General features: G+C 69.0%; 43 protein-coding genes and 13 pseudogenes. 22 read left to right on the plus strand and 34 right to left on the minus strand.

The annotated features are described in order from the left end of the window. Positions 1 to 82, plus strand: a pseudogene (locus ACYVMZ_RS34600) (IS5/IS1182 family transposase); the annotation flags it as partial. A 650-nt stretch (positions 83 to 732) separates the two neighbouring features. Here the strand turns inward: ACYVMZ_RS34600 and ACYVMZ_RS34605 are convergent. After that, on the minus strand, positions 733 to 1,830 hold the full coding sequence (locus ACYVMZ_RS34605; RefSeq protein WP_461086851.1) for an IS110 family RNA-guided transposase: 1,098 nt from the start codon (positions 1,828 to 1,830) through the stop codon (positions 733 to 735). A gap of 661 nt (positions 1,831 to 2,491) precedes the next feature. Here ACYVMZ_RS34605 and ACYVMZ_RS34610 point away from each other — a divergent pair. After that, positions 2,492 to 3,514 (plus strand): annotated as a pseudogene (locus ACYVMZ_RS34610) (alkene reductase); the annotation flags it as partial. A gap of 368 nt (positions 3,515 to 3,882) precedes the next feature. Here the strand turns inward: ACYVMZ_RS34610 and ACYVMZ_RS34615 are convergent. From ACYVMZ_RS34615 to ACYVMZ_RS34625, 3 genes are read right to left on the minus strand one after another with little or no spacing between them, the layout of a single operon-like run. Next, complete coding sequence (locus ACYVMZ_RS34615; protein ID WP_461086898.1) at positions 3,883 to 4,080, minus strand: DUF6207 family protein; 198 nt, start codon at positions 4,078 to 4,080, stop codon at positions 3,883 to 3,885. 58 nt (positions 4,081 to 4,138) lie between these two features. After that, positions 4,139 to 5,257, minus strand: coding sequence for a fatty acid desaturase family protein (locus tag ACYVMZ_RS34620; RefSeq protein ID WP_461086852.1), 1,119 nt, complete (start codon positions 5,255 to 5,257; stop codon positions 4,139 to 4,141). 7 nt (positions 5,258 to 5,264) lie between these two features. Next, complete coding sequence (locus tag ACYVMZ_RS34625) at positions 5,265 to 6,320, minus strand: ferredoxin reductase (protein WP_461086853.1); 1,056 nt, start codon at positions 6,318 to 6,320, stop codon at positions 5,265 to 5,267. An 86-nt stretch (positions 6,321 to 6,406) separates the two neighbouring features. On the opposite strand from ACYVMZ_RS34625, the gene ACYVMZ_RS34630 reads away from it, so the two are divergent. After that, on the plus strand, positions 6,407 to 7,546 hold the full coding sequence (locus ACYVMZ_RS34630; protein WP_461086854.1) for a PucR family transcriptional regulator: 1,140 nt from the start codon (positions 6,407 to 6,409) through the stop codon (positions 7,544 to 7,546). 251 nt (positions 7,547 to 7,797) lie between these two features. Here the strand turns inward: ACYVMZ_RS34630 and ACYVMZ_RS34635 are convergent. Next, positions 7,798 to 8,044, minus strand: a pseudogene (locus ACYVMZ_RS34635) (DEAD/DEAH box helicase); the annotation flags it as partial. Between ACYVMZ_RS34635 and ACYVMZ_RS34640 the strand changes: the two are divergent. Next, positions 7,996 to 8,241, plus strand: a pseudogene (locus ACYVMZ_RS34640) (ATP-binding protein); the annotation flags it as partial. The pseudogenes ACYVMZ_RS34635 and ACYVMZ_RS34640 sit on opposite strands and share 49 nt — an antisense overlap. A gap of 78 nt (positions 8,242 to 8,319) precedes the next feature. On the opposite strand, the pseudogene ACYVMZ_RS34645 reads toward ACYVMZ_RS34640, so the two are convergent. Beyond that, positions 8,320 to 8,652: pseudogene (locus ACYVMZ_RS34645) on the minus strand (restriction endonuclease); the annotation flags it as partial. Positions 8,653 to 8,842: 190 nt separating this feature from the next. Between ACYVMZ_RS34645 and ACYVMZ_RS34650 the strand changes: the two are divergent. Next, positions 8,843 to 9,067, plus strand: coding sequence for a helix-turn-helix domain-containing protein (locus ACYVMZ_RS34650; protein WP_461086855.1), 225 nt, complete (start codon positions 8,843 to 8,845; stop codon positions 9,065 to 9,067). A gap of 250 nt (positions 9,068 to 9,317) precedes the next feature. Here ACYVMZ_RS34650 and ACYVMZ_RS34655 read toward each other — a convergent pair. Next, positions 9,318 to 10,462, minus strand: a pseudogene (locus ACYVMZ_RS34655) (IS3 family transposase). Between the two features lie 130 nt (positions 10,463 to 10,592). Continuing rightward, complete coding sequence (locus ACYVMZ_RS34660) at positions 10,593 to 11,081, minus strand: GNAT family N-acetyltransferase (RefSeq protein ID WP_461086856.1); 489 nt, start codon at positions 11,079 to 11,081, stop codon at positions 10,593 to 10,595. Between the two features lie 130 nt (positions 11,082 to 11,211). Between ACYVMZ_RS34660 and ACYVMZ_RS34665 the strand changes: the two genes are divergently transcribed. Together ACYVMZ_RS34665 and ACYVMZ_RS34670 are read left to right on the plus strand one after the other, a co-directional pair. Next, positions 11,212 to 12,897 (plus strand): ribonuclease J, encoded by a 1,686-nt coding sequence (locus tag ACYVMZ_RS34665; RefSeq protein ID WP_461086857.1) that lies wholly within the window; start codon positions 11,212 to 11,214, stop codon positions 12,895 to 12,897. 410 nt (positions 12,898 to 13,307) lie between these two features. Then, entirely contained in the window at positions 13,308 to 14,546 is a 1,239-nt protein-coding gene (locus ACYVMZ_RS34670) for a PP2C family protein-serine/threonine phosphatase (protein WP_461086858.1), read from the plus strand. A 687-nt stretch (positions 14,547 to 15,233) separates the two neighbouring features. Here the strand turns inward: ACYVMZ_RS34670 and trhA are convergent. Next, positions 15,234 to 15,896, minus strand: coding sequence for a PAQR family membrane homeostasis protein TrhA (gene trhA, locus ACYVMZ_RS34675; RefSeq protein WP_461086899.1), 663 nt, complete (start codon positions 15,894 to 15,896; stop codon positions 15,234 to 15,236). Positions 15,897 to 16,575: 679 nt separating this feature from the next. Between trhA and ACYVMZ_RS34680 the strand changes: the two genes are divergently transcribed. Continuing rightward, positions 16,576 to 16,851: a hypothetical protein gene (locus ACYVMZ_RS34680; RefSeq protein WP_461086859.1), complete on the plus strand. Its 276-nt coding sequence runs from the start codon at positions 16,576 to 16,578 to the stop codon at positions 16,849 to 16,851. 266 nt (positions 16,852 to 17,117) lie between these two features. Here the strand turns inward: ACYVMZ_RS34680 and ACYVMZ_RS34685 are convergent, their stop codons facing one another. Both ACYVMZ_RS34685 and ACYVMZ_RS34690 read right to left on the minus strand, forming a co-directional pair. After that, positions 17,118 to 17,321 (minus strand): cold-shock protein, encoded by a 204-nt coding sequence (locus ACYVMZ_RS34685; protein WP_006143223.1) that lies wholly within the window; start codon positions 17,319 to 17,321, stop codon positions 17,118 to 17,120. Positions 17,322 to 17,563: 242 nt separating this feature from the next. Continuing rightward, a complete protein-coding gene (locus ACYVMZ_RS34690) occupies positions 17,564 to 17,902 on the minus strand; it encodes a MerR family transcriptional regulator (RefSeq protein ID WP_461086860.1) in 339 nt (112 codons plus the stop codon). 1,180 nt (positions 17,903 to 19,082) lie between these two features. Here ACYVMZ_RS34690 and ACYVMZ_RS34695 point away from each other — a divergent pair. Beyond that, positions 19,083 to 19,384, plus strand: a pseudogene (locus tag ACYVMZ_RS34695) (ATP-binding protein); the annotation flags it as partial. 46 nt (positions 19,385 to 19,430) lie between these two features. Next, a pseudogene (locus tag ACYVMZ_RS34700) lies at positions 19,431 to 19,694 on the plus strand (hypothetical protein); the annotation flags it as partial. Between the two features lie 99 nt (positions 19,695 to 19,793). Here the strand turns inward: ACYVMZ_RS34700 and ACYVMZ_RS34705 are convergent. The 5 genes and pseudogenes from ACYVMZ_RS34705 to ACYVMZ_RS34725 form a co-directional block, all read right to left on the minus strand. Further along, complete coding sequence (locus ACYVMZ_RS34705; protein ID WP_234545261.1) at positions 19,794 to 20,102, minus strand: SCO5918 family protein; 309 nt, start codon at positions 20,100 to 20,102, stop codon at positions 19,794 to 19,796. 50 nt (positions 20,103 to 20,152) lie between these two features. Next, positions 20,153 to 20,557 carry a CBS domain-containing protein gene (locus ACYVMZ_RS34710; protein ID WP_356662916.1) on the minus strand — a complete coding sequence of 135 codons (405 nt, stop codon included), beginning with the start codon at positions 20,555 to 20,557 and terminating at the stop codon, positions 20,153 to 20,155. A gap of 46 nt (positions 20,558 to 20,603) precedes the next feature. Continuing rightward, positions 20,604 to 22,096 (minus strand): annotated as a pseudogene (locus ACYVMZ_RS34715) (DEAD/DEAH box helicase). Positions 22,097 to 22,437: 341 nt separating this feature from the next. Further along, entirely contained in the window at positions 22,438 to 22,641 is a 204-nt protein-coding gene (locus ACYVMZ_RS34720) for a cold-shock protein (protein WP_003973099.1), read from the minus strand. 283 nt (positions 22,642 to 22,924) lie between these two features. Further along, positions 22,925 to 23,146 carry an ATP-binding protein gene (locus ACYVMZ_RS34725; protein WP_461086861.1) on the minus strand — a complete coding sequence of 74 codons (222 nt, stop codon included), beginning with the start codon at positions 23,144 to 23,146 and terminating at the stop codon, positions 22,925 to 22,927. A 699-nt stretch (positions 23,147 to 23,845) separates the two neighbouring features. Between ACYVMZ_RS34725 and ACYVMZ_RS34730 the strand changes: the two genes are divergently transcribed. Both ACYVMZ_RS34730 and ACYVMZ_RS34735 read left to right on the plus strand, forming a co-directional pair. Further along, positions 23,846 to 24,292, plus strand: coding sequence for an ATP-binding protein (locus ACYVMZ_RS34730; RefSeq protein ID WP_461086862.1), 447 nt, complete (start codon positions 23,846 to 23,848; stop codon positions 24,290 to 24,292). 1,006 nt (positions 24,293 to 25,298) lie between these two features. After that, a pseudogene (locus tag ACYVMZ_RS34735) lies at positions 25,299 to 26,747 on the plus strand (NF041680 family putative transposase); the annotation flags it as partial. Positions 26,748 to 27,397: 650 nt separating this feature from the next. On the opposite strand, the gene ACYVMZ_RS34740 reads toward ACYVMZ_RS34735, so the two are convergent. The 9 genes and pseudogenes from ACYVMZ_RS34740 to ACYVMZ_RS34780 form a co-directional block, all read right to left on the minus strand. Next, the gene (locus tag ACYVMZ_RS34740; protein ID WP_461086863.1) at positions 27,398 to 27,883 is read right to left on the minus strand and encodes a hypothetical protein; all 486 of its coding nucleotides are present in this window, start codon (positions 27,881 to 27,883) and stop codon (positions 27,398 to 27,400) included. A gap of 19 nt (positions 27,884 to 27,902) precedes the next feature. Continuing rightward, complete coding sequence (locus ACYVMZ_RS34745; protein WP_461086864.1) at positions 27,903 to 28,904, minus strand: peptidase; 1,002 nt, start codon at positions 28,902 to 28,904, stop codon at positions 27,903 to 27,905. 6 nt (positions 28,905 to 28,910) lie between these two features. Then, a complete protein-coding gene (locus tag ACYVMZ_RS34750; protein WP_461086865.1) occupies positions 28,911 to 29,378 on the minus strand; it encodes a hypothetical protein in 468 nt (155 codons plus the stop codon). A 664-nt stretch (positions 29,379 to 30,042) separates the two neighbouring features. Beyond that, a pseudogene (locus ACYVMZ_RS34755) lies at positions 30,043 to 30,505 on the minus strand (transposase); the annotation flags it as partial. 17 nt (positions 30,506 to 30,522) lie between these two features. Beyond that, complete coding sequence (locus tag ACYVMZ_RS34760) at positions 30,523 to 31,605, minus strand: IS110 family RNA-guided transposase (protein ID WP_461086866.1); 1,083 nt, start codon at positions 31,603 to 31,605, stop codon at positions 30,523 to 30,525. A 268-nt stretch (positions 31,606 to 31,873) separates the two neighbouring features. Beyond that, positions 31,874 to 32,278 (minus strand): annotated as a pseudogene (locus tag ACYVMZ_RS34765) (transposase); the annotation flags it as partial. Positions 32,279 to 32,334: 56 nt separating this feature from the next. Then, positions 32,335 to 32,763, minus strand: coding sequence for a RacP protein (locus ACYVMZ_RS34770; protein WP_461086867.1), 429 nt, complete (start codon positions 32,761 to 32,763; stop codon positions 32,335 to 32,337). Between the two features lie 3 nt (positions 32,764 to 32,766). Next, positions 32,767 to 33,885 (minus strand): DUF6192 family protein, encoded by a 1,119-nt coding sequence (locus ACYVMZ_RS34775; RefSeq protein ID WP_461086868.1) that lies wholly within the window; start codon positions 33,883 to 33,885, stop codon positions 32,767 to 32,769. Positions 33,886 to 34,386: 501 nt separating this feature from the next. Continuing rightward, positions 34,387 to 35,507: pseudogene (locus ACYVMZ_RS34780) on the minus strand (IS110 family RNA-guided transposase). 586 nt (positions 35,508 to 36,093) lie between these two features. Here ACYVMZ_RS34780 and ACYVMZ_RS34785 point away from each other — a divergent pair. Together ACYVMZ_RS34785 and ACYVMZ_RS34790 are read left to right on the plus strand one after the other, a co-directional pair. Next, the gene (locus ACYVMZ_RS34785) at positions 36,094 to 36,609 is read left to right on the plus strand and encodes a hypothetical protein (protein ID WP_461086869.1); all 516 of its coding nucleotides are present in this window, start codon (positions 36,094 to 36,096) and stop codon (positions 36,607 to 36,609) included. 454 nt (positions 36,610 to 37,063) lie between these two features. Then, positions 37,064 to 37,762: a haloacid dehalogenase type II gene (locus ACYVMZ_RS34790; RefSeq protein WP_461086870.1), complete on the plus strand. Its 699-nt coding sequence runs from the start codon at positions 37,064 to 37,066 to the stop codon at positions 37,760 to 37,762. A gap of 99 nt (positions 37,763 to 37,861) precedes the next feature. On the opposite strand, the gene ACYVMZ_RS34795 is transcribed toward ACYVMZ_RS34790, so the two are convergent. After that, complete coding sequence (locus ACYVMZ_RS34795; protein ID WP_461086871.1) at positions 37,862 to 38,125, minus strand: ArsR/SmtB family transcription factor; 264 nt, start codon at positions 38,123 to 38,125, stop codon at positions 37,862 to 37,864. 86 nt (positions 38,126 to 38,211) lie between these two features. On the opposite strand from ACYVMZ_RS34795, the gene ACYVMZ_RS34800 reads away from it, so the two are divergent. The 3 genes from ACYVMZ_RS34800 to ACYVMZ_RS34810 all read left to right on the plus strand — a co-directional run bounded on the left by ACYVMZ_RS34800 (position 38,212) and on the right by ACYVMZ_RS34810 (position 40,814). Next, positions 38,212 to 38,787, plus strand: a complete 576-nt coding sequence (locus ACYVMZ_RS34800) for a redoxin domain-containing protein (protein WP_461086872.1) — start codon at positions 38,212 to 38,214, stop codon at positions 38,785 to 38,787. A gap of 6 nt (positions 38,788 to 38,793) precedes the next feature. Then, the gene (locus ACYVMZ_RS34805) at positions 38,794 to 39,708 is read left to right on the plus strand and encodes a cytochrome c biogenesis CcdA family protein (RefSeq protein ID WP_461086873.1); all 915 of its coding nucleotides are present in this window, start codon (positions 38,794 to 38,796) and stop codon (positions 39,706 to 39,708) included. An 872-nt stretch (positions 39,709 to 40,580) separates the two neighbouring features. Next, positions 40,581 to 40,814 (plus strand): hypothetical protein, encoded by a 234-nt coding sequence (locus tag ACYVMZ_RS34810; protein WP_461086874.1) that lies wholly within the window; start codon positions 40,581 to 40,583, stop codon positions 40,812 to 40,814. Between the two features lie 213 nt (positions 40,815 to 41,027). On the opposite strand, the gene ACYVMZ_RS34815 is transcribed toward ACYVMZ_RS34810, so the two are convergent. Then, positions 41,028 to 42,530 carry a SulP family inorganic anion transporter gene (locus ACYVMZ_RS34815; RefSeq protein WP_461086875.1) on the minus strand — a complete coding sequence of 501 codons (1,503 nt, stop codon included), beginning with the start codon at positions 42,528 to 42,530 and terminating at the stop codon, positions 41,028 to 41,030. A 408-nt stretch (positions 42,531 to 42,938) separates the two neighbouring features. Here ACYVMZ_RS34815 and ACYVMZ_RS34820 point away from each other — a divergent pair, with 408 nt between their 5' ends. Further along, positions 42,939 to 43,355, plus strand: coding sequence for a MerR family transcriptional regulator (locus ACYVMZ_RS34820; protein ID WP_356659079.1), 417 nt, complete (start codon positions 42,939 to 42,941; stop codon positions 43,353 to 43,355). 647 nt (positions 43,356 to 44,002) lie between these two features. Here ACYVMZ_RS34820 and ACYVMZ_RS34825 read toward each other — a convergent pair. The 6 genes from ACYVMZ_RS34825 to ACYVMZ_RS34850 all read right to left on the minus strand — a co-directional run bounded on the left by ACYVMZ_RS34825 (position 44,003) and on the right by ACYVMZ_RS34850 (position 51,663). Further along, entirely contained in the window at positions 44,003 to 44,629 is a 627-nt protein-coding gene (locus ACYVMZ_RS34825) for a hypothetical protein (protein WP_461086876.1), read from the minus strand. A gap of 432 nt (positions 44,630 to 45,061) precedes the next feature. Then, the gene (locus ACYVMZ_RS34830) at positions 45,062 to 45,850 is read right to left on the minus strand and encodes a hypothetical protein (protein WP_461086877.1); all 789 of its coding nucleotides are present in this window, start codon (positions 45,848 to 45,850) and stop codon (positions 45,062 to 45,064) included. A 71-nt stretch (positions 45,851 to 45,921) separates the two neighbouring features. Next, the gene (locus ACYVMZ_RS34835) at positions 45,922 to 47,967 is read right to left on the minus strand and encodes a glycosyltransferase (RefSeq protein ID WP_461086878.1); all 2,046 of its coding nucleotides are present in this window, start codon (positions 47,965 to 47,967) and stop codon (positions 45,922 to 45,924) included. A gap of 187 nt (positions 47,968 to 48,154) precedes the next feature. Continuing rightward, positions 48,155 to 49,264 (minus strand): acyltransferase family protein, encoded by a 1,110-nt coding sequence (locus tag ACYVMZ_RS34840; RefSeq protein ID WP_461086879.1) that lies wholly within the window; start codon positions 49,262 to 49,264, stop codon positions 48,155 to 48,157. A gap of 348 nt (positions 49,265 to 49,612) precedes the next feature. Continuing rightward, positions 49,613 to 51,214, minus strand: coding sequence for a peptide chain release factor 3 (locus ACYVMZ_RS34845; RefSeq protein WP_461086880.1), 1,602 nt, complete (start codon positions 51,212 to 51,214; stop codon positions 49,613 to 49,615). Next, complete coding sequence (locus ACYVMZ_RS34850; RefSeq protein WP_461086881.1) at positions 51,211 to 51,663, minus strand: MerR family transcriptional regulator; 453 nt, start codon at positions 51,661 to 51,663, stop codon at positions 51,211 to 51,213. Before ACYVMZ_RS34850 ends, ACYVMZ_RS34845 begins: the two co-directional genes overlap by 4 nt. Positions 51,664 to 52,075: 412 nt before the next feature. Between ACYVMZ_RS34850 and ACYVMZ_RS34855 the strand changes: the two genes are divergently transcribed. From ACYVMZ_RS34855 to ACYVMZ_RS34865, 3 genes are all read left to right on the plus strand, one after another. After that, the gene (locus tag ACYVMZ_RS34855) at positions 52,076 to 52,792 is read left to right on the plus strand and encodes an antibiotic biosynthesis monooxygenase family protein (protein WP_461086882.1); all 717 of its coding nucleotides are present in this window, start codon (positions 52,076 to 52,078) and stop codon (positions 52,790 to 52,792) included. Between the two features lie 4 nt (positions 52,793 to 52,796). Further along, positions 52,797 to 54,482, plus strand: coding sequence for a ribonuclease J (locus ACYVMZ_RS34860; protein WP_461086883.1), 1,686 nt, complete (start codon positions 52,797 to 52,799; stop codon positions 54,480 to 54,482). Between the two features lie 95 nt (positions 54,483 to 54,577). Beyond that, positions 54,578 to 55,306: a spermidine synthase family protein gene (locus ACYVMZ_RS34865; protein WP_461086884.1), complete on the plus strand. Its 729-nt coding sequence runs from the start codon at positions 54,578 to 54,580 to the stop codon at positions 55,304 to 55,306. Positions 55,307 to 55,424: 118 nt separating this feature from the next. On the opposite strand, the gene ACYVMZ_RS34870 is transcribed toward ACYVMZ_RS34865, so the two are convergent. Continuing rightward, entirely contained in the window at positions 55,425 to 56,030 is a 606-nt protein-coding gene (locus ACYVMZ_RS34870; protein ID WP_461086885.1) for a TetR/AcrR family transcriptional regulator, read from the minus strand. Positions 56,031 to 56,134: 104 nt separating this feature from the next. Between ACYVMZ_RS34870 and ACYVMZ_RS34875 the strand changes: the two genes are divergently transcribed. After that, the gene (locus ACYVMZ_RS34875; RefSeq protein ID WP_461086886.1) at positions 56,135 to 57,574 is read left to right on the plus strand and encodes an MFS transporter; all 1,440 of its coding nucleotides are present in this window, start codon (positions 56,135 to 56,137) and stop codon (positions 57,572 to 57,574) included. Positions 57,575 to 57,671 lie beyond the last annotated feature (97 nt).

Below are 57,671 nucleotides of genomic sequence, written 5' to 3' on the forward strand. Positions count from 1 at the left end.
GCGCAAGCTGCGATGCTCCACCACCCGCATCACCAGCCTTGTTCAGGCCGTCCTCACCCTGCACCTGACCTGCTCAAACTGAGGTTGGAAAACGCTCAGTTCAGCCCCGAGCGCATCCGCGCCACCTGGAGTGGGACGGCGAGCGTCGAGGCCGCCGCCCAGGCGTTCGGCTTGTCGAGATCGAAGAGCTACGACCTCATTCGCCGCGGAGAATTCCCATGCCGCGTGCTAACGATTGGCCGCACCGCCCGCGTCGTCACCGCCTCGCTCCTCCGCGTACTTGAGAGCGGCGAGCCGGAGTACAACGCAGCTTCCAGCGCAAGCCCCAATCCGTCATGACCAACTGCACGACGACGCCCCGCCGCAGCAAGCCAGCGGGCTTCGTCGTATCAGGTCCCGTCTACACAGGCCCCCCGCCGGAGCAAGCAGACGGGGGGCCTCACCTGTCACGACAGCCCCTATCGCCCGGCAGGTGCGCCGATGGCTCATGCAGGGCGAAGCGTGCCTATGGTCAACACCCGCGGACGGCCCGATGCCCGGCCGGGAAGCACAAGGCGGCGAGCGGCTCACGCGCGAGATCCCAGGTGGGTGTGGACGGATCTCTCTGATCACCGCGCGTCGTGTCCGGGTGTGGGCGACAATCGCTCCTCCGGGCGTGGTGCCCGGCAGACACGATGCACGGGGCGGGTCGATGGAGGACGTACGGGAGCTGCTGGCCGAGTACGGACGCCCCTATAACGGGGGGTCGGTGGACACCGTCCGGACCAGGCTGAAGACCTCGCGGGCGGCATATCGCTTGAGGCAACGGATGATCTCACGACGGGCTTTGCCTTCCTGGGTGCGGCGCTCGTAGTACGCCTGGGTACGCGGGTCGTGGCGCAGCCGGGTGAACACGATGCGGTGCAGAGCGGCATTCGCCTGCCGGTCGCCGCCGTGGTTGAGGCGACGCGAGCTCTGCCGGCCCGAGGAGTACTCGATGGGACTGACCCCGCACAGGGCGGCGAAGGACGCCTCGGTGCTCAGCCGCTCAGGGTTGTCGCCCATGGTGATCAGGAGCGTGACAGCGGAGTCCGGGCCGATACCAACCGGCGCGAGCAGCTGCGGGGCATGGCGTTCGACGAGCCCGGTCAGTCGCTGATTCAGCTCATCGATCTGCCCCGTGAGCTGCTCGATGCGCTCGGCCAGCAGCCTCAGGGTGATGCGAGTGGCCTGGGCGACGGCATGCTCGTCGCCCTCGCCGTCGCGCGGGCTGAGGCACGCGCAGGTGCGGAACAGCTCGCGGTTACCCAGGTCGGACAGCCGCTCCCGCAGAGCTGGGTCGGCTACAACCAGGATGGCCTTGAGCTGGTTGATCGCCTGGGTACGGGCCTTGACCGCGGAGTCCTTGGCGATTTTGAACATCCGGGCGCTCTGCACCGGACCGTCGCCGGTTTTGGCCCGCGCCCGGGCACGGCCACTGAGCACGGCCCGCGCAGCAGCCTGCGCATCGAGCGGGTCCGACTTCCCGAGCAGACGACGGGCCGAGCGGTCGGGCCGGTTCACCTCGAACACCTGAACGTGCTGCGCCAGCAGGTAACGGGACAGGCCCGCGCCGAAGGTGCCGGTACCCTCCACACCGGCCCGGCGCACCGTCCCCAGCTTGCGGGCCCAGGCGAGCAGCCGACGGTATCCGACCGCCGTGGCCGGAAAGGACGTACCCAGGATCTGACTCAGCGGGCAGAGAACGGCGGCGACATGGACCTCGCCGTGCGTGTCCACCCCCAGGACGACCTCGCCCCAAGCGGGCGGGCCTGTGCTGGTGGAGTGGGGGCTGCGTTGTCTGGATGTCATGGTGGTCCGCCTCCCGCATGGTGACGTGCTGGGTGGCTGGCACCGGCCTGGTCGGGTGGTCTGAACCGTGATGGCGCCTGATTGACGGCAAGGCCCCTATTGGGACACGCCCTGTGGCTCGGTGACAGCAGGCACCATCCCGCAACGGCAGCCGACAAGTCCGTGACAAGACACTTCGGTCAAAGGTGTCATGAGTCAGACCCCCGTCCGGAACGGTGTTGCCCAACCGTCCCACTGGTCCCGGCACAACGGCACGGCCCGATCAGTCCCGGAAGGCATCGTCCGAACCGGCGCTCAACCTGACCTGGACGAGCTGACAACGAGTCAATTCCTCGTCCGCTCGTGACCGACCATGACGGACACTCGAGTGGCCCGCCACACCGGCTGTCCTACGTCGGTACTCACACGAACGCCTTCGAATCTTCATTCTGGCAAACGGCCGCCATCAAGTCCTGCAGCTGCTGAGCGAGTTCCACTCGACCTGCTGAGATCTCCACATCGAGCGTCCTGATCGGAGGCGCGCTGCTGTAAAGCGCCACACGGACCGGCGGTCCCGGCCATCGGAACTGAGACGGACGGGGAGTGTGGCTGCCGCCCAGGCTGCGATTGCTGCAAGTGACCGCCGGTAGACATCCAGGGAGCCCGGGCCTGACCGCGAGAGGTTGCCCAATTGACCCTCAGCCGTGCCGACGCTTCCCCAGCCACCGCGACGGAGCTGATGGCCACCTATTACGCCCAGCGTGCGAGCGCCGGCCTGATCATCACCGAGGGCATCCAGCCGTCGGTGGCCGGCCAGGGCTACACCAACACCCCCGGCCTGCACTCCGCCCAGCAGGTCGACGCCTGGCGGAAGGTGACCGGCGCCGTCCACGCCCAAGGCGGCACGATCTTCGCGCAGCTGATGCACACCGGCCGGATCAGCCACCCCAGCCTGCTGCCCGACGGACTCATCCCCGTCGCCCCCTCCGCCGTCGCGGCGACGGGCCAGGTCTTCACCTACCAGGGCCCCCAGGACTACGTCACGCCCAAGGAACTGGACCAGGGCGACATCGCCCAGACGATCGCCGACTACGCCGACGCTGCGCGCAACGCGATCGCCGCCGGTTTCGACGGCGTGGAGATCCACGGGGCGAACGGCTACCTGATCCACCAGTTCCTCGCCCCCAACACCAATCTGCGCACCAACAGCTGGGGAGGCGGGGCCGCGGACAGGGTGCGCTTCGGTATCGAGGTCGCCACGGCTGTCGCGGAGGCGATCGGCGGCCACCGGACCGGCTTCCGCATCTCTCCCGGCAACCCCTGCAACGACATCGCCGAGACCGGCCCGGCGGACGTGCTGGAAACCTAGACCACCCTGATCGCCGGTCTCGCCCGGCTGGACCTCGCCTACCTGCACCTGGTCGAGAGCCCGGACCGCAACCTGGCTGCCCGGCTGCGCAAGGACTGGCCGACGGCGTTCGTCCTCAACCCCTTCACCCACCCCGAGCCCACCGGCCCCGGCGCTGTCGCCCGCATCGAGGACGGCACCGCGGACATCATCGCCTGCGGCGCGCTGTTCCGGGCCAACCCGGACCTGCCCGCCCGCCTCGCAGCCGGCGGTCCCTACAACACCCCCGATGAGGCCACCGGCGGCGACCATCGCGGCTACACCGACTACCCGGCCCTGCACGCCGACAGCGCGTGACCTGAAAAGAAGTCATCGCCGGCGAGGTGGCGAGGCAAGACGCGGCGTTTCAGGCCACCGAAGTCCCTCTGGTCGTGACTTATGTGCCTGATGGCGACACTCCCCGCCTGCCACATCCAGCGGATCACCTTGGAGAACCAGCAGCTGAGAGAAGAACTTGAGGCTGCGACGGGCGGCGCTCGCGGCGCGGGCAATCCGGGCCCTTCACACCAGAGGGTCCTGGCCCATGCCCGCAGCGGACAACGGACAGAACCAAACCCCATCCATAATTTCGGCTCACCCGCCCACCCCGGCAGCAGAGCCGGGGCGGACAGGGGCGGCGAGCATCGGTTCCGGCAGCGCCGGCGTCACAGCCCCATGCCTTCCGCTCAGCCCGCCCGTCGGCAAAGCGAGCGTACGCCCCGACTTTCGGCCCGACCATGGCAGGTCAGCGCACTACAACACCTCGCCACTGTGTGTTGGGCTCCTGGCGCACGTCCAGGCAGCAGTGCAGCTGTGACACCGGGCTGTCCCGGATCCCGTGTCGTACGGTCTGATGTCGCGGTTGCCCACCGTCCGCAACGGATCTCACCGAACCCGGCGGTGCCGCCGGAACGGCCGAAGGATCTGAACCAACACCGGGAATCAGGCCGCGACGAGCTCCTGCTCGCGGGCCGGCGTTTTGACCTTGGGCTTCTTGTTCGGCAGCGAGAGCCGGAAGACCTTGCGCCACGCGGAGAACACCTGCTTGGGCAGCGGCCCGGTGACGTACTCCAGCTCGTACTTTTCGAACAGCGCGCGCACCTTCACCGCGACCTCGGCGTACCGGTTGCTCGGCAGATCGGGGAACAGGTGGTGCTCGATCTGGTGCGAGAGGTTGCCGGTCATGAAGTGCATGGCCTTGCTGCCGCTGATGTTCGCCGAGCCCATCATCTGGCGCAGGTACCACTGGCCGCGCGTCTCGCCCTTGATCGACCGGCGCTCGAAGACCTGTACGCCCTCGGGGAAGTGTCCGCACATGATGACCGAGTGGGACCAGATGTTGCGGACCAGGTTCGCGGTGAACGTGGCGGCGAGCGTGGGGAGGAACGACGGGCCCGACAGCAGCGGGTGGACCACGTAGTCCTTGAGCACCTGCTTGCGGATCTTGCGGCCCACGGCCTTGGCCCGCGCGCGGAACTCCGGGTTCTTGCGGCGGCGCTTGTGCAGGTTCTTGCCGAGTTCGAGGTCGTAGGCGGCGATGCCGTACTCGAAGAAGCAGGCGTTTATGAAGTTCCACAGCGGCTGGCCGAGGTGGAACGGGTGCCACTTCTGGTCCTCGTCGACGCGCATGATGCCGTAGCCGAGGTCATTGTCCTTGCCGATCACGTTGGTGTACGTGTGGTGCAGCTCGTTGTGCGAGTGCTTCCACTGATCGGCCGGCGAGACGTGATCCCACTCCCAGGTGGTGGAGTGGATCTTCGGGTCCCGCATCCAGTCCCACTGGCCATGCAGGATGTTGTGACCGATCTCCATGTTGTCCATGATCTTCGCCACGGACAGACCGGCGGTGCCGAACAGCCACGCGGGCGGGAAGATCGAGAACAGCAGCACGCCCCTGCTGACCAGCTCGAGCTTGCGCTGCGCCGAGATGACCTTGCGGATGTAGGCGGCGTCCTTCTCGCCGCGGCCGGCGATCACCTCGTCGCGGATCGCGTCCAGCTCGCGGCCGAGCTCCTCGATCTGCTCCGCACTCAGGTGGGCGGTGGGGTCGATGGCGGTCAAGGTGCTCCTACCGTTCGATGTCGCAGGGGCCCGCCGCGGCGGACACGCAGGGCTGGATGAGGACGCCCGGCTCGGCCTCGGTGATCTCGCCGGTGCGCAGGTCGCGGACGGCGCCCGCCTTGAGCGGCGTGACGCAGCCGAAGCAGATGCCCATGCGGCACCCGGAGGGCATGAGCACGCCGGCCTCCTCGCCGACGTCCAGCAACGGCGTGGTGCCGTCCGCGTCGACGGTCTTGCCGGTGGCGCTGAACGTGACCTCGCCGCCGTCACCGGCGACGACGATGCTGGGGCGGAAACGTTCGGTGTGCAGGCGCTCTGGGACGCCGTGCTCGCTCCAGTGCTCTTCGGCGGCGTCGAGCAGGCCCGCGGGCCCGCAAGCCCAGGTCTCGCGCTCGGCCCAGTCGGGCACGAGTTCGTCGAGACGGGCGATGTCGAGCATCCCGTCGGTGTCGGTGTGCACCTCGGTGAGCCGCAGCTTCCTCTCCGCGACCAAGTCGTGCAGTTCGTTGCGGAAGATCACGTCTCGCGGCTGCGGCGCGCAGTGGACCATGACGACGTCGTTGAACTCGGTGTCGCGCAGCATGCCCATCACGGGCGTGATGCCGCTGCCGGCCGTCAGGTAGAGCACCTTGGCGGGCTTGGCCTGCGGGAGCACGAAGTCACCGGTCGCCTGGTCGAGCTGGATCAGCGTGCCCGGTTTCGCCCTGCGGACCAGGTGGTTGCTGACCTTGCCGTCCGGGATCGCCTTCACGGTGATCGTGACGCGGCCGTCCTGGCGGTTTGTCGGCGAGGTAATGGAGTAGGCACGCCATAGGCGCACCCCGTCGACGTCGATGCCGATCCGCACGTACTGACCGGCCGTGTGGCCGCGCCAGCCCCGTCCCGGCCTGATCACGATAGTCGCGGCGTCACCCGTCTCGGGGTGCACGGCCTCGATGCGCCCACGCAGGTCAGCGCCCGCACGCAGCGGGCTGACCAGGTCGAGGTAGTCCGACGGCAGCAGCGGCGTCGTGACCATCTCCAGCAGTTTCCACGCCCTGCTGCGCAGGGCTGCACTCGTCATGACTCCAGCTTGCTGCGCCTCAAGGCGTAAAGTCCTGACCGCACGATGTGAATCTGGTCGGCTGAATTGTTCGCAGGGAACAAAACGTGAGCCATGCAATCCGGAGGGCCAGCGAACTGGCCCTGGATGAGACGACGGTCACCGCACTGCGGGCCGCGCTGAAGACCACCGCCGACGAGGTCGTCCAGGCGATCATCGACGAGGTCCCTCCCTACGCCAACGCCCTGTCGGGCCACATGGGCGCCACCATCCGCCGAGCCGTCCGCACCGCCCTGGGTCACTACCTGGACCTCGCGAGCGGGAACGCCACAGGCGGCGACGCCGGTGACGCAGCCTACGAGCTGGGCCGAGGCGAGGTCCGCGACGGCCGTTCGATGGACGCCCTGCTCAGCGCCTACCGCGTCGGCGCCCGCGTGGCCTGGCGATGCCTGGCAGCGGGTGCCGTACCCGCAGGTCTGCCCGCCGCCGAGGTCGCCAAGTTCGCCGAGCTGACCTTCGCCTACATCGACGAGCTCTCCGCCGCGAGCGCCGCGGGCCACGCCGACGAACTGGCCGCCCAGGGCCGGGCGCACGAGCGCCACCTGGAACACCTGGCCCGCGACCTCCTCGCCGGCGCCAGCCCGGACGTGCTGCTGGCCTCTGCTCAACGGGCCGGGTGGCAGCCTCCGGTTTCGCTGACCGCGGTCCTGCTGCCCGCCGCCCAGGCCCGGCCTGCCTACCGCGCGCTCGACCCAGGCACCCTCGTCCTCGACGATCTGCCGGACGCCACCGGTGTGCTGCTCGTCCCCGATGCCGACCGATCACATCTCTTGCGGCGGCTGACCGACCGCACCGCCGTGGTCGGCCCGGCCCGGCCATGGACTCGTGCGTCCGCCTCGTACGCACGAGCCGTACGCGCGCGCTCCCTCTCCTCTGATATTCGCGACACCGAGGACCACCTGCCCGAGCTGGTGCTGAGCGCCGACGTGGACGCGTTCGCAGACCTGCGTGCCCGAGCCCTCGCACCGTTGCGGACCTTGCCTGTCGCAACCGCGCGGCGGCTGGAGGAGACGTTGCGGGCGTGGCTGCTGCACCAGGGCAGGCGGGATGAGGTGGCGGCGGCGTTGTTCGTCCATCCCCAGACCGTCCGGTACCGGATGTCGCAGCTGCGGGAGCTGTTTCCGGATCTCGCATCGCCGCACCGGGTCCTTGAACTGACGCTGGCGGTCGGTCTTCGGGGCAGCTGACGCGTTCTTCGACCGTCCAGGACCGCGTCCGCGAGCGGTCCAGGAATCGGCCTCGCCCTCGGTGCCCCCACGCAGCCGACGCGGAGACGGCCCTGGCAGAGGCCGCGGATCAGTGTGCTGCGCGGTGCCGTCTTCGCAGTTGCCCTCGCCTGCCTGGCGTGGGCCGCTTCGGTGCCCCGGACATGACCTTTACCGGAGCAGTCCTCATCGGCCTGACCAGCGTCCCGACGGCGTGGCTGGTTTGCCGAGGCGCTCTCGCGACGTCTGCGGCCCAGGACGTCACGGCCCGCCAACGAGTTCGGCAGCGTCGCTCCCTGGATCGGGAACGGTGCGGTCACACCTGCCTGCCGAGTTCGGCCAGGAGCTGCTCGGGCAAGTCGAGATCGGCGAAGCCCTCGACGGCGGCCAGCGCGGGGTGATCGTCCTGGGCAGCGCGAACTCACCCCGCGCTGGGGCGGGCCTGCGGCCGTGACGGGCACGTGATCGCTGAGGCCCGCCACCGGGCGGTGGACTTCCTCACCCGTGTCCAGGCGGAGCACGGCCTGCCGGTGTCCGCTCGCGCGATGGACCTGACCCAACTGGTGGTCAGCGAGCTCGTCACCAACGCCCGCAAGTACGCCCCTGGCCTCGTGCTGATGGAACTGCGCGTCATTGGCGCCGTCGTGGAAGTGGTCGTGTGGGACAGCGATCCCGTCCAGTTTGCGGCCGTCCGGGAGGTGACCGACGACATCGGCACCCAGGTCGCCGCTCCGGCCGCTGACGACAACCTTCGTGCAGCCGTCCCTGCGGCACAGATCAGCGACGTAAGCCTCGAATTCCTGCCAGGACAGCGCGTCGACCTCCGCCATCGACGGCTCACGGGCTTTCGCCTCCTCCAGCGCCCGCCACTTCCGGTCCTGCCCTACCGCGTCCCGGTGCGCGCGCCACAACCCCCAGCCGCCCCCGACCACCACGATCGCGGAGAGCACGGCCACCAGAACCGGCCACACCGTCGCCCAGTTGCCCGCCAGCCACACCACGGTGACCACCGCCGCGACAATGCCCCAGCCCTGTAGCTGCCGGCGCGTGCGCTTCCTCAACCGCCGGCGCCGTCGTCGTGTTGCCATCACTCCCCCACTCCCCCGCGCCCCGTGATCCGCAGCGTGAAAGCCCCGCCCCGTTGCGGCAAGAGAGCCGGGCCCTCGCCACGCCGGGGGATGCTGCCGTGTCCATCAGTGGTCGAACCGGATCGGGTACGACACCGTCGGCCGCGGGGCGGGCTTGAGGTTTTCCCAACTCTCGAAGCGCACCGGATACGTGGCCGTCGATGCCGGCCACGGCTCCGCCCCGCGCGAGCGCGGGCTCGTCGACGCCGACGGCCGGTTCACCGACGCCGGCCGCGAGACAAAGCAACGCATCGAAGCCCTGACCGACGAGCTCGCAGCACTGCCGTACGACGCCCTCTCTCCTGCCGAGCTCGACGAGCTGGTCACCGAGCTCGAACCCATCACCGCGACGCTGCTGCCCGCAGGGTCGCAGTGACGAGAAGCGACTGACGGGACGAGGAGTCCGCCGTCTGGTACGGCGAGTCCCTCGCCCAGCGTGCGCATCCGCGATGCTCGACCCAACCATCGACTTCCTAGGCGCATCCCGATCGCAGCCGCTCCCTGGCAGATCCCAAGGCCGCCCGGCGAACCCCGACTCCGCACGTGTGAACCCCCGACTGACACGCGCCAGCGGGGGTTCTGCATCATGATGTGCCCCGGCTTGCATAGAGTTGCGTCGCTGGGTTTCACGCTACAGGCGGTTGGTTCAGCTCGTACTGAATCGGTGTGAGCATTCCCAGCGCGGAGTGCCTGCGTTGCCGGTTGTGGAAGATCTCGAGGTACTCGAAGAGCGCCGTGGAAAGCTCCAGTCGGGTTCGCCAGCGCCGGCGATTGAAGAGTTCGGTTTGCACCCGGCCCCAGAAGGACTCCATCAGCGCGTTGTCCGCACAGTCACCGATCGAGCCCATCGAGGCCACCAGACCGGTGGCTCTGGCACGTTCGGTGAACGCCCAGGAGGTGAACTGCACCCCGTGATCGGAATGGATGATTGTGCCGCCGGGATGCGGAGAGCGGTTACCGATCGCCATGCTCAGCGCGTTGGTGGCCAGTGCGGCGGTGGCTGAGCTGTCGATGGACCAGCCGACGACGCGACGTGAGTAGGCGTCCAGGACGACTGCGCAGTAGACCTTGCCTTCCCGGGTGGGGTGTTCGGTGATGTCGGTGACCCACAGTTGGTCCTTGGCGGTGCGGCGGAAGTTCCGCTCCACCAGGTCGCTCGACGACGGGGTCTCGTGCCGTGTCCGCGGCCGCCGGTTGCCAGGCAGCCCGTGGATCTGGGCGCGGTGCATGAGCAGTTCCACCGTGCCGTGGCTGACGTGAACGCCTAATCCGAGGTCGAGTTCGGCGTGGATACGCCGGGATCCGTACGTGCCACGCGAGGCGGTGTGGATGCTGGTGATGGCTTCGGTCAGCCACGCGTGCCTGATCATGCGGGGCGAGGGCGGCCGGTTGCGCCAGGCGTAGTAGCCGGACTCTGCCACGTGCAGGACCCGGGAGGCCAGCTGCACCGGAAGGCCCTCTCCGGCCATCACGTCGATCGCTTCGAACCGCCTTTTGGGGAGGTCGTTTCGCCGAGGAGTTCGGCAGCCCTGCGGTGGATCTTCACCTCCGCTTCCAGTTCGGTGATCCGCCGTCGTGCGGCGGCCAGTTCGGCGTTCTCGGCGGTCGTGGTGCCGGGCAGCTGACCAGTGTCAATCAGCCGCTGACGCCGCCACACATAGATGGTCTGCTCGCTGATCCCCAGAAGTTGGGCGACTTCAGCGACCTTGCGGCCGGATTCGACCAGATCCAGGACCTTGCGGCGGAACTCGGGAGGGTAACTACGGGGCATGACAGCCTCCGGGTGCTGCTGGACGGTCAATTCTCCAGCAACTCGACTCCATCAGACCCGGGGCACATCAGGGACTCCATCAAACCCGGAGCGGTTCAGAAGCCGGTGCTCTGCGAACCGGCACACCGCGTCAGGCCGACGGAATGCGAAACTCGAATTCGGGACGGTCCCACGGCACGGCGGGCGGGTATGCGAGCGCGGTCCCGGTCCGCACCGCACCGACGCGGTGGTAGAAGTCCTCGGCGGGAAGATGCGACACGACCTTGACACGGTCGAGCCCAGCGGCACGGGCCTCGGACTGCATGTGCGCGACGAGCAGTCGTCCAATACCCCGTCCTTGCGCTTCGTCGGCGACGAACAGCAGATCGAGCTCCGGTGGAGCGAGGACGAGCGAGTAGAACCCGAGGACCCGGCCTCCATGCTCGTCCGCGCCGACAGCTACGAAGGCCCGGTGGGCCTCGATGTAATCAGGACCGACCCGGTAACCCTCGACTGCGGCTGCGTACTTACCCTCGTAGGCGCCTGAGCCGCGCACGAGCCGCGTGAGCCGTTTGGCATCCCGCGCGACGGCCCTCCGTATCGTGATCGGCCGGCTGATCGGGGAAGTGCGTGAACTCATCGGGAAAGTATGTCGCATCGAGGTCCCCTCAGGATGTTCCTCAGCGGGACCTCGCCGTCTCACCCGTTGTCACAGAGAGATCACACAGGCAACAGATCATCTCGTTCCGCTCTGCGGGTAACGTCGAGGTATGAGTCATCCACACCCCGACCTCAAAGCCGCCCCTCCCCTGCCCGAAGGAGGGCTGCGGGTCATCGCCCTGGGCGGCCTGGGTGAGATCGGCCGCAACATGACCGTCTTCGAGCACGCCGGAAAGCTGCTCATCGTCGACTGCGGCGTGCTGTTCCCCGAGGAGACCCAGCCCGGCGTGGACGTGATCCTGCCGGACTTCACCTCGATCCGGGACCGGCTGGACGACATCGTGGCCGTGGTGCTCACCCACGGGCACGAGGACCACATCGGCGGCGTGCCGTATCTGCTGCGCGAGCGGGCGGACATTCCCGTCGTCGGCTCGAAGCTGACGCTGGCGTTCCTGGAGGCCAAGCTCAAGGAACACGGCATCCGGCCACGCACAGTGCGGGTGCGGGAGGGCGACCGACGCGGCTTCGGGCCCTTCGACTGCGAGTTCGTCGCGGTCAACCACTCCATCCCGGACAGCCTCGCGGTCGCGATCCGCACCGGCGCCGGGATGGTGCTGCACACCGGCGACTTCAAGATGGACCAGTTCCCCCTCGACGACCGCATCACCGATCTGCGCGCCTTCGCCCGCCTCGGTGAGGAGGGTGTGGACCTGTTCCTCACCGACTCCACCAACGCCGAGGTACCCGGCTTCACCACCTCCGAGCGTGAGCTGAATCCGGCGATCGAGCAGGTGATGCGGACCGCGCCGCGCCGGGTCATCGTCTCCAGCTTCGCCAGCCATGTGCACCGCATCCAGCAGGTCCTGGACGCCGCCCACGAGCACGGCCGCAAGGTCGCCTTCGTGGGCCGGTCGATGGTTCGCAACATGGGCATCGCCCGTGACCTGGGCTATCTGAAGGTCCCGTCCGGTCTGGTCGTGAGCACGAAGGAGCTGGAGAAGCTCCCGGACCACAAGATCACTCTGGTGTGCACCGGCTCCCAGGGCGAACCGATGGCCGCGCTGTCGCGGATGGCCAACCGCGACCACATGATCCGCATCGGCAAGGGCGACACCGTCCTGCTCGCCAGCTCCCTCATCCCCGGCAACGAGAACGCCATCTACAGGGTGATCAACGGACTCACCCGGTGGGGCGCCCACGTGGTCCACAAGGGCAACGCCAAGGTGCACGTCTCCGGGCACGCCAGCGCCGGCGAACTCGTCTACTGCTACAACATCGTCAAACCCCGCAACGTCATGCCCGTGCACGGCGAATGGCGCCACCTGCGGGCCAACGGCGACCTCGCCATCCGTACCGGCGTCGACCCCGACCGGGTCGTCATCGCCGAGGACGGTGTCGTCGTCGACCTCGTCGACGGGCGCGCGTCCATCACCGGCAAGGTCCCCGCCGGCAACGTCTACGTGGACGGCATGGAAGTCGGCGGCGCCACCGAAGCCTCCCTCAAGGACCGCCTCACCCTCGCGGAGGAAGGCGTGGTCACCGTCGTGGCGATCGTCGACGCAGACACCGGCGCCCTCGCCGAGGCCCCCGACTTCCTGGCCCGCGGCTTCGTCCACGACGACGCCACCTTCGAGCCCGTCATCCCCGTCATCGAGAAGACCCTGGCCACCGCGGCCGAGGAAGGCGTCGGGGACGCGCACCAACTCGAACAACTCCTCGCCCGCGCCGTGGCGAGCTGGGCGTTCCGCACCCACCGCCGCAAGCCCCTCATCATCCCCGTCATCATCGACGCATGAGCCACAGCCGGGCGCCCGGCCCCCGGTTCCGGTCACGGTCTCGCCGGCATCGCGGCCGGGCACGGGAGTCAGCAGCCACCCACCTGTACGCCGACACCAGCGACAAGACCACCGGGCACGACCGGGGCGACTCCGTGCGCCGACACCGTAAAGCACCACCTCATCGACCAGAACAAGCAAGCAGCCAGTGAGAAGGAACGGGCGCTTGGCCGAGTGGAACACCGGCCAAGGGAAACCGTGGTGCCATACCATCTGCCCAGCACCGGGCTTTTGGCGCGGGCCCTCGCGCCGCCGGGACCGAAACTCTGAGTACCAGCGAGCGGCAAGGAGTAACGGTGACCGTATGCGAGCCTGGAGACGGTGGGCCGACCAGTCGTACTCCGGAGAACGGACGTGGCCGGGGCAGGGCGATGACCTTGGCGGGGACGCTGGCAGCGGCGGAGACCGCGGCGCCCGTGGAGTCGCTCGACGTAGTGGCGCGCATGCTCAAGGATCGTCTCGGGGCGAATTCAGTGTCGTTCCTGATCACCGACTTCACCGGCGGCTCGGTCGTACGACTGGGGGCGGCGGGCAGCGTCGACACCGATGAACCCGCCCGGCGCATCACGCTGCGCGGCACCCTGTACGACGACGTGATCCGCACCCAGCGCCCGAGCATGGAGGACAAGGGCGAGGGCACGCTGGTGCGAATCGTCGCCCCGGTGACCAACCGTGGGGACGCCATCGGGCTCCTCGAACTGTTCCTGCCCGCGGCGCCGGACGCGGAGGTGATGCGGGAGATCGGCGAGACCGCGCACGTCCTGGCTTACATCGTCATCGCGAACCGGTCCTACACCGACGTGTACCAGTGGGGCCGCCGTACCGTCCCGCTGAGCCTGGCTGCGGAGATCCAGCACCGGCTGCTGCCGTCCTCGTTGGTGTGTGAGGCTGCGCAGTTCGCGGTGGCCGGGGCGCTGGAGCCGGCCGACCACGTCGGGGGTGACACCTTCGACTACGTGATCGACCGGGACACGGTCCAGCTCTCCGTCACCGATGCCATGGGTCACGACGTCGACGCCGCGCTGCTGGCCACCCTCCTGGTGGGCGCGCTGCGCCGGGCCCGGCGGGCCGGCGCCGGCCTGGCCGAACAGGCCCGCCAGGCCGACCAGGCCATGCGCGAGCACGGCCGCCACGGCTACGTCACCGGTCAGCTTCTGCGGATCAGCCTGATCGACGGCGAGACCGAGTTCATCAACGCCGGGCATCCCTGGCCGCTGCGGATGCGGGACGGACAGGTACGGGAGATCGCTCCGAAGATCGATATGCCGTTCGGTTTCCATGCCCCTCACAGCTACCGGGTCCAGTCGCTGGACCTGCGGCCGGGGGACCGGCTGGTGATGCTGACCGACGGCATGCTGGAGCGCAACGCAGGCAGCCTCGATCTGCCCGACCTGATCGTGCGCACCCGCGCGCTGCATCCCCGCGAGGCCGCCCGCACCCTCATCGCGGCGATCGTCGACACCAACCACGGTCACCTGCAGGACGACGCCACGGTCATGTGCCTGGACTGGCAGGGCGTCGGCCACTCCCGGCGTGACGCCGACACCGGTGCCGACCTCACCAACGCCTCCGCCCCGTCGCGGACGAGGCAGAGCATTCCCGGACCATGACTCGGGCCTTCTCCGGTCCCCCGATTCTGCGGGCCCTTGGGCGGACGAACCAGGGGTGCTTTGCCCGGGATGGCGGCGTCACCGGGGCAGCCGCCTCCGGAGGCGGCCCAGGCGCAGGCTGAGAAGGACGAAGACAGCGGTCAGGACCACCACACCAATAACGAGCAGGTGGAACAGGCCCTTTGCCACCAATCCTCGGAGTGGTGGGGGAAGTTGGAGGAAGCATCAGCGGCGAGCGAGGCAGTACTCGTCGCCGCGCCCGTTCGGTAGGCCGGCTCGTAGTGCGCGAAGACCCCCTCTTGTCCTTTGCGAGCAGTTCACTGTCCGTGTCGATCGAGGGCGCCATTTCGACCCGATTCTTGTCGTAGCGACCTTCAGATGCCCCGGATCGACTGCCGCGTCGCCCGGAGGGACGAACACCAGCCGGTGCCGGGTCGGCAGGCCGACCGCGACCGTCGCGAAGCCGGGCTGGTCCGTGGTCGGGGTGCAGACGTAGACCGCTTCCAGGACACCGACCGTGTGCCACGGAAGGTCGGAGTGGCCTCGCCGTTCTCTGACGCCTTCCGCCTCGCACTCGAGGCTCCTCCGTCGCGGGTCAGCTACGGGCCGATGCCCCGGCCACCGCCCGGCCCGTCACGGTGCAGCACGCGGCAACGCGTGTGACCGGCGGCGCAAGCCCGGACGCTGTCACGGTCGGTAGGTGGCCAGGGAGATGGCGATGTAGTGCGCGGTGAAGGCTGCCACGGTCAGGGTGTGGAAGACCTCGTGGTAGCCGAACCAGCGGGGTGAGGGGTCGGGCCGCTGGAGAGCGTAGACGACCGCGCCCGCGCTGTAGAGGAGACCGCCGACAACGATCAGGACGACTACGGCTGCTCCGCCGGTGTGCAGGAAGTCGGGCAGGTAGCGCACCGGTGCCCACCCCAGGGCCAGATAACACGGGGTGTAGAGCCATCGCGGAGCTCCGACCCACAGGACCCGGAACGCGATGCCGGCCAGTGCCCCGGTCCATTCGATCCACAGCAGCATGGACCGCTGGCCCGTCGGGAGGAGGAGCACGGCCAGGGGGGTGCAGGTGCCGGCGATGATCAGGAAGATGTTGGCGTGGTCGAGTCGTCGTAGAAGAGCCTCGCCCAGTGGTCCCCAGGTGCCGCGGTGGTAGATGGCGCTCGTTGCGAACAGCAGCCAGGCGGTGACCGAGTACACGGCGCAGGCCAGGACTGCTTGCGGAGTACGGGCCAGGCAGATGAGTACGACGCCCGCGATCAGTGCGGCGGGGACCATTCCGGCATGGAGCCAGCCACGCAATTTCGGCTTGATCGGTTCGGCCAGGTCGGCCGCCCGCTCCACCAGTGCGGAAACCGAGTGAGCCTTCTCCCCTGCATGTCCGCCTTGCGATCCGTCGGGTAGCCCCTCTTCACGGCGCTTTCCACGCGCTGAGGCGACGTGACCGTATTCGACTTCAGCGGCGTCGCGGGACACAGCTTCTCGTTCTCCCTCGTGCGACTGGGCGTCACTGGCAGCAATGCGGTAATGCTAAGAGACCTCGCTCCGGCAGCATTCGTGGGAGGTCGGTCCAGGGCCCCAGGGCCATCGCCGGGGCCGGGGCCGGCTCGCCACCGCGTGAACTCCAGCCCAGTTGACCCTCGGGCAATTGGGCCTGCCCAAGCCGAGTAGAACGGCCGGCCATGGGAAAGATCAGGGCTTCCGAACGGGCATCTCCGCTCGCCTACGCGCAAGGATCGCCGATGCTTCCTAAGGTCCGCCCCCACGTATCCACCGCCCTCGCAGACCAGTTGGAACACCAACTGGACCTGGCTCCGCATCTCGAGGCCGGCCAGCTCGATGTGGAGGGCGTCGCCGGCATCGCAGTCGTCGCAGCCGCCCACTCCGATGGCTATGCGGCCACCGGCCATCTCCTCGGGCTGCTGGCCGCGCTGCCTGCCCCCACCGAGGCGGGAGAACGCTTCTGGTCGGACCTGTGGAGGTCGTCGGGCACCGCGTACCTGCTACCCGTCAACATGAAGGCTCAGTGCTGCGTTCTCTGGAAGGAGAGGGAACCGCCCTGGCCAGGCAGATCCTCTCGGCCATCGATGAGATGACTCCGCCCCAGCGCGTAGCGGCCGGGGAGGTGATCGGTCAAGCCCTCGCCGAGTCCGACCATTTGCCTGACCTCAAGACACAGGTCATCGGCGAGTTGTGGCTCCGAGATCTCGAGCTCACCGCCTGGCGCGTTCTGCATGCGGACCGCAGATGGGACGATCCGGATGGACGGCAAGCCTTCCTCGCCGCCTGGACGGGCACCTGACCGTCTACTGCTCCAAACTGCGCGAACCGAGGCGCAGGGCATACGGCACCCGAACCGTACGACGCTCGAAGCAACTGAGGTCAAGAAGTTCGGCCGAGGTCGCACTCGCCTCAACACATCAGGGGCCGCGCAGCAATGGCTGCGCGGCCCCTGATCCTGTGCACGCCCGGCACGGGAGCAGGCGCTTCGCCCGGTGGGCGGCAAAGCCCGCACGGGCGCCGCTCCACGGACGCAGCGTGCGCGATCCCTCGGGCAGGTCTGCGAGGTCAGACCAGGTTGATGTTCTCGGCCTGCGGACCCTTCTGGCCCTGGGTGACGTCGAACGTCACAGCCTGGCCCTCCTGGAGCTCACGAAAGCCCGAGGAGTTGATCGCGGAGTAGTGCGCGAAGACGTCCGGGCCGCCGCCGTCCTGGGCGATGAAGCCGAAGCCCTTCTCCGCGTTGAACCACTTCACAGTTCCCGTTGCCATGTCTGATGCCTTCCAGTCGGTGAACGCCCCCACTCAATGTGGCAGGCGGAGGTGATCGCCCTGGTTCCTGCGGCACAGCACAGCAAAACGCCCACACCAAAGGCGCGGGCAGGGGGAAATTCCGAACCACGACAGCTGACACAGAACGCTACACGCCCACACGCCGCGTCACCACAGGAAACGATCACACCGCACGGCAGCCATGCGTGCGGTGCCCGCCGACGCGGACGGGCACGCTCATCTCACGCTGCTGCGGTCGGGTTCGCTGATTCGGTGGCGCGACGGTATTCGGCGTTGATGCGCCGGGCTTCCTCGAGCTGGTCCTCGAGGATGATGATGCGGCAGGCGGCCTCGATGGGGGTGCCGTGGTCGACGAGTTCCCGGGCGCGGGCGGCGATGCGCAGCTGGTAGCGGGAGTAGCGGCGGTGTCCGCCCGCGGAGCGCAGCGGGGTGATGAGGCGGGCTTCGCCGATGGCGCGCAGGAAGCCCTGCGTGGTGCCGAGCATCTCGGCGGCCCGGCCCATGGTGTAGGCGGGGTAGTCGTCGTCATCGAGACGGCCGAACGTGTCGTCTGCTGTCATTGCACCTCTCTGCGAAACGCGTGGAGGGGCCCTGTCACCGTACTGGCACCAGGGCCCCGAAGGAACTACTACACCATCTGCCGGCCCTGATACTGCACCGGCCCTTTGTTTCCGCAGACCCGACTGAGACGCTGTCGGGGGCGCGGGGATCGCGGTTGCTCGACCGGAGACCACCTCACTATCGATGTCCTGCGGTACCCGGGTCCCAGACTTCCTCCCGGGCGATCCTGATGGCGCTCGGCTCCTCCGTTCTTCCCTCTTGATCAGCTATTCACTAACGGAAACTGCGAACTGCTGGTGGCTTCGAACAGAGCCACTCTTCGGCAGCCAGCCCCGTCGCCCGTCCTGCGTCTGCTCTGGCTTGGAACCCCACTGCCGAACCTCCCGGTGCGCGCGCCCGCAGCCGACGCCTTCACCGAGGTACTGCCACTGACTGCACTGCTGGGTACTGCGAACTTCACTTACTGGCACTGCCACTGCGGTGCTGCTTATGGCGGCCCCTGATCACTGCGGGCCACCCGGTCCAGTCGTCAGTCCCGTCGCCGTCCTGCGACCACTCTGGCTTCGGAACTCCACCACCGCACCGTCATGCCAACTGCAACTGCGTAATACTGCCCGGCAGTTCATGTCTGCCGGGCCCTTCTCGATCTCGGCTACGAGAGAAACCATAACTACACCGCCGCCGAATGTCTACTCCGGCTGGGATAGATTTCCGCGCCCTCGAAGATGAGGTAGTCCGCCTCGACCGGTCTGCCTCGACCGGCCCACAGATGGTTCAAGCAGCTCCGAGGCTCGGTCCGGCGCACTCAGTGGCCCCCGCCGCGCAGCACGGCCGGCTGAGCGTGACGTCGCCGACCGGGACTGATGTTTCCAGCCGTGACGCCCCGCAGGTCGGCCGTTGACGAGTGCGGCACGACGCCCTGCGCCGCCCTAGACGATCCCGGGGTGGCGAACCCGCACGGCCCCTGACTTGAGCAGTCCGCGGGCTGCGCAGACACGGGCTCACGGCAGCAGGTGCCGTCATGCGTCGGCTGTGGCCCTCCATCCCCTTCAGGCCAGCACTGGGGCTCTGCGGGGTTGGCAGGTGGAGGGCGGGCACAGGGGTCGGGTAGCCAGGGCAGGGGCATGGACGATTCAGAGATCAGGATGACCCTGATGATCACGGTGATTGCCAGCGCCGCAGCCGACCGTGGCTCCTGACGCGGCGGACACGGTGGTCTTGGTCTTGGTCGTGTCCGAGCTCGTCACCGATGCCTGGCGCCACGGTGGGGGCCGCTGGACACTGGAACTGACTGCGCACCCCGACACCATCGAGGTCGCCGTTCACGATCCCAGTCGGCATGTGCCGCGCATGCTCACCCCTGACCCGAACGGCGGTACCGAGGCTTCGGATGGCCCATGGTCACCGGCCTCGCCCACGCCACGGCGGCCACCAGCCGGGCCTCCGGCGGCAAGACCGTGAGCGCCTTACTTGCCCGGTAGCGTCACCGCTCAAGCAGCCGGATGGCCGGCGAACACGGTCCGCCTCATGCCGCAGCCTGACGAGTTGCTGGTTGACGTTGCCGCCCTGGTGGAGTCCGGCCAGAGCAACCAGATGTCCCTGGCCGTGGCCACCGGTGGCGCTGCCATCACCGGTCGGCTGGCTGCCGAAGCGGTGTGGAGGCAGAGGGTGTCGGATGTGCTGAGGGATTCCGCCCGCTTGGGCGAGTTCGCCGCCGTCTTCGACGCCCCCGTGAAGGAGGACGGGCCGCCCGCGCGTCTGCACTTCCATGTCGCCCGGATCCTGCAGGGCAACGGTGACGGGAACCCGCTGCACGCGGTGTGGGCCCGACCGGCGTACCGGTCGGGCCCACACAGCTGCTCAGGTGTCGGCTCGTGTCTGTTTACCCGGTCACACCGTGACGGGGGTGCCGAGCATCGCGGAAGCGTGCTGCATCGGGCTGAGAATGCCCAGGGGCGCTGCCTTGGGAACGGCGCGGCAGGTGAAACCGAGCTGAGCCATGGCCCGCAGGACTTCGGCGGCGCTGAAGTCACGTCGGTCCTGGCGCGTGATGACCTGGCCGACCTGCTTGACGGGGTAGTGGCGGCGGCCGATGATCACCGATTCGCCGGTGACCGGTTCGGGCTTGATGCCCTTCATCGATTCCAGCACGCCGCCCTTGGTGAGCTCGAAGGGGAAGCGGGCGATGACGCAGCGCATGTGGCCTCACAGAGAGAAGGGAAGAACGGTCCGACCAGGGGCCAGGTGTTTCAGCGGGAGAGGGCGAGGATGCCCAGGGCGCTGCCTTGCTCGTCGACCACCGGCAGGACACCGAGCCGACGGGTGCGCATCGCGTGCTCGGCTTCGGCCATCGTGGTCACGGGTGAGGCGAACGAACCGTGGTCGCCGAGGATGTCGCGCAGGCGGACACGGTCCGTGTAGTCGGAGCTGTCACGGACGGCGGCGAGTTCGGCATGGGTGACCAGGCCGGTGCACTGGCCGTCCTGGTCGCAGACGACCAGTCGGACCGTGCGGGCAGCGGCCATGACGGCCAGCGCCACCTCGACGCTCATGTCGTCACAGACCTGCGGTCCGGCCGCGTCCATGACCTCCACCGCTGTCCTGTGCGCGGGGTCGGCGTCCGCCGGGCGGGACTCTGTCTGAACCAGCGTCAAAAGGTGCCTCCTGCAGAGATGGGCCGGCTTCCTGATCACGAAAGTTCTAGGCCACCGCGCCGAAGCCGGGCTGGCGTACGGGGGTGCGCCTGGTCGCCGAGGCGGGGCGACGGCGGCCTCGGGAGGTGGCGCTGCGCTTGGGGCGTTCGACCACCGGTGCGGTGATGACGACCGGGATGCCGGACGGGGCCTGGGCGCCGGTGATCCGGCTCAGGGCCTCGTCGCCCGAGCGGATCTGGGTGGTCTGCGGACGGATTCCGGCGTCCGACATCAGACGGACCATGCCACGGCGCTGGTTCGGTGTGACCAGGGTGACGACGCTGCCGGACTCGCCGGCGCGGGCGGTACGGCCGCCGCGGTGGAGGTAGTCCTTGTGGTCGGTCGGCGGATCGACGTTGACGACCAGGTCGAGGTTGTCGACGTGGATGCCACGCGCCGCGACGTTGGTCGCCACCAGCACGGTGACGTGGCCGGTCTTGAACTGTGCCAGCGTGCGGGTGCGCTGGGGCTGGGACTTGCCGCCGTGCAGCGCGGCGGCCCGCACCCCGCTGTTGAGCAGGTCCTGGGTTAGCCGGTCGACGGCGTGCTTGGTGTCCAGGAACATGATCACGCGGCCGTCGCGGGCGGCGATCTCGGTCGTGGCGGCGTGCTTGTCGGCGCCGTGAACGTGCAGGACGTGGTGCTCCATCGTCGTGACCGCACCGGCCGACGGGTCGACCGAATGCACGACGGGGTCGGTCAGATAGCGGCGTACCAACAGGTCGACGTTGCGGTCCAGGGTGGCGGAGAACAGCATGCGCTGCCCCTCCGGGCGCACCTGGTCGAGCAGCGCGGTGACCTGGGGCATGAAGCCCATGTCGGCCATCTGGTCGACCTCGTCCAGCACGGTGACGTCCACGTGGTTCAGCCGACAGTCGCCGCGGTCGATGAGGTCCTCGAGCCGTCCCGGTGTCGCGACGACGATCTCGCTGCCGGTGCGCAGTGCGCCGGCCTGTCGGCCGATGGACATGCCGCCCACCACCGTGGCCAGCCGCAGCCGCACGGAGCGGGCGTACGGAGTGAGCGCGTCGGTCACCTGCTGTGCCAGCTCACGCGTCGGTACGAGGATCAACCCCAGCGGCTGGCGGGGCTCAGCACGCTGCCCAGCGGTGCGCGCGAGCAGGGCGAGGCCGAAGGCCAGGGTCTTGCCGGAACCGGTGCGGCCGCGGCCCAGGACGTCACGGCCCGCAAGGGAGTTCGGCAGCGTCGCTCCCTGAATCGGGAACGGTGCCGTCACACCCTGCCTGCCGAGTTCGGCCAGGAGCTGCTCGGGCAAGTCGAGATCGGCGAAGCCCTCGACGGCGGCCAGCGCGGGGTGATCGTCCTGGGCAGCGCGAACTCACCCCGCGCTGGGGCGGGCCGACGGCCGTAACCGCCGGAGCGCACGGGCCCGCCGGAACGGCGCGTTGTCTGCGGGCCGTAGCCGCTGCCGCCCCTTCCGGCGTCGGCACGGCCGTCACGGGTGCGGGTGGAGCGGTCGTTCGTGTACGTGCGGTTCATGCGGAACCTTCCTCGATGTGGCACATATCAAGGATTCCCGCTGCGATGAACGGCACGGAGAATTACAAGTATGGACCGGCGGCAAAATAAAGCAGATCTGGCCGGCCGAAATCCCGGGGGCGCAGGTGTTGAAATTGGTGACGCGATGGGATCTTGCGATCCGGGCGCCGACTGCGGGGCAGCGCTTCAGGATGCGCCTGCGTCCTGAGGGAGGAACCTTTGTGGTGGTACTGCGGATTTCTCCGGGGCGTCCCGCGGGTGAAAGCCTCTGCGGGATACGCGTGCAGCTGGGGCCCGCACCCCGAAGGATGCGGGCCCCAGCTACGGATTGCGCGTGAGCGTCAGGCCGGAACGATGTTCTCGGCCGTCGGGCCCTTCTGGCCCTGCGCGATGTCGAAGTTCACCTTCTGGCCCTCGAGCAGCTCACGAAAGCCCTGCGCGGCGATGTTCGAGTAGTGGGCGAACACGTCGGCGCCGCCACCGTCCTGCTCGATGAAGCCGAAGCCCTTTTCCGCGTTGAACCACTTCACGGTACCAGCAGCCATGTCATATCTCCTTTGGGGCAGTGCATCGGCGTCCGCACTGCGCGGGCGCCGTGTCGCCGCGATGATTACCCCGCCCGGAAATGACCGGAAATACAAAAGTGCTCCCGACCGGCAGAAGCCTGGCGGGGGCACTTGAAGTTTTGGGAACCACAACTGCAACTGAGATAGACAGTAGCACGCCGGAACGGCCCGTGCACGTTGGACAATTCCGCTCTGCTCTTGGCGGCAAAAATTCCCGCTGCACGGCCCTTCAAAAACTGGTCCCTCGGGAACAGATATTGATTCACTCGGCGTTCAACGCCTCAGGAAGGGTGGCCAATCGGCACGCTGCGCGGCCGCCTTCGTCCGTCCACCGGGCCCGTCGCAGATGTGGCTGCGTCTGGCTGGGATCGGAGACCTCGCAGATCAGACGTTGATCCCGAATCAGCCGCAGGGCCACTGGGGCGCCGCCGTAGCGGATGGCGTTGGTGACCAGCTCGCTGACGATCAGCTCTGTGGTGAACACCAGATGTTCCGGCCCCCAGGAGGTCAGTTTGTCGGCGAAGACGGCGTATCCCTGCGACGATGCTGGGGTCGGCGGCCAGCTCCCAGGTGGCAGTGGCATCTTCTGGAAGTTGGCGCACCTGGGTCACGTGCCAGGTCGTCGTCCAAGGGCTCCTGCAGAAGTTCTTCCAGACTGCGGCCACCGATTTCCGTGATCGGGCGGCCGCCTTCAGCGCCTCCAGCCGTGCCTTCCCGCACCACGGTCAGTCCGCGGGTGTGGAACGGATCTCGCGCCAGTGCGCCGGTGCAGAGGACAGCACATCACCAGGGCTCAGTTGCAGCTCGGTGGCTTCGAAGGGCTCAGCGCCTTCGCCCAGGGGCAGCCCCGAACGCACGGACACTATGTCGGCTTCGGCGCCGCGCCGTCGCAGGACAGGAGGGCCTCGCTGAGCATGTCCTTGAGGCGTGGTCGATCTCGCCGTGCATGGTGACCACCCGGATGCCGTTGATGGCGGTGTGGCGGAGCGACAGTGGCCGGGCCGGGCTGCTCCGCGGGGGTCTGTCACCGTAACCTGCCTCGATGCTACGGCGAACACGTGTGCGGCCCTTTATGCGGTTCTCACGGGACATGTGAGGCAGAGTGCCGGGTACGCGCAGGACGTGTGAAGGGGGAACGAGGGTGGACCCAGCTGAATCAGTCCCCGCGGGTGAGGGCAGCGTGATGCCGGACGCCCCTCAGATACAGGACACCGTCGCGCTGGACGGTGGCGGGCCCGTGATCGCTGAGGCCCGCCACCGGGCGGTGGACTTCCTCACCCGTGTCCAGGCGGAGCACGGCCTGCCGGTGTCCGCTCGCGCGATGGACCTGACCCAACTGGTGGTCAGCGAGCTCGTCACCAACGCCCGCAAGTACGCCCCTGGCCCCGTGCTGATGGAACTGCGCGTCATCGGCGCCGTCGTGGAAGTGGTCGTGTGGGACAGCGATCCCGTCCTGCCAGTGGCGCGGGCCGCCGATGCGGGCAGAGTCGGGCAGCACGGCCTGGAGATCGTCATGGCCGTCGCGCAGGGCTTCGAGGCTCAGCGGGAGCCGGTCGGCAAACGCATCACCGCCCGCATCGCCCTACCTGACGACCCCAGCGGGGACATCACCGGACGCCGCCCCCAGTAACAACCTGCGCTCCCGTCGGCCTCACCGCCTTCCCTGACGTCTGCCGTGAAGCGAGGCGCTGCGGGGGCGAATCAGACGGGAGCGGCCGGGGCGCGCACGGTGCCGGCGTGCGGAGGGCCGCCGGCTGACGGCGTCGCGAACGACGCCGACTTCGCCCGCACAAGCACACCACCGACGCCCAGTACGTTGGGCGGGCCGGTGCCTAGCTGCCCGTGTCGCCTCGTGGCAGGGCCGCTATTGCGGGCACCACCACGCCACTGCCATCAGGCGTGTCGGTGACGGTGTGTCCAAGCTGGACCAGCAGTCCTACTACTGCGGCCTGCACGATCACTCTCATGCTGTCGTTGCTCGCTGCACGGCCTGCCTGGTCACGGGAGAGCGCGGTGAACCCGTCCGAGGCCGTCCATCTGACCAAAGCGCCCGCAGACACCTCGGTCACCCGCAGCCCCGGAACCCCGCTGTCCACGTCGCCCTGCACCTGAAAGCCGGCCTGGACCAGGCAAGAGCTCACCCGGGAAACGAGATCAGCCGGGCGCAGGACACGCCGGTCGCCTGCCCACGAGAAACACGATCATGCCACCGTCCTCACAGGCGCCTGTGAGGACGGTGGGAGGACGCGGTGTCGGCGTGGTCACCCTGCTCAGTTAAATGAGATCGCCCGGCAGTTCCAGCGTTCTCTTCTGAGCCGCTGCCCCCTCCGAAAGAGCACCCTTGTCTCGGGATACCGGTTCCTTCCTGGAACCCGCAGGACGAGACCATGCGCGCATGCCCGTGCCTCGGCTGCCTCGGCGTGCGGACGCGGTCCCCGTCTATGCAAGACCCCCGCCAGAGCCAGCCGACGGGGGTTCTCAGGTGTCACAGCCCCTATGAGCTTGTTCTTTATGGTCCGAGGTCGAAATGGGCCTCGCACTAGGCCACTCACCTGGGCGTTCGCCGGACGCTGGGGCGGCCTTCGTCTGATCATGTGCTCCGACCAAGGTGCACTGATGAGACGAAGGCCGTGAGGGTGAGTCTGCTGCCTGACACCGGTCCCGGGGAAGCGTTCGCGCAAGCGTCACGCTTCCGGGAGGACTTATTCGACTGCCTGACCACGCGCGGGGACGAACTGTTCGACCTCACGGACGCGTTGCTGTGCGCGGACGGTCCGGTGACCTCGCCGGTGGACCTGACGCTGGTGGCTGAGCACCGGCGCGGGCACGGCGCAATGTACGAGGCTCTGAACCGCGGGAGTGTGGACGTGCCCCGGCTGCGACAGGTGCTGGCCGGGCTGCCGATGCCGCGGGCCGCCGACGGGCGCCTGGTCCTGGCGGTCGACGTCAGCAACTGGCTCCGCCCTGACGCGCCGACCAGCGCGGACCGCCTTTTCTGTCATGTCTACGGCCGGAGCGGACGCTCCTCGGACCAGTTCATCCCCGGCTGGCCGTACTCCTTCGTCGCCGCCCTCGAATCGGGCCGGACATCCTGGTGCCAGCTCCTGGACGCCGTCCGCCTCGGACCCGAGGACGACGTCGCCGAGGTCACCGCCACCCAGCTCCGCCGTGTGGTCGAGGACCTGATCGAGATGGGCCGTTGGCACGTCGGCGACCGCGACATCCTCATCGTCTTCGACGCTGGCTACGACGCCCCGCGCATTGCCCACCTCCTGGCCGGGCTCCCGGTCGAGGTGCTGGGACGGATGCGCTCCGACCGCGTCATGCGACGGCCGAAGCCCACGCTCAAGGAGTACGCCCTGGCCTATCCCCAGGGCGGGCGGCCGCCGAAGCACGGCAAGGAGTTCCGCTTCGCCAGGCCGGACACCTGGGGCGAGCCGGACGCGGCCACGACGCAGGTCACCGGCCGGTACGGCACCGCCCACGCGATGGCCTGGGACCGCATCCACCCCCGCCTGACCACCCGCTCCGCATGGATCGACCACACCGGCGAACTCCCCATCATCGAAGGCACGCTGATCCGCCTCCAGGTCGACCACCTGCCCGCCGGAGGCGACCCGCTCCCGCTCTGGCTCTGGTCGTCCGCCACCGGCCTGAACAGCGAGGACGTCGACGTGCGCTGGCAGGCGTTCCTGAGGAGGTTCGACATCGAGCACCTCTTCAGGCTGATGAAACAGACCCTCGGGTGGGCCCGTCCGAGGCTGCGGACCCCCGAGGCCGGCGAGCGCTGGACCTGGCTGATCATCGCCGCCCACACCCAGATCCGCCTTCTGCGCGGGGCCGCCGCCGACTTGCGGCGGCCGTGGGAGAAGCCCGCCGAGCCCGGCCGGCTCACCCCGGCCCGAGTCCGCAGGGGGTTTCGGAACCTCCGCCCTCACCTGCACTGTCCGGCCCGTGCACCAAAACCCTCAACTCCCGGACCTGGAAGGCCACTTGGCTCGAAGAACCAGCGGCCTGCCACCCGCTACGACGTGGGCAAGGCCACCAGGCGCCCCGAAAGCATCACCGAACGCGATCAGCTCAGAGGCGGAACACGACGTCAGAATGGAACAGCCAGCCCAGCCTCGCGCAATCGAAGCAGTGCCATGCCCATGCACTCGGCGACCGAGGCCCCGTCGGCCCTCATCCCACCGTCCAGCGGCCCACCAGAAGCGGCGAATGTCCACGCTGGCTGACCGTCACGCAAGCGCTCCGCATCGACCCGGATCATGGCACCGACCCCCTGCTCGCCAAGCCACTCCAGGATGGACAGCGTCACGTCCTCGACGCCACTGTCCAGGTCCACCTTGGGCCGCCGCCCCGTCCCCTTGACCATGGCCACAACCCTACTCAGCGCCTGATCGGGTCGCGTCGCGCACTCTCAAAGCGACTCGGACCATAAAGAACAAGATGAGTGCCTGTTTCTGAGGCCGACATGACACAACGGTGGTCGAGATCACCAAGCGACCTGCTCGTTTGGCCGGTATGAGCGGGGGGATCGAGCGAGTTCGGGCGAAGCTCGCACGGGCGTGGACTGTGTCACCACGGCCTGGGGTCATGAGCTCGCCTGGTGCGGGCAGAGGGTTCAGCACAACGCCGCTGCCACCAAACGGTCGAAGACTCACCCGTCCAAGCACGTCAGTAGTGTGACGGTGGGCGTCGGCGTCCGCGTGGCCATGCGCGGCTGTTGCCGGTTTCAGGCGACCGAGTGGGTGATGGTGGCCTGGTAGGTGCCAGCGACCGCGGTGCTGGGCACGGTGATGGTCAGGGTGGGGTTCCAGCTGCAGCTGTGTTGGTTGTTGCCGCCGCTTCTGGTGAAGGCGGTGCGGGCGGCGTTGAGTGGGACGGCTTGGGCCGTCGTGGGCTGGCCGGGGGTACAGGTCCCCAGGCCGGAGGTGGCCGTGGCGGGGCCGGACCAGTAGCTGATGTTGCCATTGGGGATGGTGCCGCCGTTGGTGGTCAGGTTGGTGGCGCTGACGGTCGCTGTCCAGCTGGGGGCCAGCTGGGCGTTGACGGTGACGGTGCCCAGCTGGGCGGTGCGGGTGCCGCCGATGGCGGCGGTGCCGAGGTTGGCGGTGGTGGGGGCGGTAATGGTCAGGATGGGGGCTGGTTGTGCTGGAACGGCTGCGGGGGTTGCCGGGTGGGCGGCAGTAGTGAGGAGGGCGGCGCTCAGGAGGGCCACGGGGCGCACTCGGCCCCCCTCAGCGCTTTCTGATCAGTCGCTTGCGGACTGCGTAGGCCAGTGGTGCTGCGGCGAGGAGACCGATGGGGATCCACAGCAGCGGTGAGGACCTGGTGGAGGTCAGCACGGCGAGAACGGGATGGCCCGTGCCGGCGTCAGGAAACCTGATGCGGCCGCTGGCGGTTTGCTTCAGCATGCCGGACTGCAGGGTGACCACCGCTTTCCAAGGGCCCTTCGGCACGCCCTTGCCCAGAGTGAACGCCAGGGTGCCCTTGTGGCGTGGGGCCAGGGTGAGGACACGGTCGTTGGTGAAAGGTCCGGCGGTGAGCGCGTCCGGTCCGCTGCCGAGGCGAAGGCTGCCGCTGATATCGACTGCGCGGGCCCCGGTGTTGTGCACCCGCACACGCAGTTGCGGCCGGCCGTCTTGGGTGCGGGCCGGGATGAGTCTGGTGATGCGGAAGGAGGAGGGCAGTTCTCCGCCGGGGCCGATGTCGAGGTAGACGCGCACACCGGCGCGGGTGACCATGCCAATGTTTCCTCCGGGCCCGGGCTTGGAGTGGTGCTGGGCCCAGATGACGGCATAGCGCTCTCCGGCGCTTGCGGTGCGCGGGACGCGGAGGGTGACCGGGACCGCGGCTTTCTGCCACGGATCCAACGTAAGCCGGGTACGCGCAAGGGAGATCCAGCCGGCGAGTTCGTTGCGCTTGCCGGCCGGTGCGAAGGTGAACGTGCCGCCGCGGATGGCGGCGGCCCCGGGGTACAGCGTCACGTGCAGCGGGTTCGGGTTGTCGTTGACGACCTGGATGTCGCGGTGGATCACCGCGCCCGGCGGGAGATGGTCGATGATGTAGCTGGACGCGCGCGGGTCCTGCCGCCGGTCGACCGGGGCTTCCAGCAGCTTGATGCCCAGCCGGACCGGCTTGCCCTGCGAGGGGCCGGGAGGAGACGGCCGGGCCACAGCGGTGCCGGCACCGAGCGCGCAGCATGCGGCCACCAGCAGGCAGCTCAGCAGTCGCCGCATAGAAGATCAGGCCACCGAATGGGTGACGGTGCCGGTGTACAGGCCGGCCGCGGCTGTCTGCGGCACGTCGACGAACAAGGTCGGGTTCCACGATGCCGAGTTGCCACCGCCGCCGCCGGAGTGCGTAAAGGCCGTGCGGGCGGCGGCCAACGTCACCGCGTCCCCTGAGGTCGGCTGGCCCGGGGTGAAGACGCCGCTGCCGCTGGTGGCAGTGGCAGGCCCCGACCAGTAACCCGCATTGCTGGCAGCGATTTTCTCGTTGGGCGACCCCCCTCCGGTGGAGAAGTCCGACGAAGCCACCGTCGCCGTCCACGGGGCGGGCACCACACCGCGCTCATCTCTGACCGTCACCGTCCCCAGCTGCCCCGTCGTCCTACCGCCGATGGATGTCGACGGCAAAACCGCGTTAGCTGGAGCAGCTACCGTCAGCTGCGCCCCCTGCACTGTAAACGTCACCACGGTGTCCGCGGCCACGGCCGGGCTCACCCCGGCGACCACAACCACACACGCAGCCCCCACGGCCGCCACAGCTGGGCATCTCATCGCATCTCCCGATTAGCCGCTCCATTGATGCCAGTGGATCTACCACCGATATCGAAGATGGACGCGGCGCAGTACAGCGTCTCCCCCCATCGCACCGAGCATTCACCGACCTGGACCATCGTTCATCGGTGATCAGACGATCCGGCGGATCTCGGTGTCGAACCGCCGGAACGGAGAACCCCTGGGGACCCTGTCTGCAGGACGGCGGGGGTTGACGACGCCGTGACCGCGCTGGATTCTGCGCGTTGGGCCAGGTGACACGCGTGCATCGGAGTGTCGTGCGGTCCCAGTTCTCGCCGGCGTGGGGTTGGGAACCGCGTAGGTCATGTGCCGGTGCGGCTCGCTGCCGCGATGAGCCAGGGCGAGAATGCCCGGCTGTGCTTGCCTAGCGGGCAGTAGCGGAGGGTGCATCCGGCGGGGACGCCGTGGATGGACACGGGGGGACGCCTGGTGGTGCCGCTCCTGGGCGAAGGGACGACACCGATCGGGTGATTGTGCTGACCGGTGTCGTCAGCGGTGGGAGAGTGGTTCTCCGGGCCGGACGGTGAGGTCGGATTGAGGGCCCGGTGGCCTCTTGGTAGGACTGCTGACCGTCAGTGCCAAGACGATCAGTCGCGTTGAGCCTCGCGGGAGGCCGGCTGTCCGCTCCTGCGGGAGTTTCGGCGGGTGATTCGCCTGGTCATGAGGGTGATGGCGGCCCAGGTGATGAGCGATTCCGAGTGCTGGATGAGCCGTTCGTAGTCCCGCGCGTGCCGGCGGGCGTGCATGATCCAGGCGTGTGAGCGTTCGACGACCCAGCGCCGGGGCAGAACGACGAACCCGGGGACGTTCTTCGGGCGGCTGACGGTCTTGATCGTCAGGTTCAGGTAGGTCTTTGCCCAGGTCACGAGCTGTCCGGCATAGGCGGAGTCGGCCCAGACGATGGTGATTTCGGGGTGCATCAGCCGCAGCCGGAACAGCACTTCTTTGGCCGCGTTGCGGTCGGTCATGTCGGCCGGGGTGACCATGACGAACAGCGGCAGGCCCTTGGTGTCCACGACCAGGTGCCTTTTTCGGCCGAGGCTGCTATATCGCGTCAAGCCGCTTGGAGAAGATCGTCGGGGAGTCCTTCGACGGTGCGGCCGGCGCGTTCGAGAATCTTGAAAAGCTGGCGGCAGACGGCCCGCTTGAGGCAACGCTGCGCGTCGCGCGGGCTCTTTCCCTCGGCGACCCTGCGTGCGACATACGCCTTGGTGTCTGTGTCGCAACGCGCACGTACCAACGCGATGGTGTGCAAGGCCCGGTTGAGTTGCCGGTCTCCGCTGCGGTTGAGCCGGTGGCGGTTGGTGAGCCCGGAAGAAGCGGGGATTGGGGAGACGCCAGCGAAGGAGGCGAAGGCTGCCTCGGAGCGGAACCGGCCCGGATGGGACCAGCTGACAAGCACCTGGGCCGCGGTGATGGGCCCCACGCCGAGCAAATCCAGAAGTTCAGGGGCAAGCTGGCGCACGAGACCGAGGATCTCCGCCTCAAGCTTTTTGGCCTCGGCTTGGAGAACTTGCACGCGCTGGGCGGTGGACCGCAGTGCCCGAGCGGTCATGCGGTGTTCGACGTCGTGCGCCGGGCGGTCTCGAAGTTGAGCACAGCGGGTGATCTGGGCCGGACGCTTGAGCCTGCGCAGCTCCGCGCGGAGATCATCTGGTGCTGACACGATCATGGCCTTGAGCTGGTTGATCGCAGCAGTCGAGGCGAGGACAGCACCATTGCGGGCAGCCAGTAGGACGCGCAGGGCCTCTCGCTCGCCTCGTAGTCGGGGCTGGATCAGATGCTCGGTGGTGAGGGCTTCCTTGGCCGCACGGATGGCGTCGAGCATGTCGGTCTTGCGTCCGCCGCGGATGGCGGGCCGCTTGGGGCGGCAAACCTCGACTACGCGTTCACCTGCCTGGTCGAGGAAGGCGGCCAGGCCGGCTCCGTAGCTGCCGATGCCTTCCAGGGCCCAGCATCGGCGGCCTGGGATGTTCTTGCGGGCGAAGTCCAGCAGGCGCCGGTAGCCTCGGGCGTTGGCGGGGGCGTCGGTGGTCTCCAGGACGGCACCGATGGGGCTGACAGCCGCTGCGGCAAGGGTGTCGCGGTGAGTGTCGACGCCGATGACGCCGTCGACTTGTGCTGCGAGCATGGTCACGCGGTTGTTCTCCTCCAAGACGAACGGCCGTGGTCGGCGTCGGCCTGGGTGGAGTCACCACGTGGCGGAACTGTGATGAGTCACGTCGTGATACGACGGACAAGCTGCTGATCAAGCCAACGGGTGGGCCAGGCCGACGCCCATGCCCGGCAGACATCTCGGCCGAACGGCAGCCCCTGACGGAGCGCCAGTTGATTTTCGAGTCATGCCGGATCACGAACGCCGAGCCTGGCAGCAACCCAACCCGGGCCGCAGAGAGATTCTCACAGTTGATTTTCTTGCCGGCGTCGTAGCCGCGGGAGTCCTTGCCGACGGTCTCGGCGGCCTTGATCGACTGGGAGTCGATGACGGTGGCGACCGCTCCGGGTGCCTTGCCCATCTCGCGGCGGATGCGTTTGCGGAGCTGGTCACGGATCTGCCCGATGACGCCGGCGGCGGCCCAGCGGGCCATGAACCCGTAACACGTGCGCCAGGGCGGGAAGTCCTTGGGCAGGGCCCGTCACTTGCATCCGGTGTCGACGACGTAGCGGATCGCGTCGACCACTTCCCGGCGGGGGTGCTTCTCGGGACGGCCGCCCGCCTTCGTTTCGCAGGCCGGTGTCGGCAACAGGGGTTCGATCAGGGCCCATTCGTCGTCGAAGGTGTCGGAGGGATAGCAGCGCCTGCGCGGCAACGTTCCCTCCCTGGAAGACGGGGCGGGGCCGGCCGCTTTGCGGCCGGCCCCGCCGGTCAGGCGTCCGTGAAGTCGGCGATGACGTCGAGTGTGGACTCGACCGAGTTGAGCTGGGTGTTGAGGTGTTTGATCCACCGGCCCTTGGGCTGGAGGAGGGCGTGCGGGGCGACGGTTCCGGTGATGAACCGGCGGATCTCGGTGAGCTTCCCGCGGATGACCGCGACCTCGTATGCCTGGAGTTCGGCGGGGTCGGCGCAGAACTTGTAGCCGTCCAGCCTCGTCCAGATCAGCGGCGGCCAGCCGCGTTCGGTGATGGTGTCCCGCAGGCAGGCCAGGCCCGAGCGGGTCTGGTGGGGCGACAGCTCGCTGGATCTGACCAGTTGGGGGAAGGTTAGACCGGCCGGCCTCGCTTCGAAGAGTACGAACCGGACGGTGTCGGCGTGTCGCTGGGCGGCGGGTGATCTGCGCTCGGAAGCGCGGGGCATCGCCTACTCGCCTTGCAGCAGTTTGGCCAGCTCGCCGTCGACGTCCACCTTGCCGGTGTCGACCGCGGTCTCGATCCAGTCCAGGGTCGCCCGGACACGGGCGACGTTCTCGTGGACGATGGTGCGTTCGTCGTCACCGAGCGGCGTCTCGCGCATGCCGGGGACGACCCGGCCGGCCGCGGCGACGAACGCGTGGCAGGCGGTGACCAGGTCCAGGAACTGAACCGACCGGTCGATGTTGCGGATGGCCGGGGCGACGGGGCTGGTCTCCTCGAAGTGCTCGCGGGCCTGCCGCCCGCGCTCGACCTGGGCGTGGTTGACCTGGTGGCGGGCGGTGTCGTCGCCCATCGCCTTGAAGGCGATGTCCGGCCTGCGCAGCAGGCCGGTGGTCACTTCGGCGGCGACGTGCTCGTCACGGGTCAGTTCCTCGACGACCTTCACCTTGTCCGCCTTGGCGACGCGGGCGACGACCGCGGGGCGGCGCAGGAAGTCCGGGGCGACGGCGGCGGCGACCTGATCCTCGCGGGTGAGTTCCTCCACCGCCCGCACCTTGTCCTCGTTCTTGACCTGCGCGACGACGGCCGGACGTCGCAGCAGATCGCCGGTGACGGTGGCGGCGACCTCCTCGTCCTTGGCGAGGGTGTGAATCGCGCTGACCTTCTCCTGCGGGGTGACGGGCTTGACGACCTGTCGGCCGACCCGCCGGTTCGCCTCGTCCGGCGTCCAGCGGGACTTTCCCTCCGGCGGGGCCAGGACGGTGGCGAACCGTTCCTCGTCGTCGGCGATGGACGCCAGGATCTGGTGGACCGTGAACGACACTCCCGCCTTCCGCCGGTCCTTCGGCCACTTCGACGCGGTCCACCGGGCCTTGTCCACCATCGCGTAGGACAGCCCGATGTCCTCGGCCAGACGGAACAGCGACTCCCTGACCGTGAACAGCGAGTCGCTCCGCTCCTGACCACCGGACTCGCGCATCGGCTCGACCTCGAGCGCGTAGTCGCCGACCGTGAACTGGATCCGGCTGGCGGTCTCCACCAGCTTGCGCAGCTCGGCCACGATCTCCGCGTACCGATTCGCGCTGACACTGCCGACCTTGTCGGCGTCCTTGATCTCTTCGGGCATGGCATTCACCACCCACCGCGGGCCGGAGCACGGCCCGCGGCCGTGGCGAGACCCGTCCCGCTTCCCGACCGAGAGTCAGACCGTATATACGACGATCACAACGGGCGACCGCAATTGACCGGGTTCTGACCGGAGTTGGAATCAGGATGCGTTCGCGATGCGGTCACTGTGACCGTTCGCCGAACGTTTCCTTCCGGGTCCGCCAGGCCCTCGTGACGCACCGCCGTGAGCAGTAGACGGCGTTCGAACGCCGATCCACCCCGGCCACCCAAGTCGCCCCACACTCGGGACACTCGGCCCGGCCGGCACCGCTCAACTCAGCGGCCACCCGCTTGCGCAACCGGCGATCCCGACGCCACTGCCTGGAACGACATACCGCCAAGCAGTACACAGCAGCGGGCCGTGCGTCCGGCCGCAGCCGTTCACCACAGCCCGCACACAACCGTTCCCCGACCTCCCCGGCGCCCCCGGACACCCAGCCAGCCTAGAGCCCAAAGCTACTCAAAACCGGGGATCGAAAACAGGCACTGAGCGGGGTGCTGGCCGTAGCTGTTTGACGAGGTGGAAGACCTCCCGGGCAGCGTAGCGTTTGAGACAACGGACGATTTCACGCCGAGTCTTGCCCTCCTTGATCCGCCGCTCGTAGTAGTCCTGAGTGCGCGGGTCGACCCGCAGACGGGTGAACACGATGCGATGCAGCGCAGCATTGGCCTGACGGTCGCCACCACGGTTGAGGCGACGGAACTGCCGGCGTCCCGAGGTACGCTCGACGGGACTGACGCCGCACAGCGCGGCGAACGACGCCTCGCTGGCCAGCCGTTCCGGGTTGTCCCCCACCTGATCAGCAGAGCGACCGCCGTGTCCGGACCGATCCCCACCACGTCGAGCAGCTGCGGGGCGTGGCATTTCACGAGCCGGGCCAGACGAGCATCCACCTCACGGATCTGCTCGGAGAGCTGGCCGATCCGGGATGCCAGCAGCCCCAGCGTGATCCGAGTGGCCTGCAGCACCGACTCCTCGCCGACCTCCTCGCGACTGCTCGCGTAGGCGAACCGTGCACAGATACGGAAGAGTTCGGCATTGCCCAGTCCGGCCAGTTCTTCCCGCAAGGCAGGATCGGCGGTGACGAGGACGGCCTTGAGCTGGTTGATGGTCTGGGTGCGGGCTTTGACGGCCGACGCCTTCGTGAGTTTGTACATTCTCGCGATCTGCACCGGCCCATCGCCCGATTTGGCCCGGGCGCGGGCCCGCCCGCTCAACACGGCTCGCGCCGCGTTCTGGGCATCGAGCGGATCCGACTTGCCACGCCGCCGGCGATCCGCACGGTCCATCCGATTCACGTCGAACACGTCTATGCCCTGGGCCAGCAGATAGCGGGACAACGACGCTCCGTATGAACCGGTCCCCTCCACTCCGGCCCTCCTCACGGTTCCCCACTTCCTGGCGCGCTTCAGCAGATCGCGGGAGCCGGCCGCGGTGGCCGGGAACTCATCGGTGGTCAGGACTGCCCCTGACACGGAGAGCACCGCAGCGACGTGGACATCCCGGTGCGTATCCACTCCCAGCACCACCTCCCCCGCAGGGCGGCGACGGGTTCGCGGAGCCGACGACGTACTGGGCACGGTCGAACTGGACATGCCCGTCCCGTTCCTCCCTTCCGGTGCGATGACGTGTCGCGTTGCCGGTACCGGGCCGCGTCAGACGGTCAGAATCGTGAGGACGCCACAACAATCGGCAGGCCCCTATCGGGACACACCCCGCCGGCCCGGCACCGACAACGCACCATCCCCGGCCAACGGCCGACACCGTGTGATCGAGACACTTCGGTCAGAGAAATCATGAGTCAGACCACGACCCCGGGACAGCACCCATCCATCCTTCCGCTCCCTATCCCTCCACCGCTCAGGAACCGTAGGACATGCTCAATCACGCAACACCCCGAACCTGATCCCGGCCGAGCACAACAGGACACAAAGGCAAGCTGCGCGATCAGGGGTCGCCAGCGGCGACCTGGGCGCCGACCTCGCCGTCTACCTCACCGATGGCCTCGAGCTGGTCGTCCAGCCTGGCCTGGCACTGGCCCTGGATCAGCCACATCACCGCCGACCTCAACCGACTCGCCCGACTGGCGGACCACAGCCGACCGACGGATCCCCCGTCCCTTCGACGGCACCTCAACACCCGGAGCAACGGTCGCGACGCTGCTTGGTGATCTCGGCGAGCCGCTGGACGCCTTCTGGGAACGGTGGACGGACGCGGTCGAGGCCGCCCGTCAACGAGCAGGAGGACCAGGTCTTCCGCGACGTCCAGCTCCGGATCACCCAAGCCCGACACGCCTTCGAAGACCGGTTCGTCGGCCTTCCGGCGGAGGTCAAGGAGGGTGCTCTCAAGGCGCCCCAGCCCCGCAAGGAGGAGTGGTTCGTCCGGCCGACAGAGTTCCTGAAGGACGGCATCGTCGTCCTGAAGACCTCGGGTGGCGAATGCCCGGCTTGCGGCGGTCAGGGACTCCTCACGTTCGAGCCGGCCAGCCGGACAGCCACGAACACGCACTACTCCGCGAACGGCTTCGGCTGCTACCTGTGCAACTTCGAAGTGAGTGGGCCGGACGAGATGGCCGCCCTGCGGAAGGCCAACACCCCGCCGATGATGAGAACGGTGTCAGTGTCGCACGGACCGACGCTTCCTCCTGAGGTACTGAAGGCGCTGGACGAGGAAGACGCCTGATCCACACCCAGAAGGCGCCAGCTTCAGAGTCGGGGCCTTCCGCATGTCCCGCACCGCGCCGGGTCCTCGTGCGCCCACCCCGCGAGGAAGGTCCTTTGTTGATCCCCGAGCGTGCTCAGATTGGCCGCAGAGGAAGCTGACACCGGCCCCGAGCTTCCGCCGGGGTGGCCCCGCGTGCCGGCGCACAGCGCGCCGGGAATCCAGACGTCGTGCAGAGCCACTCCGCGCAAAGCACGCCACCAGTCGAGTTCCACCGTCATCCGGCACACAGCCGCCAGCGGCACGCGCACACTTCGGTGGTATGCGGCAGCCCTCTCCCCCATGACAGGTGCACCAGGCAACAGCCCGGCGCCTGCGTGGCGCCCCACGCTCGCGGGATGACACACCCTGACTGACCGCGATTGAGTGGTGCCGACCGCACAAGGCGAGCAGCGCAGCGTGACGGGAGGAGACCATGTCCGACGACGGCGCCCAGGATCTGCGGGTCCTGGTCTTCGACGTAAATGAGACGCTCAGCGATCTCACCCCGCTGCGGGTCCGCTTCGAGGAGGTCGGAGCGCCGGCGGATCTGATGCCCACCTGGTTCGCCGGGGTATTGCGGGACGGGTTCGCGATGACGGCCGCCGGGGCGTACGCAGACTTCGCGTCCGTCGCCCTGGACGGGCTGCGGTCCCTGCTGCCGGGCGTCAAGGGGTGGGCCGGGGACGTCGAGGCTGCGGCCCGGCATGTCCTGGACGGCTTCGCCGAGCTGGAGGTGCACCCCGATGTCCCGGACGGCGTACGGAAGTTGAGCGATGCCGGGTTCCGGCTGGTGACCATGACCAATGGCAGTAACACGCTGACCGAGCGGCTGCTCGCCAAGGCGGGGCTGGTGGACTTGTTCGAGGAACTGCTGGACGTGCGCGGGCCACGGTGCTGGAAGCCCGCAAGGGCCGCGTACCGGTACGCCGTTGATCAAGTAGAGGTGCGGCCGGAGCAGGCCCTGCTGGTCGCGGTGCACCCCTGGGACATCGACGGCGCGCTGCGGGCGGGTCTGCGCGGCGCGTGGCTGCGGCGTGGCGCGACCGTCTATCCGCAGTCGATGTCCCAGCCGACGTACAGCGCGCAGGACCTGCGGGAACTCACCGACGCCCTGATCGCCGACCGGACGTGAACTACGTACCGAACCCATATCGGGCGGGTGCGGCGCCTGCTCGGCCGTGCCTCTGCGGACGCTCGACAGTGCCGGCGCCGACAGTGTGGCGCGTCATCGCTATTGCCCCTTCCCGGGGATGCGGGGGCAGCAGTCCAGGGCGGCGGCGTTGTCCGCGGCCAGCGCGCGGGCGAGGACTAGCAGGTCCGCTACCCGAGGGTCGCCGACGGAGTAACGCAGCTTCCTGCCGTCCCGGCGTGCGGTGACATAACCGCAGTCGACGAGACAGGACAGGTGTACGGAGACCCGCGGCTGGGAGATGCCGACGTGCTCCACACACTCGGCCGAGGTGCGCTCACCTCGCAGGACGCGGGCTGACGTCACCGAACTGTAAGCACCGCCGCCCAGCCCGACCGCCCCCGGCTCCGCTTACAGTTCAGCCGACTGACGACCACCAGGAGTTGCCCTTCATGCGTGCCCGCCTGCTGCTTCCGACTCTTCTGGCCGCCGCCGCACTCAGCCTGGCCGGCTGCGGCACCCAGGACAACGACACGACCTCCAGCGGCGCCGCGGCGGCATCCAGTCCCTCAGCTCCCGGCTCCTCGACGGCGGCACAGGACGGATCCGGAACGTCAGCGGTCCCCGAGGCGCTCCGGTTCACTGGCACGACCGTGGACGGCAAGCCCTTCGACGCGGCCACACTGACGGGCAAGCCCACCGTTCTGTGGTTCTGGGCCCCCTGGTGCCCCACCTGCAAAGCCCAGGGCCCCGAAACCGCCAGGGTCGCCGACCAGTTCAAGGGCAAAGTGAATGTGGTCGGGGTGGCCGGACTCGACAAGCCCCAGGCCATGAAGGACTTCGTCACCGACACCAAGGTCGGCACCTTCCCGAACCTCTCCGACGAGCCCGGGGAGATCTGGAAGAAGTTCGAGATCACCCAACAGAGCATCTACGTGATCCTCGACAAGGACGGCAAGACCGTCTTCACCGGCAGCCTCCCGGCCGGCAAGGGACTCACGGACAAGCTCAGCCCGCTCGTCGGCTGAACCACCATGTCCGACCTGCCCCTCGGGCTCGCCCTGACCGCGGGCATGCTCGCCGCCGTCAACCCGTGCGGCTTCGCCCTCCTGCCCGCCTACCTCTCCCTCCTCGTCCTCGGCGACGACACACCCACCCTCCCCCACTCTCGGCTTCGCTCGAGCGGGAGGACCCCCATGGCCGCCGTCACCCGCGCACTGGTGGCGACCACCGCGATGACCGCCGGATTCGCCGCCGTGTTCGCCCTGTTCGGCCTCGCCATCACCCCGGTCGCCGGGCAGGTACAACAACACCTGCCGTGGTTCACCATCGGCTTCGGGCTCCTGCTCGCACTCATCGGCGGCTGGCTCCTGGCCGGCCGCGACCTGCCCGCCCTGCTCCCCAGACTCCGCCGCGCTCCCAACGTCACCCGCTCTCTGCCGTCCATGGCCCTGTTCGGCGCCGCCTACGCCATCGCCTCCCTCGGCTGCACCATCGCCCCGTTCCTCGCCATCGTCGTCTCCGCCTTCCGCAGCGGATCCACCTTCGAAGGCATCAGCCTGTTCACGGCGTACGCGGCTGGGATGGGCCTGATCGTCGGCACCGCGGCTCTCTCCGTCGCCCTCACCCGCACCGCCCGCGTCGCCCGTCTGCGCCGCTTCGGCTCGGTCGCCTCCCGCACCGGCGGCGGCCTGCTGCTCCTGGTCGGCGCGTACGTCGCCTACTACGGCTGGTACGAGATCCGCGTCCATCGCGCCCCCGCCACCCAGGATCCAGTCATCGACACCGCCGGCACGGTCCAGCGGACCCTCGCCGACGCCCTGGACTCGACCGGCCCCGCAGCCGTGACCGTCCTCTTCGCCACCCTGCTGATCGGCGGCGTGTCCGTGCTCCGCCGCCGCCCCCGCACAACGGAGTCGAGTGGACCCGACGGCACGCCCGCCCCGTAGCCGGCACGCCTCCCCGATGCACCGTTTCGCGTGACATCACGGGAAGCCACCTGCGCCACCAGCACCCCTTGCGACTGACCGCCGATCTCGGCACTGTCCCTGGAGCACGCGGGGACGTCAGAATGCCGGAAGGACAGATCCGGCGGACAGCCCGGAGAACCCGCAAGAAGCGTTGCACGAGCAACGTGCTGAACACGGGGCGGCCCGGAACGGCTACAACCCCTCCGCTGTCTGCTCGATCACCGAGGAGACGTGAGCCGCGGCCCACACACCGCCTCTGCGCGCTTCGGGCCACAGCACCACGAATCAGCATGACCCGCCTAGCTAGAGCTTGGCATGCCGGCCGAACTGCCCGAGGGTAGCGACGGCATCCTTCCCCCCGTGTCCGCATATGGACTAACCGTCGTTGGCCGAGCCGGGTGATCTGGCCAGCAGTACAGCAAGTGCCGCCAGGGCTGGCAGCGCGGCAAGGTCTCGTGCGCAGGGCCTTGCGTAGCGGCCAGTCGGTCAGCGGGGCGTCGGCCGGGGTGTGTCCTCGTCGGGGGCGATGCCGTCGACGTGCTGGCCGAGGTCGGCGGGCCGGTTGCGGATGCCGAACACGGCCAGCGGCAGCACGACCACGCAGATGGCGATGCCCTCGATGGCCCATGCCTGAGCCGTACTCGGCGACCAGGCGCTCGATCAGAATCGGAGCGAGGGAGATACCAGCGGTGCCGACGGCGCCGGTGATGCCCAGGGCCAGGCCGCGGCGCTTGTCGAACCAGTACGCCACCGTGGTCGTGGCCACCAGCGACAGCTCGCCCTGCCCGGCCATGCGGATGCCGACGAACCCGGCCGTGAGACCCACGAGGCCGGTGACGAAGGACAGGGCGATGAGGATCGCGGCGAAGACGACGCCGATGACGGCGATCACCCCGGCGCGGCCCGTAGAGGTCGATCATCCGCCCGACCAGGGGCATGGCGCAGGCGCCGATGGGGGTGCCGGTGAGGTAGGCGGTGGAGACCTGGGTGCGGCTCATGCCGAGGTCGGTGATGAGGGGATCGATGAAGACCGAGACACCGGTGGTTGGCCAGGCCCGGTCATCGCCATCGCGAGGGCGCTGTAGGCGACGATGCGCCAGCCGTGGAAACGCCCGCCGGGTGCGGGGCCGGCGGGCGCGGCTGCGGTGTTGCCGCGGGTGCTGAAGGGCTTGGCGGTGCGGCTCAGGGTTCCTTTTCCCGGCCGCTTCCTCGTCCCCAAGGAGCGGCGTCGAGGCGGCGCAAAAGACCGCCCTCCCCCCGCCACCTCCGTGTCGGGGAAGGGCGGGCGGCCGGTCCGGTCAGTGGCTGCCGGTGAGCTGGCCGGCGAGGCGCTCGTGCATGTCGGCGCTGGGCTTGTTCAGGCCGATGATGGTGACCTTCTTGCCCCGCTGGGCGTACTTGGTCTCGACGGCGTCCAGGGCGGCGACGGAGGAGGCGTCCCAGATGTGGGCGTCGGAGAGGTCTATGACCACATCGTCCGGGTCGTCCTTGTAGTTGAACTGGTAGACGAGGTCGTTGGAGGAGGCGAAGAACAGCTCGCCGGTGACCGCGTAGACGACCTGGTTGCCGTCGGGGTCGACGACGCCGGAGACGTTGACCAGGTGCGCGACGCGCTTGGCGAAGACGACCATCGCGGTGATGCAGCCGACCACGACGCCGATGGCCAGGTTGTGGGTGGCGACCACGCACGCGACGGTGACGACCATGACGGTCATTTCGCCGAGCGGCATCCGCTTGACGGTCTTCGGAGCGATGGAGTGCCAGTCGAAGGTCGCGAACGACACCATGATCATGACGGCGACCAGGGCGGCCATGGGAATGTCGGAGACGACCGGGCCGAAGACGATGCACAGCACCATCAGGAAGGAGCCCGCCAGGAAGGTCGACAGGCGGGTGCGCGCGCCGGACACCTTCACATTGATCATCGTCTGGCCGATCATCGCGCAGCCGCCCATGCCGCCGAAAAAGCCCGTGACGATGTTGGCGACGCCCTGGCCGATCGACTCGCGGGTCTTGCCCGAGTGGGTGTCGGTGATGTCGTCGACGAGCTTGGCCGTCATCAGCGACTCCATCAGACCGACCAGCGCCATAGCGAAGGCGTACGGGGCGATGGTGGTCAGCGTGTCCATCGTAAAGGGCACGTCAGGCAGCCCCGGCACGGGCAGCGAGGAGGGCAGCGCGCCCTTGTCGCCGACGGTCGGCACCGCGATCGCAGCCGCCACGGTGATCACGGTCAGGACGATGATGGAGACCAGCGGGGCCGGGATCACCTTGGTGACCTTCGGGAAGAACACCATCAGGGCGAGACCGCCGATGACGAGCGGGTAGACCATCCACGGCACGTCGTGCAGCTCCGGCACCTGCGCCATAAAGATCAGGATGGCGAGGGCGTTGACGAAACCGACCATGACGCTGCGCGGCACGAACCGCATGAGCTTGGCCACACCCAGCGCGCCAAGGATCACCTGGAAGACGCCGGCGAGGATGACGGCCGCGATCAGATAGCCGAGACCGTGCTCGTGGTTGAGCGGGGCGATGACCAAGGCGATCGCGCCGGTCGCGGCGGAGATCATGGCCTTGCGTCCGCCGACGACCGAGATGACGACGGCCATGGTGAAGGAGGCGAACAGGCCGATCGCCGGGTCGACACCGGCGATGATGGAGAAGGAGATCGCCTCGGGGATCAGGGCCAGGGCGACGACCAGGCCGGCCAGCACCTCGGTGCGCAGGACCTTCGGGGAGTCGAGCCAGTCGGGCTTGGACAGGCGGAACTTCGGGGCTGCGGGCAGCAGTGAGGACATGCAACCGTTTCTGTTCAGGCGGATGCGCCAGCAGATGGCGGACGCGTCCACGTCGTACACGACTCCGCGCACGAGTGAGGCGGAATCCTCGGCGGCCCGGCCACTTCAACGGGGCCCAGCCGATCTGCAAGGCAGCCGTCCGGCTGCCGGTCGGGCATCATGGCCCGGAAGTCTTCGGATGCCATCGGGGCCCGGTCGGGGCCCACGCTATGGCGTTCACTCCTGCCGTCACTCTCGACGGCGACCGTGAACACGTAGAGACTCTACCCTGACGTGAGGGCAGAGTGCGACTTGCGGCTTGTGAAACACAGGTAAATACCCGCCGAGATCCCGTGATTCATCTCACGTAAGGTGGGTTGCTTTACGGATTCGAAAATCGAAGAAAACAACGAAGGGGATCATGGGGCGATGACGGATCAGCGGCAGATGCAGATCGGCGAGGTGGCCGAGCGGACCGGTTTGTCTCTGCGCACCATCCGGCACTACGAGGAAGTGGGCCTGGTGATCCCCTCGGCCCGCAGCAAGGGCGGCTTCCGGCTGTATACGGAGTCCGACGTCGAGCGCCTGATGGTGATCCGCCGGATGAAGCCGCTGGACTTCTCCCTGGAGGAGATGCGCGACCTGCTGGACATCACCGACCGCCTCGCCGTCACCGACGACCCGCCCGCCGGCGAGGAGCGCGAGCGGCTGCGGGAGCGGCTCGACTCCTACCGGAAGGTGGCCGACGCCCGCTGCGAGACCCTGCGGGCCCGCCTGGAGATGGCCGAGGACTTCGCCACCACACTCCGCCGCCGCCTGCAGGCCGACGCCCGCTCTGGCGCCTGAGCCGCGTCGGCGGTCGCAGTACCCGACGAGGGCACGGCTACGGCGGCCCGTGCCCCTCGATGCCATCCGGCCGCGTGCCGATCAGCCGCCTGCGGTGCCCGTCACCTCTTCGGTGACGCCGTGCGGCGGTGAGTCCTGGTCACTGCAGCACGGGCGAGTGATGGCCCCGGGCGTCGACATACTCGAACGCTACGTCGCCACCTTCCGTGTGGGTCGCACGGATCGCGGCGAGCATCATCTAGGAGCCGTCGGTCGTCTCCAGCAGGAAGATCCCCAACACGCGGCCCCCAATCCGTCCTGGCCGGCGCACGTGCGCGGACTCAGTAGCACTACCAGGTCTCCGTGGACGGCTGAGGAAGCCATTCGTAGCCACCGCCGTCCAGCGGAGCGCGGTGGAAGACCGCGGTCACCGCCTCGACGGGATACGTCCCCAGCCAGGCCGAGTCACCGCCCTGATTCGGTGCGTTCCAAAACGATCTCACCGTCTGCCGTGCGCCCGGCGGAGGCAGGCCGACTGTGTCGGCGAGCGACTGGTGACGTGCCGCCTCGCGGATCCGGAGCCGTCCCGTGCGGGCCGGAAGGCCGTGGCTGCGCCCGCCCCGCGATGAGTCACCCGCCCGACCTCGCCCCGGCGCGTCGGCGTGCCCTCACGGGTGCAGCATGTGCAGGCGGCCGAGCAGGGCCTCGATTCGCAGTGGGGCGCGCACGTCGCGGGCGGGGGCGCCGTCCACGTCCAACCGATAGGCGCCCCAGGCGCGTTCGAAGCGAAGGCGGCGGATGCGGCGCCTGCCGAAGGAGTCACTGCGCGCCTCCAGCAGCCCCTGCTCGGTCAGGGTGATGCGCAGGGGCAGGTCGCCGGGTACGGTGATCTTCTCGTTGCCGAGGATGAGGCGGGCGTTGCCCGGGTGCGGCTGTAGTGAGACCAAGGTGGTCTCGCGCACGGCGACGCCGAAGCCGCCGTCGGAGAGATGGATGCCGATGATGGGGCTGCGATGGGCTCCGAAGGTGTTCAGCTCGCCGCCCGACCGCCCCGCGGGGCGGTCGATGAGCAGCGGCAGCTGCCACAGGGCCGCGGCCCGCATGGCCTGCTCCGGATGGGGTCCTCCGGCGTGCACCAGCAGGTCGACGACCGGGCGCCGGACGCCGCGGTCTGGGCCGCCACGCTCACCGGCCTCGGGGACGGGGCTCAATTCCGTGCTCCGGATGCCGTGTTCGGCCAGACGTGTCCGCAGAAGCAGGGCCCGCTCCCGGTCTCCGAGGTTCCAGCTTCGCACGATGGCCAAAGTGGGGCGCCGGCCGGGAGGGCGTCGGCGATGCGTACGGCGGCGGCCAGGAGGCGCTCAGTCTCCGGCCCGTCCGTGCCGGATCCGGTGTCGGGGGACGGGGTCGAGGACAGCATGCGGACTCCTTGCGCACTCGGGACGGACCGATCAGGCGGCGCCGGGAATGCGACCCGCACCCGCGCCGGGGGGTGTGCGGGCCCGCGAGACCTGCGCGTCAGACAGGAGGTGGCCTCGCGGGCTGCGGCAAGACGGCCGCTTCGGACCGACGACCCCGCGGCCCCGCCTCTGTGGCCCGAGGCGGGACGAACGGCGGCGTTCCGACCCTTCATCTCTAACCTAACGTGAGAGTCGCATTGGTGTGAAGCAGACAGGGCCCCTCGGTGCGGCAGCCCCCAGGTAGACCCTCCATGCTTCCGGTCTTCCTCAGCGCAGGCCGGCGGCCGGGTCTGAGGTGAGCCAGCCGCGGGCGCCCCAGAAGTCGACGGCCCGGCAGATCGTGCTCAGGCACCGCTGCGCGCGGTCGCCGCCGTCACCCCAGTGCCCGAGGCTCCACTGGGTGAGCCGGTCGGCGGCGCCGTCCTCGTCCAGCACGGTCAGCCGGTTGTGGGAGCCGAGATGGGTGCCCAGCAGCAGCATCGCGGTGGCATCGGCCTGCCCGGAGGACTCGCCCATGAAGGCGGCGATGGCCTGCCGGACGGTGGGCACCATGGACGGCGACGGCGACGGCGCGGCCTTAGGCCGGGCCTGTCGAGGGCGGGCCGGGGCGTGCGGAGCGGGTGAACTCTTCGCGGGCCCAGCCGGGTTCGCCGCGGCGGCGGGAGCACGCTTCGGGGTCGGGGCGGGAGCGGGCGCGCCTGCCTGCGGCGCGGCAGCCGCCGGCGAGTTCTGGGCGACGCCGAGGCAGGCGGCGACGTAGTCGCTGGGTACGGGGGTGTTCTGGGAGATGGACGTTTCCAGCGCCTCGGCGTCGCAACGGCGGCACAGCGGGACTTCGCGCCAGCCGATGATGGACAGCTGGGTACCGCGCGAGTGCCGGGTCATGGCCTGCGGGCGGTGGACGATGTCCTGGCCACCGCAGTTCGCGCAGCGCGCGCCGCCGCGCATCCATTGCGCCGTGCAGCTCAGGCAGGTGATCCTGATGTCATCATTCACCTGTTCGCCGCGCAGGTCCTCGGCCTCCCCGCACGACGGGCACGCCGCCACACCCGCCATGATCGTCGCCCTCCTCGTCGCGGAGCCTTCACCCGACAGAGTCTACCGTCACGTGAGAGTAGACTTCCGGGTCAGGCTTTTCTCTGTCTGAGCACGTGGCGAAGGCGCCGTCGGACGCCGGCAACCGGGTCGACGGTCCCCAGGCGCAGGGTGAGGCGGTCTTGCCCGGCAAGCGGTCTGGCGTATGCGGGCAGGCCACGGCGGCGGAAACGCAAGGTGGGAAGAGCGCGATCTCCCGGGACGGGCACCTCCTCCGCCCCGGGAACCCGCAGGGCCACGGAGAGCCGCCAGTCGCCCCAGTGCAGCGTTCCGGCGGCGAGGGCGCGGGCGAGGTCGACGCGGAGTGCGACTCGGCCGCCGGCGCCGATGGTCACGGTCTGGAAGGCGTCGAGCTCGACGGTACGGCCCTCGCGGTGGGCCCGTACGACCAAGTCATCGGCGGTGATGTCCCTCACGCCGATGCGGCCGTCGAGGGCGAGAGCGCCGGGGGTGTTCTCCGCCCAGGTGACGCCGGCCATCGTGCAGTGCGGGCGCACGGAGTGCTTGCGCTGGCCGACGTCGAGGGTGAGGTTGTCGTACGGCTTGGTGAAGTAGGGGGTGATGATCTCGGTCCGTGCTTCGGCGAGCCGCACCAGGTGCGGCCGGGGACGGGAGTCGATGTCCGGGGACCGCCGGTTGCCCAGCCGGGCTTCCTTGACGATGTCCTGGCTGCGCACGCGGAGGAAGACGTCCCACAGTCCGGCGGGCAGGGGGCCACCGTCGGCTGCGGTGGCGGTGTCGATCCGTGCGGCGAACCCGGCTCGGTCGTAGTCGTACAGGCCCTCGCCTTCCGATGTCGTCAGGTCCGCCGTGTCGGTGGTTGGTGCGGGGAAGGTGTACTCGGTGCGGCTCTCGCGCTCCCGCAGGACGACTTCGGTACCCGTCTCGTGGGTGTCGACGCGATGGATGTAGGCATGGCCCTGGATTTCGAGCCATCTGCCGCTCAGCGACAGCGCGTCGAGGTGGTGGCGTACGGGCAGTTGGCCGGTGATGTCGTAACAGTCGTCCGGGGCGCCCACGGCGGGATCCCGGAAGAACGGGTAGGCCCCGAAAGCACGTCCCTTGTCAACGACGACCTTGTCCCGACGGCCGGATCTGTCGAAGTCGATGACCGTGCGCAGTTCGTCCAGCATCCCCCGGTGGGCGAGGTTGAAGCGCAGCCGGGTCATCGCGGGCAGGCGCTCGGTGATCTCGTCGGTGCACCAGGTGTCGAGCAGGCGCCGGACGCCGGCGAGGGCGGTCTCGCGCACGTCCGGCTCGTTCTCGCGCACCAGGTGGGCGAGGGCGCCGTTGAGGTCGACCTCCAGGTGGCGGCGGATCAGCAGATCCCGGCGTGGTCCTGCTTCCACTTCCCGTTCCAGCAGTTCGGACATCAGGTGCAGGAAGCGCAGTCTGGGCTGTGTTCCGCGGGTGGTCAGCGTGACGTTGTTCCCGTCCTCGCGTTCGACCCAGTAGTAGCAGTCGTAGTCGGCCACGACGGAGATCGCGGCGGCGTGCAGGTAGGCCATGGCGACGAAGGGCTGGTCCTCACCAACCCGCAGATCGGTGCGGAAGCGCAACCCGAGCCGCTCGATCAGTTCGCGTCTGAAGAGCTTCAGCGGGCTGAGTGTCCAGTAGACGCGCGAGGTGAAGACGTCCGTTCTCGGCTGGTTGCGCCGGAACATCGAGCGGGGTGCGCCCCGGCCGCCGACACCCACCATCTTGCCGAGCACCACGTCGGAGCCGTTGGTGTCGGCCATGGCGACCATGCGTTCAAGGGCCTCAGGGCCGAGGTGGTCGTCGGCGTCCAGGAAGAACACATACCGGCCGCAGGCCAGTTCCAGTCCCATGTTGCGCGGAGCCGAGGGCCCTCCCGAGTTGGCCTGGCGCGCGACACGGATGACGTCGGGGAACTCCTGTGCCAACCGGTCCAGTTCGGCGCCGGTGCCGTCCGTCGAGCCGTCGTCCACGGCGATCAGCTCGATACTGCCGCGCCCGATCGTCTGCTCCATCACCGACATCACGCAGCGCGTCAGATAGGGCATCGCGTTGTACGCGCCGACAATGACCGAAACATCCGGGACGACGTCAACCGGCATATTACTCACAGATTTTGGCCTTCTCGTGAAAGGGCAATTGCCCGACTGGGGTGCGGCAGGCGTGCCGCGCCACCGGCCGCGGGCATTCCTGCGGCCGGAAGGGGTGTTCTTCGCCTTGTGCGGCATCGCTGCTGGGCGGGCGTCAGCCGGCCACAGCCGCCGTACGGCGGGGAAAAAGGAGAGTGGCTCAGCCCTTGGCCGGCCGCTCGGCCAGGTCCGGGCGGAAGGCCCAGACCAGGTTCGGCTCAGTCACCGAACGAAGGTGACGGCGCACCGGCGGGGTGCACAACAGGGTGACGGCAACGGCGGTGATGACCGAGAGAAGGACCTTCCCCGCCGGGTCGTTCAGCCAGGTGTAGGTGTCGACGACACCCGCGTACTCCGCTCCCTTGGTCAGGAAGCCGTGGAGCAGGTAGCCGCAGATCGTGCCGGCGCCGAGCACCGTGAACCACGTGCGCCGACGCGGCACCCAGGACAGGAAGGCGGCCGTCAGCAGCACGGAACAGCCGAAGAGCGCGAACGTCATGACGACGCCGGTCCACCAGGGTTCCCCGATCTCCTGGGCGCTGGAGCGCCGGAAGAACCACTCGGTCCGCAGGCGGGTCGACGCCCAGTAGGCGAAGGCGAGCGCGCCGACGAAAAGAGGTATGGCCAGCAGCCGGATCTCCCGGCGTCGCAGGAGCTGGAAGTGTTCGGCCTTCAGGCACAGACCGAGCACGAAGAACGGAAGGAACTGCAGGACCCGCTGGAGGTTGAGGTCGTCGCCGAAGCCAGGGGTGACGGAGGCGAGCACCGCGACGGTCAGCGCGACCGCCAGGGGGTGCCGCAATTGCTGCCACAGCGGTGTGGTGAGCCGCCAGATGAACAGGGCGGCGAGGAACCAGGTGAGCAGCCACGGATCGAGCAGGCTGATGGGATGGTCGGGCGCGTCGTCGGCGTACCGCTTGAACAGCGAATAGGCGGTCTCGAAGACGACGTACGGAACGGCGATGCCACCAACCAGGCGCCTGATCTGGTGAGGCCGGGCGGTGAAGCTCCGGGACAGGTAACCGGAGATGATGATGAACGCCGGCATGTGGAACGTGTAGACGAGGACGTACAGCGCCTTGGTGGCGCGGCTGGTCTCCACGAGCTCCCAGGCATGCGCTACGGCCACCAGGACGATCAGCAGGTACTTCGCGTTGTCGAAGAACGCGTCACGCGTACCGCCGACAGATGACGGGCCGCTGTCTCGCGTTGTCGCCTCCGGGGCCGGGGAACGAACTTGCGTGACGGCATTCGGTATGTCGTTCGACAAGACGCTACCCTCTCGTGACAGAAGAGATCCCGAGGGTGCTCAGGCGCCGAACCGACGACACAGGCCACCGGCCGCGGCGCGGAGCGACGACCTCAGGCACCGGCGACACTCACCCCGTCCGCACGCAACGGCCGTGAGAGCGATCATCTGCCACCCACTCTAGCAGGCTATTTACCTTTCCTTTGCCACAGCATGGCGATTGCTTTACGTGACACCTGCTGGCCCACCGCACTCCGAGCCGAAGGTCCACAGAAGTGCTGATCAACCGAGCGACGGCCGACGGAATCCGGCACAACACTCTCACCTAGCGGGAGATATTATCCTGCTCCCAGCTCGCTGGAGGCCGTCCTACTCGTGGGCGGCGATGAGGTGGTCCAGTCGTGCAGCGGGGAAGTCCCGCTCGAAGGAGCCCGCCTGCCAGCGGTCGGGGAACAGGGCGAGCTGTGCCTTGTCGCGGATGCGGGTGAGGGCCTCGCCCTGGACGATCCGGGAACGGTTGAGAGCTTCCGCTCCGGCCGTGTCGGTGGCGCGGGCCAGGCGGTAGGGCAGCGTCTCCAGCTTCACCGGGGAGGAGAACTCCCCGGCCATGCGGGCGCTGACGACGTCGAACTGCATCGGGCCGACCGCGGCCAGTACCGGCGCCTGGTCCCCGCGCAGGTCGGAGACCAGGACCTGGACGACACCCTCCTCGTCCAGCTGCGCGATGCCGCGCCGGAACTGCTTGGAGCGGGAGAGGTCGACCGGGCGGGCCACGGCGAAATGCTCGGGCGCGAAGGTGGGCATCGGCGGGAACACCGTTGACTGGCCGGCGTAGAGGGTGTCGCCGACCCGCAGCGCGGTGGCGTTGACCAGGCCGACCACGTCGCCGGGGTAGGCGATGTCGACCATGGAGCGGTCCTGGCCGAAGACGCTGTGCGCGTACTTGGTGGCGAACGGCTTGCCGGAGGCGGCGCGGGTGACGGTCATGCCGCGCTCGAAGATCCCCGAGCACACGCGCATGAAGGCGATCCTGTCCCGGTGGGCGGGGTCCATGTTGGCCTGCACCTTGAACACCAGCCCCGAGAACGGGGCGTCCACCGGCCGAACGTCTCCGCTCGCCACCTCGCGCGGGCCGGGCGGCGGGGCGAGGTCGACGATCGCGTCCAGCAGCAGCCGCACTCCTATGTTGGAGATCGCCGCGCCGAAGAAGACTGGAGTGGTCCGGCATGCCAGGAACGCCTCCTGGTCGTGTACGGCACCGTCGACCTGGAGGAGGTCAAGCTCCTCGACCGCCTTTCCCCAGTCCGCGCCGTCCTCCAGGGTGGCCCGATCAGCCGAGACGGGTTCCTCTGTGGCTTCCTGGGCACCGCCGGGGGTGCGGGCGTAGCGCAGCATCTGCCCCGGCCTGCGTACGTCGATCAGTCCGCGCAGGTATCCGGCGTCGCCGACCGGCCAGGCGATGGGGGTGGGCTTGAGGCGGAACTCGCGCTCGATCTCGTCCAGCAGCTCCAGCGCCTCACGGCCGGGCCGGTCCCACTTGTTGACGAACGTGATGACCGGGATGCCGCGGTGCCGGCAGACGTCGAAGAGCTTGCGGGTCTGCTCCTCCAGTCCCTTGGCGGCGTCGATGAGCATCACCGCGCAGTCCACCGCTGCCAGCACGCGGTAGGTGTCCTCGGAGAAATCCGCGTGGCCGGGGGTGTCCAGCAGGTTCAGCAGGCATCCCCGGTGGGCGAACTGCAGCACCGCGGAGGTGACGGAGATGCCGCGGGCCTTTTCCATATCCATCCAGTCCGAGGCCACCCCGCGCCGCCCGGCCTTGCCGTGCACCGCGCCGGCCTCGGTGATGGCGTGGGCGTGCAGGGCGAGGGCCTCGGTCAGGGTGGACTTGCCCGCGTCGGGGTGGCTGATCACCGCGAACGTCCGCCGCCGGGCCGCCTCGGAGGCCGCCCGTTCGCTGGAGGAGCTCATCGCGCCGCCTCCGCATCCGCGTTCGCTGCGGTCGTGGCGTCCACGAGCCGGGCCAGGTGGCCGTGCAGGGAGCGGGCGAAGTCCTCCGCCTGCCCCAGCTGCCGCCGCAGGTCCTCGCACCGCGCGTCGGCCTTCACCCAGTACGTACGCAACCGTTCCACCAGTTCCTCGTGTGCTTGCTCGTGGTTCTCCGGCAACGGTCGACCGTCGGCGGGGAGTTGTTCCAGTACGTCCAGCAGGGCGCGGATGTCGTCGAGGCAGAAGCCCAGCGGCCGCATCCGCCGCACCAGCGTGAGCCGGCGCACGTCGGCCTCGGTGTAGAGGCGGAAGCCGCCCATGCTGCGCTCGCTCGGGGCGACCACGCCGGCGTCCTCGTAATGGCGGATCGTCCGCAGCGACAGCCCCGTGCGTTCGGCCACTTCGCCGATCTGCATCAGCTGCTCGCCCACGACTTCACCGCCCCACCTCGTGTGCCGGCGTCCTTGCCAGAGTACAAACCTACCCTCTCGTTAGGGTAGGTTTGCAAGCGAGTGGAACCTGAGGGCAGCCGCGGACAGGCTGCCGTCGTCGTCTCGGCAGCGTCGCCTCACTCCTTCTCGGGGTGGCGCTGCCGTCCACCCTCTCGTCCCCGGCGAGGGCAACCGACCTGATGCCGCTCACACCCGCCACCACCCCCGGCTCCTCCCGGGCCCAGCCCTCCCGAGTCGTCGATCGAACCGGAGGAACTGCTGGGCAAGGAGGCATGAGTTCCCGCGCGCCCGGATCCTGACCTGGGGCTCGGTAAAGCAGTTGCCCAGCCAGGCCCCCACCCGCGCATCATCGTCGGGACCGGACCGCCCCTCGCCCTTCAGGGAGACCGCGTTGACCACCGACCGTTTCCCGGACATCGCCCGCGCCGGCACCGCCGTGATCGGCACACGGTATGTCGAAGGACCCGACCAGCAGCTGCTGGTCATGGATGACGAGGTGCATGCGCTGGAGGGCGCTGCCCCACCACGCGGCCTGTCTGCCGTCAGCTGGTTCGCGAGCACGGACGGCGAGAGCGTGCTGTCGCTCGCGCAGTGGGAGAACGCCGTGGCGTACGACGCGTACCTGCGCGGCGGTGGCTGCGCCGCGCCCCTGGCCGGTCCGCCCCGCTACCGGCTGTACCGCAGCCTGGCCGAGGAACACGAGACCCGTGTCCCGGGCTGCCTGATCACGGCCGCCTTCGACGTGGACGGGCTCGAGCGGCAGCGTTCCTTCACCGACGCCGTGATCGCCGCCCAGCCGAAGGAGGGCGGGCACCCCGGCGCGATTTCAGCCCACTTCCTGCACAGCACCGACGGCAGCCGCGTCCTGCTGTACACGGAGTGGACCAGCATCGAGGCGCACCAGGAGGCCGCCGAGGCCGGTGACCACGACAAGGGGCACGAAATCTTCTCCGGTACGCCCGGGGTACGGCCCACCGGCGGCGGGCGCTACCACCTCCACCGCTCCCTGCCCTCCCGCTGCCCTGACCGAGGCGCCCGGCGTCGCACAGAGCCCCGCCTCGACCGTGCAAGGCAGCGGATCGTCCCGGCGGACCCTTCGGTAGCGTGAGGGTATGAGCCATCCGCACCCAGAACTCAAAGCCGCCCCACCCCTACCCGACGGAGGGCTGAGGGTCACCGCCCTGGGCGGCCTGGGCGAAATCGGCCGGAACATGACCGTCTTCGAGCATGCCGGGAAGCTGCTCATCGTCGACTGCGGTGTGCTGTTCCCCGAGGAGACCCGGCCCGGCGTGGACGTGATCCTGCCCGACTTCACCTCCATCCGGGACCGCCTCGACGACATCGTCGCCGTCGTCCTCACCCACGGCCACGAAGACCACATCGGCGGCGTGCCCTATCTGCTGCGGGAGCGGAGGGACATCCCCCTCGTCGGCTCCAAGCTCACCCTCGCCTTCATCGAGGCCAAGCTCAAGGAGCACGGGATCAGGCCCCGCACGGTGCGCGTGCGCGAGGGCGACCGGCGCGGCTTCGGCCCCTTCGACTGCGAGTTCGTGGCCGTCAACCACTCCATCCCCGACAGCCTCGCGGTCGCCCTGCGCACCGGTGCCGGGACGGTGCTGCACACCGGTGACTTCAAGATGGACCAGTTCCCGCTGGACGACCGGATCACCGACCTGCGCGCCTTCGCCCGCCTCGGTGAGGAGGGCGTGGACCTGTTCCTCACCGACTCCACCAACGCCGAGGTCCCCGGCTTCACCACCTCCGAACGCGAACTGAACCCCGCGATCGAGCAGGTGATGCGCACGGCGCCGCGGCGGGTGATCGTCTCCAGCTTCGCCAGCCACGTGCACCGCATCCAGCAGGTCCTGGATGCAGCCCACCAGCACGGTCGCAAGGTGGCCTTCGTTGGCCGTTCCATGGTCCGCAACATGGGCATCGCCCGTGACCTGGGCTACCTCAAGGTCCCCTCCGGCCTGGTCGTGAGCACCAAGGAGCTGGAGAAGCTCCCCGACCACAAGATCACCCTGGTGTGCACCGGCTCCCAGGGCGAACCGATGGCCGCCCTGTCCCGGATGGCCAACCGCGACCACCAGATCCGCATCGGCAAGGGCGACACCGTCCTGCTCGCCAGCTCCCTCATCCCCGGCAACGAGAACGCCATCTACCGGGTGATCAACGGACTCACCCGGTGGGGCGCCAACGTCGTCCACAAGGGCAACGCCAAGGTGCACGTCTCCGGCCACGCCAGCGCCGGCGAACTCGTCTACTGCTACAACATCGTCAAGCCCCGCAACGTCATGCCCGTGCACGGCGAATGGCGCCACCTGCGCGCCAACGCCGACCTCGCCATCCGCACCGGCGTCGACCCCGACCGGGTCGTCATCGCCGAGGACGGCGTCGTCGTCGACCTCGTCGACGGCCGCGCCGCCATCACCGGCAAGGTCCCCGCCGGCAACGTCTACGTGGACGGCATGGAAGTCGGCGGCGCCACCGAAGCCTCCCTCAAGGACCGCGTCACCCTCGCCCAGGAAGGCGTCATCACGGTCGTGGCCATCGTCGACGCCGACACCGGCGCCCTCGCCGAGGCCCCCGACTTCCTGGCCCGCGGCTTCGTCCACGACGACACCACCTTCGAGCCCGTCATCCCCGTCATCGAGAAGACCCTGGCCACCGCAGCCGAGGAAGGCGTCGGCGACGCGCACCAGCTCGAACAGCTCATCGCCCGAGCCGTGGCCAACTGGGCCTTCCGCACCCACCGCCGCAGGCCACTGATCATCCCCGTCATCATCGACGCCTGACAGGGCCACGCCCCAAAACCCCACGCTCCCGGGCAGGACGAACAAGGCCATCCCGCCGACCCCGCCAGCATCGACGACACCAGAAAGGTCAACGGATGAGCCTGCGTTTCGAGGAGATCGACTGGCAGCCGACACCGATCGGTGAAATCAGTCTGCGGCGCCGCCGCCATCCGGTGTCGGGCGAGGACGTGTACGAGGTGAAACTCGGCGACGAGTTCCTGATGTCCAGCCTCTTCACCTCCAGCGAGACCGCGTTGGCGGAACTCGCACTGGACCAGCTGCCGGATACCGAACTGGACGTCGCCGTCGGCGGACTCGGACTCGGCTACACCGCCCGGGCCGCGCTGGACGACCCCCGGGTCCGCTCGGTGACGGTGATCGACGCGCTCGCCGAGGTCATCGACTGGCACCGGCGCGGCCTGGTGCCTCTCGGCGCCCGGCTGGCGTCGGATGCCCGCTGCTGCCTGGTGCACGGCGACTTCTTCGCCATGACCGCCGATCCCCACGGCCTGGACCCGAAGCAGCCCGGCCACCGCTTCCACGCCATCCTGCTGGACATCGACCACTCACCGCGCCATGTCCTGCACCCGCGCCACGCGACGCTCTACCAGCCCGCCGGGCTCCGCGCCCTGGCCGGCCACCTCCACCCCGGCGGCGTGTTCGCCCTGTGGTCGAACGACCCGCCCGACGACCGGTTCACCTCCGCACTCACCGAGGTCTTCGCCCAGTCAGAAGCCCACGTCGTCGAGTTCGACAACGCCCTGCAGAGCGGCACCTCGTCCAACACCGTCTACCTGGCCGGCAAGGGACCTGGCTCGTCGTAGGGGCAGTACGCGGATCTCCGGGGCGTGTTCAGCGCCCCTGCTCTCCCGTGCTCTTCCCTCGGACTCGTCACCGTTGCGCCACGGACGCTGCTGATCCGACGGTGGCCCGGCTGACTGGTCAGGGGCGGCAGAACAGCTGGTCCAGGTGGTAACCCAGTACGGTCATCGCCGACTCCGGGGTGCGCCGGCCGACGAGGACGCTCGTGCCGAGGCCGTGGCCGAGGGCGAGCAGGCGGGCCGATTCGATGTCCGGGTCGGCATGCGGGTCGAGCGCGTCGTCCGTCTGTGCCTGCCGCAGCAGGTCGGCGAGTTGGGCTTCCAGACGGTCGGGGCCCTCGGCGAAGGGCTGGGCGGCGAGGTCGGGGTCGGTCATCGCCAGCATCGCGCATGAGGTCCACAGGATGTGGAAGGTGCGGCTGGCTTCGTCGGTGGGCAGGGCCTCGGCCAGCAGGGTCTCGACGCGGGCGCGCAGGGACGGCGCATCCGGCAGGGCGGCCAGCCGGGCCGCCCAGCGGTCGTGGCTCTGCTGTTCCAGGTGCCGCAGCGCGGCGAGCATCAGGCGGCCCTTGGTCTCGAAGTAGTACTGCACGAGCCGCAGCGAGACCCCCGCCTCGGCTGCGACCGCGCGCATGGTCACGGCGTGCACGCCCTCACGGGCGGCCACACGGACCAGGCCGTCGATGATCTGGGCCCGGCGCTGGGCATGGTCGGCGGTTCTCGGCACAGCGGGCCTCGCTCGGAGTTTCTCGGCTTCTTTGTGATACGACGTATCATAATCGTCCCGGATCCGACGGAGGTGGGCTCACGCCCGGTGAGGAGCTGGCGGACGTGGTGCAGCAGGACGAAACGGCCCGGGCCGGTGCAGCGGCGGCACCGGCCGGGCGGCGCCGCGCGGGCTGGGTGCTCGTTCTGGCCTGTGCCGCGCAGTTCATGGTGGTCCTGGATGTGTCGGTGGTGAACGTCGCCCTGCCGTCGATCCAGTCGGCCCTGGATTTCGCCCCGGCGGGTCTGCCGTGGGTGGTGAACGCCTACGGGCTCTGCTTCGCGGGGCTGTTGCTGCTGGGCGGCAGGCTCGCCGACGTCCTGGGGCACCAGCGGGTCTTCGTACTGGGTCTTGCCGTGTTCTCGGCGGCCAGTCTGGCGGGCGGGGCTGCCGCGTCGCCGGGCGGTCTGATCGCGGCCCGTGCCGTGCAGGGGGTGGGGGCGGCGCTGCTCGCACCGGTCACGCTCACGGTGCTGACCGGTATGTTTCCCGAGGGCCCGGTGCGTACACGAGCCCTGGCGGCGTGGACAGCGGTCGGAGTCGCGGGCGGCGCGGCGGGCAACCTGATCGGCGGCGCGCTGACCGAGTACCTGTCCTGGCGGTGGATCCTGCTGGTCAACGTTCCCGTCGGCGCGGGGGGTGTCCTGCTGGCGCTGCGGCTCCTTCCCCAAGAGCGCACCCCTGCTGCCGGCCGGCCGCGGCTCGATGTCGCGGGGGCCGTGGTGGCGACGGCGGCTCTCGCCGCCCTGACCTACGGCCTGGGGCAGGCCGAATCCCGCGGATGGGGCGCACCTGTCACTGCGGGCACCCTCACGGCGGGCCTGCTGGCGCTGGCCGGCTTCGTCTGGCTGGAAGGACGTGTCCGGACGCCGCTGATGCCGCTGCGGCTCTTCCGCATGCGGTCAGTGGCCGTGGGGAACCTGGTGCTCGTCCTGACCGGCGCCTGCTTCATCCCCATGTGGTACTTCCTCTCGCTGTACATGCAGCAGGTACGGCACTACAGCCCGGTGCAGACGGCGATCGGGTTCCTGCCACACACGCTGATCACGATGGCCGTGGGCGCCCGCGTGGCGCCGTGGCTGCTGCGCCGGGTCGATGCCCGCGCTCTGATCCTGGCCGGTTGCGCCGTCTGCGCGGCCGGCTTCGGCTGGCAGAGCCGCATCACCCCCGACAGCGGCTACATCGACGGGATCCTGGGGCCGGCGATCGTCGTGTCCGTCGGCTCCGGAATGCTGCTGACGCCCCTCACAACCGCCGTGACCAGCGGTGTCACTCCCGGCGACGCGGGCGCCGCGTCCGGGCTGATGAACGCCGCCAAGCAGGTGGGCGGTGCGCTCGGTCTCGCGGCGCTGGCCACCCTCGCCGCGACCGGCGGTGATGCCGACGCCGCTGACGTCACCGAGGGGTACGCGCGGGCCTTCACCGTGATCGCCGCAGTACTGGCGGCCGTCGCCGTCCTCGCCCTTGCGCTGCCCAGCGAGGACCACGCCCCCGAGCCCGACTGATCGACGCCACGTCGCCGGTCCCCACAGCAGCGCCTGCTCCCCGGGACGATACGTCCTCTCATGCCTCGCTGTTGGCAGCGGAGGCCGGATCGGACAC

Source organism: Streptomyces deserti (assembly GCF_054782695.1).

Coding starts and splice junctions, on each gene's coding strand:
- ACYVMZ_RS34625 (WP_461086853.1), bottom strand. CDS start 6,320: ATGACGAGTGCAGCCCTGCGCAGCAGGGCGTGGAAACTGCTGGAGATG.
- ACYVMZ_RS34730 (WP_461086862.1), top strand. CDS start 23,846: ATGCCGGACGCCCCTCAGATACAGGACACCGTCGCGCTGGACGGTGGC.
- ACYVMZ_RS34860 (WP_461086883.1), top strand. CDS start 52,797: ATGAGCCATCCGCACCCAGAACTCAAAGCCGCCCCACCCCTACCCGAC.
- ACYVMZ_RS34775 (WP_461086868.1), bottom strand. CDS start 33,885: ATGCCCGAAGAGATCAAGGACGCCGACAAGGTCGGCAGTGTCAGCGCG.
- ACYVMZ_RS34770 (WP_461086867.1), bottom strand. CDS start 32,763: ATGCCCCGCGCTTCCGAGCGCAGATCACCCGCCGCCCAGCGACACGCC.
- ACYVMZ_RS34745 (WP_461086864.1), bottom strand. CDS start 28,904: ATGCGGCGACTGCTGAGCTGCCTGCTGGTGGCCGCATGCTGCGCGCTC.
- ACYVMZ_RS34805 (WP_461086873.1), top strand. CDS start 38,794: ATGTCCGACCTGCCCCTCGGGCTCGCCCTGACCGCGGGCATGCTCGCC.
- ACYVMZ_RS34665 (WP_461086857.1), top strand. CDS start 11,212: ATGAGTCATCCACACCCCGACCTCAAAGCCGCCCCTCCCCTGCCCGAA.
- ACYVMZ_RS34705 (WP_234545261.1), bottom strand. CDS start 20,102: ATGCGCTGCGTCATCGCCCGCTTCCCCTTCGAGCTCACCAAGGGCGGC.
- ACYVMZ_RS34815 (WP_461086875.1), bottom strand. CDS start 42,530: ATGTCCTCACTGCTGCCCGCAGCCCCGAAGTTCCGCCTGTCCAAGCCC.
- ACYVMZ_RS34810 (WP_461086874.1), top strand. CDS start 40,581: ATGAGGATCGCGGCGAAGACGACGCCGATGACGGCGATCACCCCGGCG.
- ACYVMZ_RS34720 (WP_003973099.1), bottom strand. CDS start 22,641: ATGGCTGCTGGTACCGTGAAGTGGTTCAACGCGGAAAAGGGCTTCGGC.
- ACYVMZ_RS34685 (WP_006143223.1), bottom strand. CDS start 17,321: ATGGCAACGGGAACTGTGAAGTGGTTCAACGCGGAGAAGGGCTTCGGC.
- ACYVMZ_RS34835 (WP_461086878.1), bottom strand. CDS start 47,967: ATGCCGGTTGACGTCGTCCCGGATGTTTCGGTCATTGTCGGCGCGTAC.
- ACYVMZ_RS34830 (WP_461086877.1), bottom strand. CDS start 45,850: ATGGCGGGTGTGGCGGCGTGCCCGTCGTGCGGGGAGGCCGAGGACCTG.
- ACYVMZ_RS34670 (WP_461086858.1), top strand. CDS start 13,308: ATGACCTTGGCGGGGACGCTGGCAGCGGCGGAGACCGCGGCGCCCGTG.
- ACYVMZ_RS34605 (WP_461086851.1), bottom strand. CDS start 1,830: ATGACATCCAGACAACGCAGCCCCCACTCCACCAGCACAGGCCCGCCC.
- ACYVMZ_RS34865 (WP_461086884.1), top strand. CDS start 54,578: ATGAGCCTGCGTTTCGAGGAGATCGACTGGCAGCCGACACCGATCGGT.
- ACYVMZ_RS34800 (WP_461086872.1), top strand. CDS start 38,212: ATGCGTGCCCGCCTGCTGCTTCCGACTCTTCTGGCCGCCGCCGCACTC.
- ACYVMZ_RS34790 (WP_461086870.1), top strand. CDS start 37,064: ATGTCCGACGACGGCGCCCAGGATCTGCGGGTCCTGGTCTTCGACGTA.
- ACYVMZ_RS34660 (WP_461086856.1), bottom strand. CDS start 11,081: ATGAGTTCACGCACTTCCCCGATCAGCCGGCCGATCACGATACGGAGG.
- ACYVMZ_RS34820 (WP_356659079.1), top strand. CDS start 42,939: ATGACGGATCAGCGGCAGATGCAGATCGGCGAGGTGGCCGAGCGGACC.
- ACYVMZ_RS34845 (WP_461086880.1), bottom strand. CDS start 51,214: ATGAGCTCCTCCAGCGAACGGGCGGCCTCCGAGGCGGCCCGGCGGCGG.
- ACYVMZ_RS34690 (WP_461086860.1), bottom strand. CDS start 17,902: ATGACAGCAGACGACACGTTCGGCCGTCTCGATGACGACGACTACCCC.